The 57671-nt window shown below is 37.2% G+C and carries 48 protein-coding genes, 1 tRNA gene and 2 pseudogenes (1 of these 51 running past the window's edge); 37 read left to right on the top strand and 14 right to left on the bottom strand.

The features are described from left to right. Positions 1-254 (top strand): transposase family protein (locus FTU65_RS09170; protein WP_180065296.1); only part of this gene is annotated, 254 nt, incomplete at its 5' end. A gap of 35 nt (positions 255-289) precedes the next feature. Here the strand turns inward: FTU65_RS09170 and FTU65_RS09175 are convergent. The 5 genes from FTU65_RS09175 to FTU65_RS09195 all read right to left on the bottom strand — a co-directional run bounded on the left by FTU65_RS09175 (position 290) and on the right by FTU65_RS09195 (position 3823). Continuing rightward, positions 290-832 (bottom strand): hypothetical protein, encoded by a 543-nt coding sequence (locus FTU65_RS09175; protein ID WP_180065471.1) that lies wholly within the window; start codon positions 830-832, stop codon positions 290-292. An 88-nt stretch (positions 833-920) separates the two neighbouring features. After that, positions 921-1463 (bottom strand): gamma carbonic anhydrase family protein, encoded by a 543-nt coding sequence (locus FTU65_RS09180; RefSeq protein WP_180010407.1) that lies wholly within the window; start codon positions 1461-1463, stop codon positions 921-923. 103 nt (positions 1464-1566) lie between these two features. Further along, positions 1567-2715, bottom strand: a complete 1149-nt coding sequence (dacC, locus tag FTU65_RS09185) for a D-alanyl-D-alanine carboxypeptidase PBP5/6 (RefSeq protein WP_111884220.1) — start codon at positions 2713-2715, stop codon at positions 1567-1569. Positions 2716-2833: 118 nt separating this feature from the next. Beyond that, the gene (locus tag FTU65_RS09190; RefSeq protein WP_180022918.1) at positions 2834-3220 is read right to left on the bottom strand and encodes an MCR_0457 family protein; all 387 of its coding nucleotides are present in this window, start codon (positions 3218-3220) and stop codon (positions 2834-2836) included. A 228-nt stretch (positions 3221-3448) separates the two neighbouring features. After that, a complete protein-coding gene (locus FTU65_RS09195; RefSeq protein ID WP_078190174.1) occupies positions 3449-3823 on the bottom strand; it encodes an MCR_0457 family protein in 375 nt (124 codons plus the stop codon). A 116-nt stretch (positions 3824-3939) separates the two neighbouring features. On the opposite strand from FTU65_RS09195, the gene surE reads away from it, so the two are divergent. The 3 genes from surE (at position 3940) to FTU65_RS09210 (ending at position 6680) form a co-directional block, all read left to right on the top strand. Further along, a complete protein-coding gene (surE, locus tag FTU65_RS09200) occupies positions 3940-4713 on the top strand; it encodes a 5'/3'-nucleotidase SurE (protein ID WP_078190173.1) in 774 nt (257 codons plus the stop codon). Between the two features lie 114 nt (positions 4714-4827). Then, positions 4828-5658, top strand: coding sequence for a peptidoglycan DD-metalloendopeptidase family protein (locus FTU65_RS09205; RefSeq protein ID WP_180009371.1), 831 nt, complete (start codon positions 4828-4830; stop codon positions 5656-5658). Positions 5659-5750: 92 nt separating this feature from the next. Continuing rightward, positions 5751-6680, top strand: coding sequence for a LysR family transcriptional regulator (locus tag FTU65_RS09210; RefSeq protein WP_180004878.1), 930 nt, complete (start codon positions 5751-5753; stop codon positions 6678-6680). 68 nt (positions 6681-6748) lie between these two features. On the opposite strand, the gene FTU65_RS09215 is transcribed toward FTU65_RS09210, so the two are convergent. Then, positions 6749-7960 carry an aspartate aminotransferase family protein gene (locus tag FTU65_RS09215; protein WP_180009361.1) on the bottom strand — a complete coding sequence of 404 codons (1212 nt, stop codon included), beginning with the start codon at positions 7958-7960 and terminating at the stop codon, positions 6749-6751. A gap of 200 nt (positions 7961-8160) precedes the next feature. Between FTU65_RS09215 and grxD the strand changes: the two genes are divergently transcribed. Continuing rightward, positions 8161-8502, top strand: a complete 342-nt coding sequence (grxD, locus tag FTU65_RS09220) for a Grx4 family monothiol glutaredoxin (protein ID WP_067762767.1) — start codon at positions 8161-8163, stop codon at positions 8500-8502. A gap of 182 nt (positions 8503-8684) precedes the next feature. Here grxD and FTU65_RS09225 read toward each other — a convergent pair whose 3' ends face one another. Continuing rightward, positions 8685-11333, bottom strand: a complete 2649-nt coding sequence (locus FTU65_RS09225) for a Lon protease family protein (protein ID WP_373683465.1) — start codon at positions 11331-11333, stop codon at positions 8685-8687. A 205-nt stretch (positions 11334-11538) separates the two neighbouring features. Here FTU65_RS09225 and FTU65_RS09230 point away from each other — a divergent pair, with 205 nt between their 5' ends. From FTU65_RS09230 to rpmE, 5 genes are all read left to right on the top strand, one after another. After that, positions 11539-13683, top strand: a complete 2145-nt coding sequence (locus FTU65_RS09230; RefSeq protein WP_180010403.1) for an MFS transporter — start codon at positions 11539-11541, stop codon at positions 13681-13683. Positions 13684-13881: 198 nt separating this feature from the next. After that, entirely contained in the window at positions 13882-14283 is a 402-nt protein-coding gene (gene gloA / locus FTU65_RS09235) for a lactoylglutathione lyase (RefSeq protein WP_078190168.1), read from the top strand. A 221-nt stretch (positions 14284-14504) separates the two neighbouring features. Continuing rightward, positions 14505-15479, top strand: coding sequence for a bile acid:sodium symporter family protein (locus FTU65_RS09240; RefSeq protein WP_078190167.1), 975 nt, complete (start codon positions 14505-14507; stop codon positions 15477-15479). 57 nt (positions 15480-15536) lie between these two features. Next, positions 15537-16007: a hypothetical protein gene (locus tag FTU65_RS09245; protein WP_180010402.1), complete on the top strand. Its 471-nt coding sequence runs from the start codon at positions 15537-15539 to the stop codon at positions 16005-16007. A gap of 217 nt (positions 16008-16224) precedes the next feature. Beyond that, entirely contained in the window at positions 16225-16449 is a 225-nt protein-coding gene (gene rpmE, locus FTU65_RS09250; RefSeq protein WP_078190165.1) for a 50S ribosomal protein L31, read from the top strand. 83 nt (positions 16450-16532) lie between these two features. Here the strand turns inward: rpmE and FTU65_RS09255 are convergent, their stop codons facing one another. The 3 genes from FTU65_RS09255 to epmB are packed head-to-tail and all read right to left on the bottom strand — an operon-like array spanning position 16533 to position 21420. Then, positions 16533-18662 (bottom strand): EAL domain-containing protein, encoded by a 2130-nt coding sequence (locus tag FTU65_RS09255; protein ID WP_180010401.1) that lies wholly within the window; start codon positions 18660-18662, stop codon positions 16533-16535. Beyond that, entirely contained in the window at positions 18644-20389 is a 1746-nt protein-coding gene (locus FTU65_RS09260; protein ID WP_180010400.1) for a GTPase, read from the bottom strand. The genes FTU65_RS09255 and FTU65_RS09260 overlap by 19 nt, the downstream gene beginning before the upstream one ends. 14 nt (positions 20390-20403) lie before the next feature. Continuing rightward, positions 20404-21420: an EF-P beta-lysylation protein EpmB gene (epmB, locus tag FTU65_RS09265; RefSeq protein ID WP_180010399.1), complete on the bottom strand. Its 1017-nt coding sequence runs from the start codon at positions 21418-21420 to the stop codon at positions 20404-20406. A gap of 388 nt (positions 21421-21808) precedes the next feature. Between epmB and efp the strand changes: the two genes are divergently transcribed. The 8 genes from efp to FTU65_RS09305 all read left to right on the top strand — a co-directional run bounded on the left by efp (position 21809) and on the right by FTU65_RS09305 (position 30433). Next, a complete protein-coding gene (gene efp, locus FTU65_RS09270; protein WP_067762759.1) occupies positions 21809-22378 on the top strand; it encodes an elongation factor P in 570 nt (189 codons plus the stop codon). 194 nt (positions 22379-22572) lie between these two features. Then, positions 22573-24675 (top strand): carbon starvation CstA family protein, encoded by a 2103-nt coding sequence (locus FTU65_RS09275; RefSeq protein WP_078190161.1) that lies wholly within the window; start codon positions 22573-22575, stop codon positions 24673-24675. 13 nt (positions 24676-24688) lie between these two features. Beyond that, positions 24689-24991, top strand: coding sequence for a YbdD/YjiX family protein (locus FTU65_RS09280; RefSeq protein WP_078190160.1), 303 nt, complete (start codon positions 24689-24691; stop codon positions 24989-24991). A gap of 230 nt (positions 24992-25221) precedes the next feature. Beyond that, on the top strand, positions 25222-26178 hold the full coding sequence (locus FTU65_RS09285; protein WP_180004888.1) for a MoxR family ATPase: 957 nt from the start codon (positions 25222-25224) through the stop codon (positions 26176-26178). Between the two features lie 12 nt (positions 26179-26190). Next, the gene (locus FTU65_RS09290; protein WP_180066682.1) at positions 26191-27096 is read left to right on the top strand and encodes a DUF58 domain-containing protein; all 906 of its coding nucleotides are present in this window, start codon (positions 26191-26193) and stop codon (positions 27094-27096) included. 3 nt (positions 27097-27099) lie between these two features. After that, a complete protein-coding gene (locus FTU65_RS09295; protein ID WP_180066685.1) occupies positions 27100-29112 on the top strand; it encodes a DUF3488 and transglutaminase-like domain-containing protein in 2013 nt (670 codons plus the stop codon). A gap of 31 nt (positions 29113-29143) precedes the next feature. After that, positions 29144-29220: transfer RNA gene (locus FTU65_RS09300), tRNA-Val, on the top strand. Between the two features lie 211 nt (positions 29221-29431). Continuing rightward, positions 29432-30433 (top strand): site-specific integrase, encoded by a 1002-nt coding sequence (locus FTU65_RS09305; protein WP_180066687.1) that lies wholly within the window; start codon positions 29432-29434, stop codon positions 30431-30433. Positions 30434-30522: 89 nt separating this feature from the next. Here the strand turns inward: FTU65_RS09305 and FTU65_RS09310 are convergent, their stop codons facing one another. Next, positions 30523-30816, bottom strand: coding sequence for a hypothetical protein (locus FTU65_RS09310; protein ID WP_180066689.1), 294 nt, complete (start codon positions 30814-30816; stop codon positions 30523-30525). A 1465-nt stretch (positions 30817-32281) separates the two neighbouring features. On the opposite strand from FTU65_RS09310, the gene mobC reads away from it, so the two are divergent. Beyond that, the gene (gene mobC / locus FTU65_RS09315) at positions 32282-32800 is read left to right on the top strand and encodes a plasmid mobilization relaxosome protein MobC (RefSeq protein WP_180066691.1); all 519 of its coding nucleotides are present in this window, start codon (positions 32282-32284) and stop codon (positions 32798-32800) included. Between the two features lie 3 nt (positions 32801-32803). Continuing rightward, the gene (locus tag FTU65_RS09320) at positions 32804-35221 is read left to right on the top strand and encodes a relaxase/mobilization nuclease domain-containing protein (protein ID WP_180066693.1); all 2418 of its coding nucleotides are present in this window, start codon (positions 32804-32806) and stop codon (positions 35219-35221) included. A 41-nt stretch (positions 35222-35262) separates the two neighbouring features. Here the strand turns inward: FTU65_RS09320 and FTU65_RS09325 are convergent, their stop codons facing one another. After that, positions 35263-36018 (bottom strand): hypothetical protein, encoded by a 756-nt coding sequence (locus FTU65_RS09325; RefSeq protein ID WP_180066695.1) that lies wholly within the window; start codon positions 36016-36018, stop codon positions 35263-35265. Between the two features lie 17 nt (positions 36019-36035). Further along, the gene (locus tag FTU65_RS09330; RefSeq protein ID WP_180066697.1) at positions 36036-36383 is read right to left on the bottom strand and encodes a hypothetical protein; all 348 of its coding nucleotides are present in this window, start codon (positions 36381-36383) and stop codon (positions 36036-36038) included. Positions 36384-36946: 563 nt separating this feature from the next. Here FTU65_RS09330 and FTU65_RS09335 point away from each other — a divergent pair. The 7 genes and pseudogenes from FTU65_RS09335 to FTU65_RS09365 all read left to right on the top strand — a co-directional run bounded on the left by FTU65_RS09335 (position 36947) and on the right by FTU65_RS09365 (position 44497). Next, complete coding sequence (locus FTU65_RS09335) at positions 36947-37291, top strand: helix-turn-helix transcriptional regulator (RefSeq protein WP_180066699.1); 345 nt, start codon at positions 36947-36949, stop codon at positions 37289-37291. Between the two features lie 54 nt (positions 37292-37345). Next, a complete protein-coding gene (locus FTU65_RS09340) occupies positions 37346-38278 on the top strand; it encodes an IS5 family transposase (protein WP_180066701.1) in 933 nt (310 codons plus the stop codon). A gap of 230 nt (positions 38279-38508) precedes the next feature. Further along, positions 38509-39165: pseudogene (locus FTU65_RS09345) on the top strand (type I restriction-modification system subunit M N-terminal domain-containing protein); the annotation flags it as partial. 72 nt (positions 39166-39237) lie between these two features. Next, a complete protein-coding gene (locus tag FTU65_RS09350; RefSeq protein ID WP_180048852.1) occupies positions 39238-40491 on the top strand; it encodes a site-specific integrase in 1254 nt (417 codons plus the stop codon). Next, entirely contained in the window at positions 40484-42187 is a 1704-nt protein-coding gene (locus FTU65_RS09355) for a hypothetical protein (RefSeq protein WP_180066703.1), read from the top strand. The genes FTU65_RS09350 and FTU65_RS09355 overlap by 8 nt, the downstream gene beginning before the upstream one ends. Then, the gene (locus FTU65_RS09360) at positions 42184-44136 is read left to right on the top strand and encodes a hypothetical protein (protein WP_180048854.1); all 1953 of its coding nucleotides are present in this window, start codon (positions 42184-42186) and stop codon (positions 44134-44136) included. Before FTU65_RS09355 ends, FTU65_RS09360 begins: the two co-directional genes overlap by 4 nt. Next, positions 44114-44497, top strand: coding sequence for a hypothetical protein (locus FTU65_RS09365; RefSeq protein WP_180048855.1), 384 nt, complete (start codon positions 44114-44116; stop codon positions 44495-44497). Before FTU65_RS09360 ends, FTU65_RS09365 begins: the two co-directional genes overlap by 23 nt. Before the next feature lie 96 nt (positions 44498-44593). On the opposite strand, the gene FTU65_RS09370 is transcribed toward FTU65_RS09365, so the two are convergent. Continuing rightward, a complete protein-coding gene (locus FTU65_RS09370; RefSeq protein WP_180066705.1) occupies positions 44594-45073 on the bottom strand; it encodes a hypothetical protein in 480 nt (159 codons plus the stop codon). Between the two features lie 96 nt (positions 45074-45169). On the opposite strand from FTU65_RS09370, the gene FTU65_RS09375 reads away from it, so the two are divergent. From FTU65_RS09375 to FTU65_RS09420, 10 genes and pseudogenes are all read left to right on the top strand, one after another. Continuing rightward, positions 45170-45376, top strand: coding sequence for a helix-turn-helix domain-containing protein (locus tag FTU65_RS09375; RefSeq protein WP_145755889.1), 207 nt, complete (start codon positions 45170-45172; stop codon positions 45374-45376). Positions 45377-45640: 264 nt separating this feature from the next. Further along, the gene (locus FTU65_RS09380; RefSeq protein ID WP_180048857.1) at positions 45641-45931 is read left to right on the top strand and encodes a hypothetical protein; all 291 of its coding nucleotides are present in this window, start codon (positions 45641-45643) and stop codon (positions 45929-45931) included. A 46-nt stretch (positions 45932-45977) separates the two neighbouring features. Beyond that, positions 45978-46598: a restriction endonuclease subunit S gene (locus FTU65_RS09385; protein WP_180066707.1), complete on the top strand. Its 621-nt coding sequence runs from the start codon at positions 45978-45980 to the stop codon at positions 46596-46598. Continuing rightward, positions 46598-48121, top strand: a complete 1524-nt coding sequence (locus tag FTU65_RS09390; protein WP_180066710.1) for a type I restriction-modification system subunit M — start codon at positions 46598-46600, stop codon at positions 48119-48121. Before FTU65_RS09385 ends, FTU65_RS09390 begins: the two co-directional genes overlap by 1 nt. Next, positions 48111-49349, top strand: coding sequence for a restriction endonuclease subunit S (locus FTU65_RS09395; RefSeq protein WP_002119843.1), 1239 nt, complete (start codon positions 48111-48113; stop codon positions 49347-49349). The genes FTU65_RS09390 and FTU65_RS09395 overlap by 11 nt, the downstream gene beginning before the upstream one ends. Before the next feature lies 1 nt (position 49350). Then, the gene (locus FTU65_RS09400; RefSeq protein ID WP_180066712.1) at positions 49351-50586 is read left to right on the top strand and encodes a DUF6161 domain-containing protein; all 1236 of its coding nucleotides are present in this window, start codon (positions 49351-49353) and stop codon (positions 50584-50586) included. A gap of 23 nt (positions 50587-50609) precedes the next feature. After that, positions 50610-52124: a hypothetical protein gene (locus tag FTU65_RS09405; protein ID WP_002119842.1), complete on the top strand. Its 1515-nt coding sequence runs from the start codon at positions 50610-50612 to the stop codon at positions 52122-52124. An 11-nt stretch (positions 52125-52135) separates the two neighbouring features. Beyond that, a complete protein-coding gene (locus tag FTU65_RS09410; protein WP_180066714.1) occupies positions 52136-55417 on the top strand; it encodes a type I restriction endonuclease subunit R in 3282 nt (1093 codons plus the stop codon). A gap of 1 nt (position 55418) precedes the next feature. Beyond that, positions 55419-56159: a M48 family metallopeptidase gene (locus FTU65_RS09415; protein ID WP_145755881.1), complete on the top strand. Its 741-nt coding sequence runs from the start codon at positions 55419-55421 to the stop codon at positions 56157-56159. Positions 56160-56218: 59 nt separating this feature from the next. After that, positions 56219-57671, top strand: a pseudogene (locus FTU65_RS09420) (class I SAM-dependent DNA methyltransferase) (its annotated part continues 293 nt past the right edge of the window); the annotation flags it as partial.

Here is a 57671-nt window from a genome sequence, read left to right on the forward strand (position 1 = left end):
GTTATCAGGGAATTTATACAGTGTATCCAAATAGCTTGTTGCCATTAAAAGCAAAGAAGCGCTGTAAACTGGATTCCGAACTAAAAATCTATAATCAGGAAATCAATAAAAGAAGAATTGGAATTGAGCATGTATTTGGCAGTTTGAAAACCTTCAAAATTCTTGCTGAGCGATATCGCAATCGAGGCAAAAGACTAGCATTGAGATTCAATCTAATTGCTGGAATTTATAACTTGGAGCTGAGTGAAAAATGACTTATGAAAGAAATCTAATGTTAAATATTTAATTTTTATTCAATGAAGGGAATTTTACTATCTCGAGGAAAATCTGGGAATAGTGTGTAAATCATATCAGGATTCTTTTGCAGACCCGCACCATCAATGTATTTCCACTCCTTACTTTCAATTGGACGTACTGCAAGCATGAAGGAAAGATCACCTGTCATTTTTCGGCCATTCATAGAAATCGTGACTTGTTTGGGTATGGCACAAAACTCATTTCTACCAATGATATAACTTTGTTTTGGAGGATGAGTGTCAACTTGAGAGACATATATTTTATTTTGTTTAAAGGAGTTTGCAGCAAGTTCTAATATGGCATTATATTTATCTTTACCACCTGCATAATTGATAATAGATGAATCTGTTTTTTCGGTGATTAATGCATAATTACCCTTATTCAAGGCTGTGCCGATATCTTTAATTTCTTTGGCAATGATTTTTTCATAATCATCTTTACACTGCGTTGAATTCGCAAAAGCAGTGTTAGAGGTTAAAATTACGCCTGCAAAAAATATTCTAGTAATTAATAAAGTATAAGGTTTAATCAACATTAAAGAGTTACTCTGTATTTGAATTTGTCTGTCAATGAAGCATTGAGACATAAGCTGGAACTGTTAAAACTAAAAACGAATGCGTATATTATTTATTTTGATCAAGATAATTATTCGACACCTTCACATAATTCTGCGCTGAATACGGTAAAAATGCTTTTTCTTTATCGGTTAGTGGGCGGACTTTTTTGACTGGACTGCCCACATATAAATAACCACTTTCCAAAACCTTATTTGGTGGAACAAGTGAACCAGCACCAATCATCACATCATCTTCAACAAGTACATCATCTAAAATAATCGTACCTATACCGACTAAAACACGATTACCAATGGTACAACCGTGTAATTTCACGTGATGACCAATCGTCACATCTTCACCAATAATCAGTGGAGAACCCTCAGGTTTATCGGCTTTTTTATGACTCACATGCAACATTGAGTGATCTTGCACATTAGAGTTTTTACCAATACGAATATGGTTTACATCACCACGAATCACAGCAAATGGCCAAACAGAGACATTTTCAGCCAATACAACATCGCCAATCACCACTGACATTTCATCGATATAGCAAGAGTCAGCAATACGTGGAACAGTGTCTAAATAAGGGCGAATGTTTTGGCTCATAGGAAAGTCATCTACAGGTTTTTAGGCAGTATAAAATAAAAAAGCACCTAGACCGAAATCTAGATGCTTTCACTTTAGTCTTAATATCGAGTTTTCATCAAACTTAGAATAAGTTGCTAAAGAATTGTTTGATGTGATCAATCATTTTTGCAAAGAAACCAGCTTCTTCGACATTTTGTAGAGCGACAAGTGGTTTTTCAGCAATGACTTTGCCATTAAGCGTTGCAACGTATTTACCAACCACTTGACCTTGTTTTAAAGGAGCAGTTAATTTTGGTTGAACAACCAATTGAGTTTTAATGGCGTTCGCTTCGCCTTTAGGCATCGTCACGTTAAAGTTTTCAGCTAGACCTACTTGAACTTGATTGTCTTTACCGTACCAAACTTTTGCTTTTGCAAGCACTTGTTTAGCAGGTTGAACTTTTACAGTTTCAAAGTTTGCATAACCCCAAGCTAAAATTTCACGTGTTTGAGATGCACGTTCGTTCATGCTTGGCGCACCAAAGATCACTGAAATTAAACGTAAAGGACCACGTTTAGCTGAAGTCGTTAAGCAGTAGCCCGCTTCTTCAGTATGGCCAGTTTTTAAACCATCTACACTTGGGTCAGTATAAAGCAGGGCATTACGGTTGCCTTGCTTAATGCCATTGAACGTAAATTCTTTTTCAGAGTAGATCGGATAGTATTTTGAACTGTCATGAATGATATGTTGCGCTAGAGTCGCCATATCTTTGGCAGTCGAGAAATGACCTTCAGCTGGCATACCTGTCGCATTGATGAATTGAGTATTCACCATGCCAATACGTTTCGCTTCTTGATTCATCATGTGGGCAAAGGTGCCTTCATTGCCAGCAATATGTTCTGCCATAGCTTTAGAAGCATCGTTACCCGACTGAATGATAATGCCACGTAACATTTCTAATGCAGTTGCAGTACCGTTGAGCGGAACGTACATACATGACTCAGTGCTGCTGCCGCGACACCAAGCCGACTCATTCATACGTACTTTTTCATTTTCAGTTAGTTCACCGCTTAATAACTTTTGCTCAATGATGTAACTGGTCATCATTTTTGTCATTGAAGCAGGAGCTAATTTTTCGTTTTCATTTTTAGAAGCAAGGATTTGCCCTGTCTCATAGTCCATCAGCACATAAGATTTATTATTTAATTCAGGTGGTGCAGAAAGGACAGTTGCCGCGAATGAAAAACTAGGTGCAAGTAGTAATGCGGCAAGGGCGGTTTTTCGGGTCATTCTGGGTGGTTCCAATAACTTAGGTATAAGCACAAAGAGCCTAGCATTTTAGGACAAAGCTAGGCGGACTGCTATGGGGTGCAAGCGCTTATTTTAAGAGTATTGTAACCAATTGGTATTATTTGCTGTAAGCAGTCAATTCTTTGCAAATCGCACCATTTTTCTTATCGCCAGCTTTCTTCGCATCAGACTGGGCTTCTTTTAAAGCGTCTTTAAAACTTTTCTGTTTGCTGAGTTGCTGTAAAGCATTTACTGGGTTCTTTTCATTCGGCATATATTCTTTAGCTAATTTTGCATAACCCGCTTCAAACTTTGGTTGATCTTTGTCATTCACCAATTTTGGGCAGACTTCAGATAGTACATAGATAGCTGCAAGTTCTTGACTGGTCACTTGAGGTGTAGGGGTAACTTCAATTTTTTCATCTGCGGCATGTGCAGACATGGTAGTGAAAGCAAAAGCAGAAAGGCTAAGGGTACAAAGAGATTTTACAAAGGAGTTTTTCATTTAAATAACCTGTTAAATAACCTAAAAGATATCAAATAGCTAAAATTTATTTGCTTAGCTTAATCGTATTTCTGGTAGAGATCAGTAGAAAATTGTATTGAAGCTGTTTAAAAATCAATACATTGTGAAAGAAAAAAGGATGAGGCTATAAGGCTTCATCCTTTTTTTGGCAGGTTTGATGCAATAAGGACTAACCTATTTAGAGGACGTCCAAAGCTGAATGATCAATTAACCTTCATAACTTAAAACGTCATCACAAACTGATTTTTGCTCAGCTTTATCAGTTTCTTTAGCAGCTTGACGCGCTTCTTCAAGAACTGATTTATATTCGCTGTCAGACTGTAGTTTTTCTAATGTCATTGATTTATCAGAATAATCAGCAAGATATGTTTTAGTGAGTGCTTGAATGTTGGCATCAAATTTTGCATTTTGACCAATAATCGCAGGGCATACTTCTAACATGACTTGTGCAGATGCAATGTCTTCTTTTACGATGGTATTGGCTTCTTCTTGAGTGAAGTCATTGTCTGCGACCACAGTTTGAGTCATGCAAGCTGCTAGAGCAAAGCCCAATAAACCACGAAGTGCTACGGTTTTATTCATTTTGTACACACACATTTATGCTGGATGTTGAAATGTAAATATATATAATTATTCATATATTTCAATAAAATGTTCTTGCGAGTCATTTTTAATTTTTTAGTAATGGAAATTTAGTTGTGAATATTTTAATTGCCAATGATGATGGCGTTTTTGCTCCCGGTATCCAAGCTTTAGCACATGCATTGCGTCCTCTCGGTCGTGTGGTGATCGTGGCGCCTGAAAGCGAACGCAGCGGTTTTTCAAGTGCTTTAACTTTAGATCGACCATTACGACCTGTCGAAATTGCACCGAATATGTGGGCGGTAAATGGTACACCTGCGGACTGTGTGTATTTATCAATGAATGGCTTGTTCGACTTCGAATTTGATCTGGTGGTGAGTGGAATCAATAGTGGCGCAAATCTAGGTGATGATGTGCTGTATTCAGGGACAGTGGGTGCGGCATTTGAAGGCCGTTTAATGAAACAACCTGCGCTAGCCGTCTCTTTGGCTGGGCCAAATGTGCGTAGTTATAATAACCCAGAAGATTATGCAGTCGCCGCGCAATGGGTGCATGATTTTATTGCCAATGGACTACCCGCGCTACCTGCACGACATATTTTTAATATTAATATTCCAGATGTTGCTGAACTTCAAGGCACCAAAGTGACCTATCAAGGAAGACGTTTACAGTCCAAACCGATTACCAGTCATGTAGACCCGCGTGGTCGTCAAGTCTATTGGATTGGCTTGGCAGGCGAGGCAGTGGCAGAGCCTAAGAAAGGCTTAACGCATATCGAATCAGACTTCTTTGCAGTTGCAAATGGTTATGTCAGTGTAACGCCTATACAAATGGATGCTACAAACTATGAGATTTTGAATAACTTGCACTCAGAGTTATCTAAATCTTAAGTATTAATGTTATAACTTTGTGAAAATGGTTATGCCGCAACTTTTTTAGAGTGGATTTTTGCTAATCTTAGCCCATTCATAATGACTATATTTGAATTATTAGTGAGGAAGATGATGTCCCTGGTGTCACAATATCGCGTTATTGCCGCTCCTGCAGCATTATTTAAGACCCTTGTTTTATCTGCTGCGGTTGTTACGACTTTGGTCATGACTGGCTGTGCGTCAAAACCACAAATTAATAATGCGACCCGTTATGCGACTGCTCCGGATTATTATACAGTTCGTTCGGGAGATACTTTAAGTGGCATTGCCGCTCGCTATGGTTTGAGCTATGTCAGCATTGCAGAAATGAACGATATTGCGCAGCCTTATCGCATCTATGTTGGACAATCCATTCGCCTTAAAAATGGCGGCTCACGTCGTACAACGTCTACGCAAGCCATGACTCAAGCGGCACCAATTCAACGCCAAACGATTGCAATGCCAACGCAAACAGCGCCCGTGACTCAAGCTTCAACCACTCCATCGACAGTGACGCGAACTACAGTTCCAACGCCAGTGGTCAGTTCTTCAAGTTTACGTTGGGTGAGTCCAGTATCACGTCCTACGGTATTACAAGGCTATAACTTAGCATCGAATGTGAAAGGAACACGTTACGCAGGTAATACAGGTGATCCTATTTTTGCAGCAGCTGATGGTCAAGTGGTCTATGCCGCCGATGGTCTTAAAGAGTACGGCAATTTAATTTTGGTGAAGCATATTAATGGCTATATCACTGCATATGCACATAACAGTAAAATGAATGTCAAAAGTGGCGATACTGTGAAAGCAGGGCAGCAAATTGGTGAGATGGGTTCATCGGGTACAAACCGTACGATGCTTGAGTTTCAGGTGCGTTTAGATGGTAAACCAATCAATCCAACTTCAGTTTTACCAAATAATTAAATATATAATGCAAAAGCAAAATATCCCCGTATAATACAATGAGTTGCTTTTATCGAAAGATGAAGCTTCTCATAAGTTTATGAGGGAAATTTATGTTAGATCAACTTCGAGCAATGGGTGTCTTTGCTTGCGTTGTGGAAAAAAATTCGTTTAGCGGTGCTGCTCGTGAGTTAGGTATTACCACGAGTGCCGTGAGTCAGCAAATCCGCTCACTAGAGCAGGATATGGAAGTCATTCTTTTACATCGTTCAACACGTAAGTTAAGTTTGACAGAAGCTGGACAAGCTTTTTTTCATAGTTGCCAAGAGATGCTATCTGCCGCAGAGCGCGGCAAAATTCGTATCAATGAACTTCGTGACGACTTAGTCGGTGAATTACGTATTGCATCGACACCAGAAATTTGTGCGAATCATGTGATTCCTGCATTGTCACATTGGATGTCGGCACATCGCGGTTTATCCGTTCATCTAGAAGCAGATAATCAATATATCGACTTAATTGATGGCCGCATTGATATTGCGCTACGAATGAGTTCAAAAATTGATGATCAACAGTTTCATGTGGTGCCATTGGCACATGTTGAACAAGTTCTCGTTGCAGCACCAAGCTATATCAACCAAACCAGTTTAATTACACGACCAGAAGATTTACAAAATCATGATATGGTTCAAATAAATTTGGTTAAAAACTTTCAGCATTTTGCATTTGAAAATGCAGTGACTAAAGAGCAGGTTGCATTGGATGTGCACTCCCGATTTACAACAAATAATGTATTTGCTGCAAAAGCAATGTGTCAACAAGGACATGGCATTGCAAGAATATTATATCTAGATACGCAAAAAGACTTATTAAACGGTTCTCTTGTTGAAGTTTTACCAGAATGGCGTTTACCATCATTTACTCTATATGCGGTGATGTCTAAACGTGATCAACAGCCTACTAAAATTCATCGTTGCCTAGATGCATTAAAATTGTATTTCAGTCAATTACCAGGCGGACGTGTATACCAAGAAGCCTCATAAAAACAAAAAAGGTTTAAAAAGATATAAAAAAAGCCGCAATCAGCGGCTTTTTTTACTTTCGGCACAAATTACGCTAGAAAGTTTTTCACCATTTTAACAATGCGTTCAATCAAGATATCCGCTTGTTTTTTATTGATGTTCAGCGTAGGTAATAAACGAATCACAGAGCCTGCTGTTACGTTAATAATCAAGTGATGCTCATCACGTGCAATATTCACAAGTTCGCCACATGCTTTTGGTAATTCAATACCGACCATTAAACCAAAACCACGAACAGTCACGTTTTGCTCTGCAAGTTGCTCTGTGAATTGCTCAACAAGATACGCACCCATATTTGCAGCATTTTCAATAAGGTTTTCCTTTTGAATGGTATCAATCACGGTATAAACCACACGTGAACCTAATGCTGTACCGCTATAAGTTGAACCGTGGTTACCCGCTGTTAAAACGCCAACACCACGACCTTGAGTCATGACTGCGCCGATAGGGAAGCCATTACCTAGACCTTTTGCTGTAGTTAGCACGTCAGGAATAATATTGGTGTGTTGATATGCAAAGTATTTACCAGTACGGCCGTTACCTGTTTGCACTTCATCAAGCATCATTAACCAGTTGTGTTGATTACAGATTTGACGAATTTCTTCGAGGTAGCTAAAACCTTGAGGTGCAGTATTTACACCACCTTCACCTTGGATCGGCTCAACCAAAATCGCTACGATGTCTGGGTGGTGAATTGCAGCTTCTTCAATTGCTTCGATATCACCAAAAGGTACACGAATAAAACCTTCAACCAGTGGGCCAAAGCCTTCTTGAACTTTTTTGTTACCTGTTGCAGATAATGTCGCCATGGTACGACCATGGAATGAATGATCAGCAACAATAATTTTAGGGCTTGCAACACCTTGCATATGACCAAATTTACGTGCAATTTTGATTGCACCTTCATTTGATTCTGCACCACTATTTGAGAAGAAAACTTCTTCCATACCCGCAACTTCAGCTAATTTTTGCGCAGCAGCCGTTTGCCAAGGCACTTCAAATAAGTTACTGGTATGAATGAGGGTCGCTGCCTGTTCAGCAATTGCAGCTGTAATTGCAGGATGTGAGTGACCTAAACCACAAACAGCTATCCCTGTCAGTGCGTCTAAGTATTCTGTGCCATCTGCGGTATACAGGTGAGCACCTTGACCTCGGACAAAGCTGATCGGTTGGCGGCCAAATACTGGCATCAAGTGCGATGGTTGATCAGTTTGTACTGGGGCAAGGGTAATGTTATTCATGACTAACTCTAATTTGTCAGGTGATTGAAATAATATAGAGGAGACGCCATATATATATATGAGCATCAAGAGGTCTATATAAGCAAAATATGACTCACTTGAAAAGCTGAAATGTAAATAAAACGTGAAATATTGCTTTAGTCATATTGTTTTACTCAGTTTTGGGTATAATGCGAAGCAGATTTATTGAGGATATATCAATGACTGAACAAGCACGCGATACAGAAGCGTTAATTCGTGACCAAATTGCTAAACACGCAGTTCTACTTTACATGAAAGGCACTCCACAGTTTCCACAGTGTGGTTTCTCTGCGCGTGCAGTAGAAGCGCTCAGTCAAATTGGTCGTCCATTTGCTTATGTAAATATTCTTGAAAATCAAGATATTCGCGCAACTCTTCCACAAATTGCAAACTGGCCGACTTTCCCACAATTATGGATCAATGGTGAATTGATCGGTGGTAGTGACATTATGCTTGATATGTTCCAAAAAGGTGAATTACAACCTTTAGTTGAACAATATAGCCCAGCTCCTGAAGCTTAATTGGATATGTATTTGATGATTTTAATCATTGGATACAGATAAAAAATAGCGCCTTTAAGGCGCTTTTTTTATGACTTAATTATCTAAAAAGTCTGGGGTTATGCGTTTTTCCACCATTTCAAAGGCATTTAAAGTGCAATGAATGGTGGAAAAATCAACAAATGAATTATCTAATCGAACATTTATGACGGATTGTCTTCAGTCGGACTTTCTTCAACACGTTGCTCGTTTTCAGCAGTCCCATTTTTAGCAGTACTGTCTTGAGCTTCAGACTTCTTTGCCTTTTTATCTTTGTCCTTTTTTGACTTCTTCTTTTTTTTCTTTTTCTTTGGCTCTTCTTCCTCAAACTCAGCACCGTCTTCAATCGCTTGCCAGTATTCAAGTTGCTCCATGACAGCAGCGTAGATTGAGCCTTTGCTATAACGACCTTTTTTATCAAGAGTGCCTACTGGACGCGCCATCAAAATTTCTAGAGCTTGGTCAATGGTATCTATGGCGTGAATATGGAATTGACCTTGTTGCACAGCTTCAATCACATCTTTGCGTAACATCAAGTGCTGCATATTTTGGCGTGGAATAATCACACCTTGCTTGCCTGTTAACCCTTGTAATTTACATGCATCATAGAAGCCTTCAATCTTGGCATTTACACCCCCAATCGGTTGAACTTGACCCAATTGGTTCATGGAGCCAGTGATTGCCCAAGATTGATCGATCGGTAATTGGCTAATAGCGGAAATCAGTGCTGAAAGCTCTGCAACAGTTGCGCTGTCGCCATCTACTTGGCCATAGCTTTGCTCGAAGGCAAGGGCAGCAGAAAAATGTAAAATTTGTTCACGACCAAAGTGTGCCTTTAAGAAACTCGACATCAGCAGGACGCCTTTGGCATGTAAAGAACCACCGAGTTCTACACTACGCTCGATATCTAAAATATCGCCGCCACCTTGATAAACCGAAGCCGTTAAACGTGACGGTAAACCAAATTCAACATCAGCATATTGAATCACAGAGAGGGCGTTAATCTGCCCGAATCGATGACCTTTGGTTTCGATTAACTGTGTACCGCGACTGAGATCTTGCCAATATAATTCACGTAAGTAGCCTAGACGGTATTTACGATGATCAAGTGCGGTATTGATATGTGTTTCTGTCACCATTTTGTCGCCAGCGAGGGCTGCATGATGATGGGCTTCACGAATCAAATCGCCTAAGGTGAGGGCGTGTAATGACAAAGAGCTTTGATCTTCAGCTTGACGACTTGAATCAGTTAACAGTGCAGCAAGTGCTGTACGGTCAAACGGCAGAAGTTTGTCTGTTTGCACATAGTCAGCAATCAGCTGCATATATGCCTGCTCATTAATGTCATTACGTTGTAATGTATCGGTAAAATCGGCACGAATTTTAAAGACACTGCCCAGTTCTGGTTCGAGTTCTAAAATATCGTAATAAATATCAGGTTCAGCAAGCAGGATCACTTTGATATTTAAATCAATAGCTTCTGGCTCAATCGAAATACTGCCAGTCAGCGTAAGCATATGCTCAAGTGACGACAGCTTTAAATGTCCTGACTTTAATGCACGTTTTAGACCTTGCCATGCATAAGGCTGCTCTAAAAGTTGTTCCGCTTCCAAGATGAGGAAACCACCATTGGCCTTATGTAATGCACCGGGACGGATTAACGTAAAGTCTGTGGTGATGGTGCCGTTTTGAGTCAGTTGTTCGACATGACCTAACAAATTGTAATGGGTAGGGAAATCTTCAAAAATAACTGGCGCACCAGCATTTGGTTTATGTGTGGCGATGATGTTTGCTTGGTAGCGAGATGGCACGCGGTTAAATTGGCCGGGTGTAAAGTCATCTTCTTCTTGCTCAAGCACAAACTCAACATTTTGAATGATGTCATCTGCATATTGCTTCAGATAATCTTCCAAGCCTTCAACCATGCTGAATTTATTTTGAATTAGATCAATACGCGGCATGACGACTTGTTTAGCAATTTCACGGTTTAAAACCTGAACTTTATCGCGTGCGTCATCTTCAAGATCACCAAGATGTAGACCAAGGCGTTCAAGTTTTTTATCCATATAACGGACGTTTGACGCAATTTCAGCTCGTTGTTTACTGCTTAGTGCATTGATGTCTTCTTTGGACATTTCTTGGTATTTGTTATCGACCAAATGCACGGGAACGAAACAATGGTCATCATCCTGAGAAATCAGTTTAAGATCGAGCTCTTCACCTTCTCGGGTTAATTCAACTAAAGCAAGATGTTGTTCATCACCAGCATGTTGGCGAATCATTTCAATACGATTGTGATAGGTTTCTGCGGTGAAGCGACGTTCAAGCTGTTTTAATATGGTTTGCCAACTTTGATGTAATAACGCTTGGAACTTTGTCGCTTGACCAGAAGGAAGTTTTAGCGCAATCGGTTCGCGCGGAAATTTAAAATTATTGACATAGACCCAGTCTGAAGGCGTTGGCATATTTTTAGCGTGTTGTTGTAATAAGCGCTTAATCATGGTGCGCTTACCTAAGCCTGCGGTACCTACAGCAAAAATGTTATAGCCTGAATAGGGTAATGCAATGCCAGCCTCGACCGAAGCTCGGGCACGATCTTGTCCTAAAAAGTCATTAAGTGGTTTGATCCGCTTGGTAGACGTCGGTATTTTTTTAAGCTCAGGCGTATGCGTCAGCTGAAGCGGCTGCAACTGGGTTTTAGTTAAAGTATTCTGTATTTCGGGTTGATCAAAAGCACTCTTTAGTGTCGTTACTGTTTCTGCTAAGTTTTTTGTGTTGGTTTCATTAATGGTGGTTGATAAAGAAGAGTGAATTTGTTCAAGTCGCTGGGTCACTGTTGAATCCAAAAAACTAAAGAATAGAGATATGTAATTAAGGTATACAGGTTTAATGCCAAAGATCAAGCAACAGCATGCGAAATATCGATAAAATAAAACAATGATTTCATAAATGTTGTTGAAACCGTTGTCATTAAGCGCTTGAATAGCAACATTCGATTTTGACAAAAATAACTGAGTCATGACAACACAAGCTTCAGGATGGAAATCTGCTTTTACTGCATTTTTAGACCGACGTGCGCTGATTATGCTTTTTCTTGGCTTTTCGGCCGGTATCCCAATTTTACTGATCTTTTCCAGTTTATCGCTTTGGTTAGGTGAAGCAGGAATTGATAAAAGTGCAGTGACTTTTTTTAGTTGGGCAGCGCTTGGCTATTCGTTTAAGTTTGTTTGGGCGCCATTAATTGATGAGTTACCTGTGCCATTTTTAACCAAACAACTCGGACGGCGCCGTGCATGGTTGTTGATCGCTCAAGTTCTCATTATCTGTGCAATTTGTATCATGGCATTTTCAGACCCAGCTTTAGGACAAAGCTATATTTACCAAATGGCTGCTGGAGCCGTATTACTAGGTTTTTCTGCCGCAACGCAAGACATTGTGATTGATGCTTATCGTATTGAGTTGGCTGAAACTGAAATGCAGACCGTTTTAGCTTCGACCTATAATGCAGGTTATCGTATCGGCATGATCGTGGCAGGTGCAGGGGCGTTATTTTTGGCTGCATATTTAGGCACGGCCAAAGGTAACTATATTTATGAAGCTTGGAAATATACTTACCTTGCAATGGCTGCTGTGATGGCTATCGGTATTATCACAACTTTATCGATACGTGAGCCGCAGGTTGACCGTGTACAAAAGCATTATAAACGGACCGACTATTATCGTTTAGTTGCTGTATTCTTTGCTGCGGTGGTTGCCTTTGTCTTGAGTTATATCTATTCAGGTGTGGCAGTTGAAAGCTTGAAAGAGCAGTGGCAAATTTCAGACTCATTTGCATTGTTCTGTTTAGAGGCTGTGCGCTTTATTGGTTCAGCTGTTATCGCTTTTGGTATCGGTTCAGTTTTGGTGAAATCAGGTGCTGTAAATAAGCAGATGGCATTTGAAACTTGGGTCAATCCAGTTGCTGATTTCTTTAAGCGCTATGGTTTAAAACTGGCTTTAGTGCTGTTGTTACTCATTGGTTTTTACCGTATTTCCGATATTATCGCTGGCGTCATTTCCAATGTGTTTTATCAAGATTTAAACTTCACCAAAGAGCAGATTGCTGAAGCTGTAAAAGTCTATGGTGTGATATTTAGCTTGGTTGGTGGCTTTCTTGGCGGTTTGCTAGCGCAGCGCATGAACATTATGAAATTGATGTTTGTCGGTGCGATTCTAGCAAGTTCAACAAACTTGATTTTTATCGGTCTGGTCAAATCAGGTCAGCCATTGAGTGATGTCACTGTCAATGTAGCAGGGCAGCAATATACAGCGACACCGGATGACACGGGTGCTTGGTCAGTTCAAATTCCAAAAGCAGTCTTGGCTGCAGATCAAAATATTAAGGTCAGTGCGGATTATCAGTCGAAGAGTCAGCATCCAGTACAGGTGAGTTTGCCGTATCTGAATAATGCTTTTTCAAACTCAGCAATGATGTTGCTGCCAGTGACTTCAGATAACACGATTTCAGCTCAAGAGACTGCAAATAGTATCGTGGTACGTGGACAATACTTGGCTGGCGAGTTAAAAGAAAATCAAAAAATTCAAATTATTCTGGATGCTAAACCATTCGACGCGAAGCTTGATAAAACCGGTGTTTTTAGTGCGGCAATTCCAGGGCAAGTGCTCGAAACAGCAAAGCAAAAAACTTTAACGGCTCAACTCCTAGAAAATGATGTAGTGAAAAAGAGTGTCGATTTAGCATATCAAGTGAATACAGCGGCCAATATGGCGGGTGTGCTTGGTGTTGATATTCAACCGATTAATTTGGCTAGTGCTGAACAAAATGTGGACATCAAAGGTAAGGTCATTAAGCCTTATAGTTCGCTGTGGCTATATTTCGCGATCATTGTCGATAACTTGGCGTCAGGTCTTGCAGGCGCGGCATTTATTGCATTTTTATCGAGCTTGACCAGTGTTTCTTTCACAGCGGTTCAATATGCCATCTTTAGTTCATTAATGACTTTAACCCCTAAAATTTTAGGCGGTTACTCAGGTACGATTGTGACCAATATCGGTTATCCAAACTTTTTCTTGATGACGACTTTAATTGGTATTCCGATTTTAATTTTAGTGGTTTGGGTCGCCAAACTATTGAGAGAACATGAACAAAAATCCAATTCATAATTCAATTTAACTTAAAAAAAGCCTATTCAGTTTGAGTGGGCTTTTTTATTCTAAGCTGTTAAATAGCCTAAGCAGGTCTACGGTTTTGGACAAGGATATTTGAAATAAGGCGGTATATGTGCTCTAGACTTAAATTGAACTTTGCATGTTAAATCCCTATAGTATTCAAACATAATGATAGATTTAGGAAACTCGATTATGCGCATGCTGCATACCATGTTACGTGTAGGCAATTTAGAACGTTCATTGGCGTTCTATACTGAAGTACTCGGTATGACTTTGCTTCGTAAGCGTGATTATGAAGAAGGTCGTTTTACTTTGGCATTTGTGGGCTATGGTGATGAAGAAAATCATACCGTACTCGAGTTAACGCATAACTGGGATACAGATAGTTATGAATTGGGTAATGCTTATGGCCATATCGCTATTGCTGTAGATGACGCCTACAAGGCTTGTGAAGAAATTAAAGCACGTGGCGGAAACGTGGTACGCGAAGCAGGGCCAATGAAAGGTGGTGTGACCGTCATTGCCTTTGTTGAAGATCCAGATGGCTATAAAATTGAATTGATCCAACAAGACTCAAATGCACGAAATAATTAATCTGCAATTATTCATTTAAAGTCATATGTAATTCTGAATATTCTTATTATAAATATTTTTGAGTTGAGCTCACTATCAACGTTTAAAATAATGAATATATCGGAGAAAAGCTGGCTTTATTTACATGGCCCAGTAAGATGAAATTTACTCAATGGTAAATTTAGCTTATTGGGCATTTTTTTGTCGATGCGTTTAAAGGAAAATTTGTACAGGATGTTGTTATGCTGAAAATGTTGGCTTTGGATCGTTTTACCATTCTACTTTTTGTAATGGTCATACTTGCGACGTTTTTGCCTGTTAGTGGGCAAGCTGCAGAAATCTTTGGCTATATTACAACGGCTGCAATTGCCATTTTATTTTTTCTCCATGGTGCAAAGTTGTCTCGTGAGGCTGTGGTTGAAGGCATTATGCATTGGAAGTTACATGCTTTAGTTTTTGCTTTTACCTTTGCATTATTTCCATTATTGGGTTTAATGGCGAAACCAATCCTCGTGCCGATGTTAGGGCAAGAGTTGTATTGGGGCTTTTTGTTTATGTGCTTTTTACCTTCGACAGTACAGTCTTCCATTGCATTTACTTCGGTAGCACAGGGTAATGTTGCTGGCGCAGTCTGTAGTGCATCATTTTCAAATATTATTGGGATGTTTATTACCCCAGTGATGGTGGCCTATTTTATTCTCGGTCAGTCACAACATAACTACGATCCGACGGCATCTATTATCCAAATTACCCTGTTATTGCTGATTCCCTTCATTTTAGGGCAGCTCCTCCGTCCTTGGGTGTTTCCTTATATGAAGAAAATGCCAAAAATCGTGAAGGTATTTGATCAGGGCTCAATTTTGATGGTGGTTTATGGTGCATTCAGTAGTGCAGTGGTGGCAGGGCTATGGCATCAAGTGAGTGGTATGACCTTATTCCTATTGATTGTGGCGTGCTCAGTCCTGTTAACGATTATTATGTTATTGGCGTTATATGTGCCACGTTGGTTGGGCTTCAGCCGAGCTGATCAAAAGACGATTTTCTTTTGTGGCTCTAAAAAAACCTTGGCGAGTGGCGTGCCCATGGCACAAATTTTATTTATTGGGCAGCCGATGGGGATGATAGTTTTACCGATTATGATCTTTCACCAAATTCAGTTGATGGTCTGTGGTGTGATTGCCAACCTTTGGGCAAAACAAAGCCGTGGGCAAGAATAAGGGCGAGATGAGTACGTCCATTTAAAATACCTTAATATAGATGAAAAGAAAAAAATCATGAAAATTAAACAAGGCTTCTTCATTTTATTCTTGGGTTTGAACACAGTCGTTCATGCCCAAGAGGATTTATCCGTAAATAGTAACCGTGATGTCATTGAAAAAATGCCGCTCATCAGCCTGCAGCCCATGTTGGATTTTTGTCGTGATCGACAACCACAGATGAATACGGAATTAGATCAGGCTTATCAAACTGCAAAGCTTAAATTAATTGCTGCGGTTCAGGCTGTCCGTTTTAAGGGTGTAGAGCCATTAAAGGCAAAAGATGTTGATCTGTCAGTCGATGCACAATTTAAACAGCAGCTTCAAAGTATTTTAGAGGGTATGAGCAGATCATTACAGTCAGTAAATGCTACGACGTTTTGTCCTGCATTTATTGAAAGATTAAACCATTTTGATCAAGCCCAATTTCAGCGTACAGTCGAATTACAATATCAGAAATATTTAGAGCAAGCTCAACCTAAAGAGTAGAGCGATTCAGCCTTGAATATCTATTTATTAACATTAAAAAATCAGCTATAATTTGCCCCAACTTGTTGTGCTTAGCTCTGACGGTATCCGTCTCGGTGGGCCAAAAGAATGGTCTGTTATGGTGTTGGTCTGCTTTTTTAAGCCTTCCTTGTAGCGATACAAGAGTGATCAATTGCGATGACAGCTAAACCTTCTTAAATCTTAGGAGTAATCGACGATGCGCGCCGATATTCACCCAAAATATGAAACTTTAGTTGCTACATGTTCATGCGGTAACGTAATTGAAACTCGTTCAGCTCTTGGTAAAGAAACTATTTACCTAGACGTATGTTCTGCTTGCCACCCATTCTACACTGGTAAACAGAAAAGCGTTGACACTGGCGGTCGTATCGACAAATTCAAGCAACGTTTTGCTGGTATGTCACGTTCTATCAAACGTTAATATCCAAAACGAAAAACGGGCTTTATGCCCGTTTTTTTGTGCCGATAAAAAAGATAAACCTTAAATCGGCAATGTTCAGAACCTTATTGGTCCTGAACATCGATGAGATGGTCGAGTTTCTTCTGGAAATAATCGCCTTGAATAAAGCGAGCTTCGACATTCCAAGCATTGGCAAACAGTGTCATGTCATTTAATTCACGTAACATGATTTCAACAGTTTTGATTTCATGATAAGTGGTAATTTTTTCTTGCAGCTCTTGGCACGACTTATCGTTTGCAAGCATTTTGGTCAAACTTGAATCTAATGTTAAGCAGTGAACATCCATTTGGCGTAATAATGATTCACTAAACATCGAATGACCAAAATTGCGTAAAGCCAGTTCGGCACCATTTTTACGAAGTTCTACAAATGCTTTTTGAGCGGCATCGATATTGAGCTGAATGTCTTCTTCGGCAAATTGTAAAATCAGTGGATTTTTCAATTTACTACGAATAATCGTAATTAGTTTCGAAATAAACTCAGGGAAGGTGCGGTCGTTATATAGCACTTCTTTGTTCAGGTTAACGATTAATTTAGCTTCAGGGAACTGAGTGATGAAGTTGTGTAGCTGTTTACACGATTCAACCAAGATCCAACGATCCAATTTAATGGAAAGCTCCGAGTCTTCAGCTAACTCACGCAGTTGGGCGATATCTTTCCATTTATTTTCAAAAATAAAGCCGCTGGTTACTTCATAAGTATAAAGATGAGAATCTTCTTTATCATACAGTTGTTGATATTTCAGATGAATTTCACCGCGTTCTAAGCAGTTACGAAGGGCCTTAATAACAGGAGCTTCATCACTAACGACAATCGGTGCAATTTGCGCTTCTGGTGTACCAAAATCCAAACTTGGAATATCAATTTCTAATGGAATCGTTAAATCGATTTCAGGCGCTTGTTGGTTGGTAGGTAGCGCAGTATTAAAGGCTTTTGCAACAAAGGTTTCAAAATGTGCTTCATCACGAATATCGCTGTCTAAAACACTGTATCCCATGCGTAAATTTAATGGATAAGTTTCATTATTTACACTGAGTAATTGAGGTTTGCTCAGGGTGTTAAGACCAATTAATTTAGACTCAAGTTTGAGCTGATTATCCGCTTGGAATAAGGCAACCATTGCACCATTGTCTAAACTAAATAATGGAGCATGTGTTTGATCTTTCAAGAAGTCTTTAATATTGGTGAAATAGCTTTTATAAGTATTCCAATCTTTTTGAAAAATCGCATCTGAGCAAGAAGCCAACGTAAATAGCACTAATGCATTTACATTGGCAGGTTGTTGGCCGATGGTACGGTTGAGTTGTTGAAAAGCTTTTGGTTTTTGTGGGCTGGCTTCAACTGGCGCGGTGCTTACAGCATTGTTGCTTTGACTGCCAATTTCAATTGCGAGCTGTAAAGCATCTTCTTCAGCCGCAGCAATAAATTCGAGTTTTAGTGGGTTTTGCCCAGCCACAGCGCTATTTTGCGAATCAAGATCAAAACGTCCTAAATCGAGCTGCCCTTGGCTGATTTTTTTAAAGCGTTGTTTAAAGTCGTTGAGGTCAGTAGGTTGTAATAGATCGAGTAAAGGCAGACCAATTACATCATCTTCATTTTTTAGACCAAACAAAGTGAGATATTCAGCATTGGCTTGAATATGAATGCCTTCTTGAATCACGGCAACCGCTTTACGACTATCTTCAACTAAAGACTGGGTTTGGATTTGAGCTGTTTCGAGCTCTTCCATTAAATGTTGCTGCGATTGTTGTAGGCGACTAAAGGATAAAGCACGGATTAAACCAAAATAGAAACTCTCAGGTTCAGCAATATCGACAATGTCATAAATCCCTTTTTTGACTAAACTTGCATATTGTTCTGCTTGATAGTCTTCGGGTTTAAGTAAAATAATCGGTAAATTCGGTTGGCTCGATAGTTGAACTAAACTTAAAGCTTGTTCATATTTTAAATCATAAGCACGTCCAAAAATGATCAAGTCCCAATTGAGATTCAGCTGTTTTTCGAAATTTTGTAAATCATCAAGTAATATGGCATGAACTTGATGTTCGCTGTCTGTCAATAAATCACGTATCTGGTTAAAACGTATTTGATTATCATCAATAATGAGTAATCGAGTTTCCGTACGTTTTAGTTTTTTGGATAGTAATGGATTTCTCACTTTAATGCTTCCCATAAGTCGTTATTTTTGATCTCATTGCTCTGTTTCGCAATATAGTCTTTAACGACATTTTCTTGCTCTTCATTCAATAATTCATATTCAAAGCGAATAAAGCTTTGCGTCACCAACTGCGCTTTGGTGAGGTAGACTTTGATGTCTTCTTTGCCTAAGCGAAGGTGGACCGTTTGTTTCTCTCGGAAGAGATTTGCCCCAGGTAAAATTAAGGTCGTAGACACCTGATCTAGTTGTGTGGTCTGAACCAATAAAGCAGGTTGATGATTTGTTGTATTGCGGTCGGTACGAATATGGGCTGAACATGGATACAAATCTTGAGCCAGTACTTCGAGACCCAATTCCAAACTTTTTTCAGTCGATTGTTTGATCCAACGAACAACACCGCCACGCCATTGGCTTTGAGCATTTTCTTGGATCAAAATAAATTCGCCGGTTTTTAAATTGGCTGGGGTAGGCCCAGTCCATTTAATGCGATAACCATTCACACTAATATCTAAAACGTCGGCGGTATGAATTTGTTTCGCTTCACGATCTAGCGCTTTCGCATTGGTCATGCCCGTTGGCATATTTGAATCATGCGAATTGACAAAAGACGCTTCATTGTGGAATTGATAGTTGCCTTCTAAATCTAAAGTTTCATGGAAGTTTTTACCTTTAGAGAGATAGAAATGCGCCACCATTAAGCTAAAGCAAATATTGATTTGCGCAGAATATTCATAACGTTCATGACGACGTTCAGTGTTGTTGGTCAAAATATTATGAATATGGAAATACAGCGCAGGGGTTAAGAATAGCTTTTCATTTTTAGAAAGGAAATTGGCATTCTTAGTTTGCGTTTCGGTCAAATGATCGAGCAAGTTTTGCGTTGAAATGTACACATTGGCTTGATACGACCGATCTTGTTTAGAGTTATAAATCGGTGGATGATCTTTTTTCGTGTCTACAATATAGCGTGAAAGCGTGGTTTCTTTCGGTAGGATTTGAACCAATTTTACCCAGTCAAAGCTACATAAATACAAGCCTTGGATTTCAGCAGGGCGGATCTGATGATTATTGAAAATATCTAATAAGATCAATTGTGCATAAGCTTGGGCAATATTTGCAATTTGATGTTGAGTACCCAGTAACTGATTGACATTACTTTGATAGAAATTGTGTTCAATGGCACATTCAATCAGTTGATGTGCCGCAATCCATTGACCTGCAGTCGGTGTGGCATACAACATATGTTGTTGATACAACAACAGTGTCAGTTGTTGCAACGCATAGTAGATTGATGCAATTCGAGCGGTTTGTAAGCTTTTTTTATGGCCGAATGAAAAAATCGAAAACTTTTGTTGATTAAGCTGCTGATTACATCGTTTGGCAATATCAATATAGATTTTGGCAAAGTGACTGCGTAAAAGCATCGCCAATTCAATGATTTGGTCATTACGATCCGTGGTAATGAGGCTTTGATTGGTAAAGTGTTTTTCTAAGCTTGTGAGCACACTTTCCATAGTCGGATGTAAAATTTGAACCAAATCAAAACGTAACATCTCTTGGCATTTCAGCTCGGAGATTTCAAGTAAGGCATTGAATAAAGCTTTAGATGAGGTACCCAATTGTAAAATTGAAATACCGTTTAACCACTCTTGCAGACCTTTAGCATTGGTCGGACAAAAGCTTAATTTATCCAGCTTTAATTCAGTCGGATTGTAAAACGTATCTGAAGTATGCGTGGTCATCTTTATTATTTAACTCAAAAAGTTGAAGCCCCAAAAAGCGGTGTCTTGTTTTTTTCGCCCGCTATTTCCCGTACAAGTTTAGGAACCAAATAACCAGGTAGGTTCTCTAAAACTTTTTTATAAATTAAATCAATATCCTGAGCTGGTGTATCAAAATGATGAGCACCTTTTACTTTATCCAGAACATGCAAATAATATGGCATTACACCTGCGTCGAATAAGCGGTAACTTAAATCGACCAACACTTCTGCAGAATCATTAACCCCTTTTAATAAGACTGCTTGGTTCAGCACGGTGATTCCTTGTTTGACAAGCTGTTGAAGCTGGCTGCACGTGAAGTCATCTAGCTCTGATGGATGATTTGAGTGTACCACTAGAATAATGCGTAGCCTACTGTTTTTTAAATTAGAAACCAGCTCTTCATCGACACGGTTGGGGATTACGATAGGAACTCGTGAATGAATTCTCAAAAATTTAATTTGTGGCAAAGTCGATAAACGTTCAATCCACACTTGAAGTTTACGATTTGATAGTGTGAGCGGGTCTCCACCACTTAAAATCACTTCATTAATATCGGGTTGTTGTTCAATATATTGTTTAATGTTTGCCCAATCGTCATTTTTAGGCAGGTTTTCTTGGTAGGGAAAATGCCGGCGGAAACAATAACGGCAATGGACCGCGCAGGCACCGGTTAAAGTCAGTAAAAAACGAGACTTGTACTTATGTAATACCCCTGGCTGTTGGTTAGCCTGCTCTTCACCTAAAGGGTCGGTGACAAAACCGGCGTGTTCTTCAAGTTCCAAATGATGCGGTAGGACTTGGAGTAAAAGCGGATCAAGCGGATTACCTTTTTGCATTTTTTCGACAAAAGCGCGCGGCACACGTAGGCGAAACTCATCTGCTGCGAACTGAGCACCAGATAATAACTGATCATGCGAAAGTTCTAATACATCGAGTAATTCTTGAGGATTTGTAATCAAATCACTCAATTGGGTTTGCCAGTTTTGCTCTTGAAATAAATAGTTTATCATGCCGATTGTTTAAAAAATGCAGAAAGGTGAGTAGGGAATATTGCTGAAATTAATGCGTCGAACTTTTAAGTGTAAGCTGAAATAATTCCGATAAAGCTCACAACGGATGAAGCCTACGAAACATTTATTAAGTTTCAGTAAACAGCAATTTTACCTGTTTGTGGGCATTGTATAAACAAAGTTCTTTAATGTCTGAGTGTAAGTTAAGCAGCTTGACCCCTTTAATGGGGATTTTTTCGTTGCGACATGGTGCATTGGTCATTTAGAATACGCAATATCACATTAATGTGCATGTGGCAGCCAATGTTACAGTCAGTACTTGCTAAATGACATGTTACAGCCCATAGCATCTATAGATTAAAGTTAGTAAGTTTGGAGTGAGCCAGTCATGGCCTATTATTCTACGAATGATTTCAAGTCAGGCCTTAAGGTCATGCTTGACGGTAACCCATGTTCAATCATGGAAAACGAATACGTAAAACCAGGTAAAGGCCAAGCTTTTAACCGCGTAAAATTACGTAACCTTAAAACTGGTAAAGTTTTAGAAAAAACTTTCAAATCTGGTGATTCACTAGAAGCTGCTGACATCCAAGAAGTTGAAATGAACTACTTGTATAACGACGGTGAAATGTGGAACTTCATGGATCCAGAATCTTTCGAACAAATCGCTGCTGATAAAGTTGCTATGGGTGACGCGGCTAAATGGTTGAAAGATGACTCAAATGAACTTTGCACAATCATGCTTTGGAACGGTGTTCCTTTAACTGTGAGCGCGCCCAACTTCGTTGTATTAAAAATCGTTGAAACTGATCCAGGTGTACGTGGTGATACTTCAGGCGGTGGCGGTAAACCGGCTAAGCTTGAAACTGGTGCAGTTGTACGTGTTCCATTATTCGTACAGCAAGAAGAAAGCGTTCGTGTAGACACTCGTACTGGTGACTATTTAGAACGTGCATAATGGTTTAAAAATAGACTATTATCGAAAGGGATGAAGTGATTCATCCCTTTTTTTATACCTATTGGTTTAAATTTTTATTCCAAAGTATTAGATGAAAAAGCCCATAACAGGAGTAGAGTTTCAAGGGAAGAAACAGCAGTACCTCGAACAAGAAAAATCAAGCTGATTTATTTCAACATTTATGAGGGATTGAGATGGAAACCATTCAACCGAAGTCAGGAATGGCTTCAAAGATTATCTGGCTGTTTGTAGCCATTCTAGGTGCCGTTTCATTCGGCATACTAGCACTCAGTCGAGGCGAGCATGTCAATGCAGTTTGGCTGATCCTTGCAGCAATCTGTGTGTATAGCATTGCATATCGTTTTTATAGTTTATTTATTGCCAATAAAGTCTTTGAACTGAATGAGCGACGTTTAACGCCTGCCCATCGCTTAGCTGACGGCTTGGATTATGTACCGACCAATAAAAGCGTTCTATTTGGTCACCACTTTGCTGCGATTGCAGGTGCAGGCCCATTAGTCGGACCGATCCTTGCTGCGCAAATGGGTTATTTGCCGGGAACTATTTGGCTCTTGGTGGGTGTTGTTCTTGCCGGTGCGGTTCAAGACTTTTTAGTCTTGTTCATCTCAACGCGTCGTGATGGTCGTTCACTCGGTGAAATGGCAAAACAAGAACTAGGTTCTTTTGCCGGAATCATCGTGATGCTTGGTGCACTTGGCGTGATGATCATCATTCTTGCGGTACTTGCTTTGGTTGTTGTAAAAGCGTTGACCAACAGTCCGTGGGGTGTTTTCAGTATCGCGGCCACTGTACCGATTGCGATTTTCATGGGTATCTACATGCGATTTATCCGTCCGGGTAAAATTGCAGAAGTGTCGATCATTGGTTTTGTACTGATGATGGCAGGGATTATCTATGGTGGTGACATTGCACAGCACCCATACTGGGGTCCATTCTTTACACTTTCAGGTACTGAACTAACTTGGTGGTTGATTGGTTATGGTTTCGTGGCATCAGTATTACCCGTTTGGTTACTGCTTGCACCACGTGATTACCTATCTACTTTCTTGAAAATTGGTGTTATTGCAGGTTTGGCAATCGGGATCATGTTTGCTTTACCTGAAATGAAAATGCCAGCGGTAACGCATTTTATTGATGGTACGGGTCCTGTATTTGCAGGCTCAATGTTCCCATTCTTGTTTATTACCATTGCCTGTGGTGCGATTTCAGGTTTCCATGCGCTCGTTTCTTCAGGAACGACACCGAAGCTTGTGAATAATGAAAAAGATATTCGCATGATCGGTTATGGCGGCATGTTGATGGAGTCTTTTGTTGCGATTATGGCTTTGGTCTGTGCAACGATTCTTGAGCCTGGTGTGTATTTTGCGATTAATGCGCCAGCAGCTGTGATTGGTACAACGGTTGAGTCCGCTGCAGAAGCAGTTCGTACATTAGGCTTCGTGGTAACACCTGAAGCATTGACCTTACTTGCACAAGAAGTGGGTGAAAATTCGATTCTGTCTCGTACAGGTGGTGCGCCAACATTTGCGATTGGTATGGCTCACATTATTACGGAAATTTTCAATAACCGTTCAATGATGGCGTTCTGGTATCACTTCGCGATTTTATTTGAAGCACTTTTCATTTTAACAGCTGTGGATGCAGGTACTCGCGCATGTCGTTTCATGGTGCAAGATACAGTGGGTATCGTGGTTCCTGCGGTTAAAAACTCTCATAATTTCTTCGGAAATCTGTTGGGTACAGCGGTGGCTGTCGCAGGTTGGGGCTTCTTCGTTTACCAAGGTGTGGTTGACCCACTTGGTGGTATTAATAGCTTATGGCCGCTATTTGGTATTGGTAACCAAATTCTTGCTGCGATGGCATTGATCTTGGGTACAGTGATTTTATTCAAGATGAAAAAACAAAAGTATGTTTGGGTGACGATTATCCCAACAGTATTCTTGTTTATCACTTCTATGACCGCTGGTTGGCAGAAGATTTTCCACGAAAATCCAAAGATTGGTTTCTTGGCTCAGGCAGATCGTTTTAACGCAGCAATTGCGAAAAATGAATTGTTGGCACCTGCAAAAACCATGGCTGAAATGCATACGGTTGCATTGTCGAATCAAATCAATGCTGGTCTTTGTGCATTCTTTATGATCGTGGCATTTGTGATGTTATTTGCAGCGATTGGTGTGGTGCGTCGTGCCTTGGCAAATCCAAATCCATCGGTGAATGAAGCAGAAGCGATTTACCGTGACCCAGCTGAAATTAATCCGTCAAATTCAGCACATTAATAGGGGAATATGAATGAACCTGAAGTTTGCAAAAAGTGGAAAAACGGTGATTTATAAAATCATTAAAATGACCATTATGTCGCAGAAGGATTTAATTCTGAACCCGAAAAATTGGTCACGTATAGCGACGTTGTGGCAACGTTTACAGCAAAGTTTCCGCTTGATGGTGGGGGTGCCAGATTACCAAAACTATTTGGAACATATGGCAAAACATCATCCTGATTTGGAAGCGATGGATGCAAAAACATTTTATCGTCACTGTGTAGATGCACGTTATCCATCAGCTGGTGGTGACATGAAGAAGTGTCCTTGCTAATGCTTTGACTTGTGCTAAAAATCCAATAAAAAAAAGCGTTCTTCGGGACGCTTTTTTATTGCTGAATTGTGATCAGTCGAAGCGATGACAACGCTTTTGTATACCCAATAAATATCAAGCGTATGTATTTAAAGTATTGAACTGGGTATGACTTGGAGATAAACACTGTATTTTTAAATAAAACCCTGTATGTTAGTCATTCATTTAACTTTTTTATTGGGGAATAAAAGGTGTTTTGGGGATCAGAGAAAAGCCAACAAAATAATACATCAACGCTTTTAAGTGAGCAGAGCCTTGCGCCTTTTTACCCGAAAATAAATACATTCCTCGAACAAATTAACCAAATTATTTTGGATAAAAATCAGCAAACCAAATTGGCTTTAGCTTGTCTATTGGCAGGCGGGCATGTGCTATTTGAAGACTTACCTGGTTTAGGAAAAACGACATTATCTAGCGCCTTGTCACATTTGGCGGGATTAAAGTTTCAACGGATTCAATTTACCAATGACATGCTGGCCAGCGATGTGATTGGGGTAAATATGTTTAATCAAAAAGAACATCATTTTGAGTTTAAATCTGGGCCGATTTTTACCCAAATTTTATTGGCAGATGAAATCAACCGTTGTAGTCCAAAGACCCAAAGTGCTTTATTGGAAGCGATGGAAGAGGGCTATGTGACGGTCGACGGTGTGCGATATGCTTTGCCTCAACCATTTTGGGTGATTGCGACACAAAACCCTTTATTTCAAAGTGGTACTTATGCCTTACCTGAGTCCCAGTTGGACCGGTTTTTAATGCGTTTGTCTTTAGGTTATCCATCGCGTCAGGCAGAGAAATTATTGCTCCAACAAACTTCACGCCATGATCTGATTGCGGCATTAGCACATATCTTTAATGAAGCAGAAATTTTACAACTACAAGGGTTTGTCGAGCAGATACATCTGAGTGATCGTTTAATGGATTACATTTTGGATCTTGCTGCTGAGACACGTAAGGGGAGACATGGTCTTTCTACTCGTGGTGTTTTAGCCTTAAAGAAAGCTGCGCAAGCCTATGCGCTGATTGAGCAGCGAAATTATGTGAATCCTGACGATGTACAAGCCGTTTTTACAGCTGTGGTATCTCATCGAATTGGGTTGTCAGATCTTGAAGCCTTTAAGCTTTTAGAACAAGTTTCGATCCAATAAAGGAGTTGAACCTTGGCTTCAATGTGGCAGCAATGGATTGAACGTCGATTTAAAATCGATCAGCACAAGCAGCTGACTCAAAAAGATGTATTGATCTTTATCTATCAGCAAGGCTACTTGTATTTGGTGTTAATTTTCATCACCTTTATTGCAGGTGTGAATTATGCCAATAACTTGATTTTAGGATTTTGCTTTTTAATTAGCGCCGTATTGTGTATTAGTTTCTATATTACTTTTAAACAGCTTCATGCGTTGCAGATTCAAATAAATGTTGTTGATATCCCGCAAGCTGGGGAATTACTTTTGGTCGATATTTACTTTAAACAAGAGGTTGAACAGGCGCGATATTTGTGGATTAAAACTGAAAATCAGCTACATAAATTATTGTTCAATACGCAACAGCACGGCTTTCAATTAAATTTTACAACCAGTCAACGCGGTGTTTTTCAGATTCCACCTATACAAATTTATAGTGTTTATCCCTTTGGTTTGGTTCGGGCCTGGACGTATTTGTATGCACAACACCCCGCGTGGGTTGCGCCACAAGCCAGTTTGCATTCCGTGGAAAATAAGCAACAACAGCAAAATTTTGAACCTGATCTTGATGAATTTCGCGAATTACGGAGTTTTCAGACGGGGGATTCACTTCATGCGGTGTCATGGAAACAAGCAGCACGAGGACAAGGCTTGTATGTCAAAGTTTTTGAGCAATATGAAGATCTAAAGAAATTGGAGATTCATTATCACCATATGCCAGCTCAAAGTCATGAAGAAAAACTTAGCCTTATGATGGGTTTGGTCGAGCAGGCTGAGCAAAATCACGATCAATATGCACTGTATTTACCTAATGCTGAGTTAGCATCAGGCACTGGAGCACTGCATTTTTCCGAAGCAAAACGGTTATTGGCGCAGGCTTAAGAGATGATTGAAAATACCATACGCCGCTCAATATTACTCACTTTAGCCTTGGTGCTCATTGCACAAATGCTTTATATCCCTGTGGCGACATCATTAGTATTTTTAGTCATTTGGCTTATTTTATTACTCAATACCCGCGCCAGTAAAAAACCATTTTCTAAAATTTTAACTTATGTGCTGACATTGACAGCATTATTTAGCATTTATATAAGCCATAAAACCTTTATTGGTGTTGATGCAGGGGTTGCAGTACTCAGTACATTTTTATTTGCTAAATCTTTAGAAACAAAAACACGTCGTGATGTAATTATTTTATATAACTTTGCGATGTTTGTGATTGCCAGTAGTTTTTTGTTTAGCCAGTCTTTTGCCATGGCATTGGTTATTTTATTGGCGTTGTTGAGCTGTTTTATTGGGTTGTACCGTTTACAGACCGTTGGTTTTAGCCAAGACTCAAGCGGTGAAATACAGGCGATTAAACAAGATATTGGGCATGTGGGAAAATTTATTGGCTTAGCTGTTCCATTTTTTATTTTACTGTTTCTCTTTTTTCCACGCCTGCCACCGCTATGGCACATTCCTATTCCTGAAAATAAAGCCACAACAGGGATAAGTGATAGCATGTCTCCGGGCGATATTGCTGAGTTATCACAGTCGAGTAGTTTGGCTTTTCGTATAATTGGAGATATTCAAGCCTTGCCACCACGTACAGAGCTGTATTGGCGGGCGATGGCATTAGATGAATATGATGGTTCTAAATGGACCAGTCATTTTTTTAACCAGAACGTTATACAGCTGAATCCAGCCGAGTTAAAACCCAAGCGGACATTGAATTATCAATATTTGGCTGCCGACCCAAGTGTGATGTGGATTATGTCGTTGGAGCAATCCGTTCCCAATGAAGCACGTTTTGCATTAGGTCAAGATGGTCGAATTACACCCTACCGATTAACAGCACGCACGGAGCCGATTCAACTGAAATGGTTAGGACGTGCAGAGCCGCCACAAATAAAAAATGTGGCTTTGCTTGAAAAATTAAATACTCGTTATGTTGAACACTTGGATGTTCAATCACAACAATTGGCCCAAACATTATGGCAGCGAAGTCATCAAAATCCCGAGCGTTATATTGCCGAAGTTTTGCAATGGTATAAACAAAATCGCTTTGCATATACCTTAAGCCCAGGTGTATTGGGGCAAAATCGGATAGATGATTTTTTATTCGGATCAAGACAGGGCTTTTGCGAACATTTTGCTTCGAGCTTTGCAATGTTGATGCGCTATGTTGGTGTTCCATCGCGTATTGTCGTGGGATATCAAGGTGGTCAATTAGCACCAGATGGAAAAAGTTGGGAAGTTCGTCAACTTGATGCACATGCGTGGACAGAGGTTTATATCAATCAACATTGGCGTCGTATTGATCCGACGGCCATGATCGCACCGCAGCGTATCGATGGGGGGATGCAGGATTATATGGAACAAGATCGGACAATTTTTGGGAGCCAGCAGTCGACTTGGGCCTATCAACAATTTTCGATGTTGAAAAAAGTCCGTGTATGGAGTGATTATGCGAGTTACCAATGGCAAAGCAAAGTGGTGGGTTATAATGCTGAATCACAGCAACAATGGTTTAAAAAGCTCGGGGTAAATTCTGCTTATGCAGGTGGGTTACTTCTTATTTTGAGTATTGGTGGCATTGTAGCATTATATTTTATATGGATTTTGTGGAAAAAAAGAAAAAGCCTAAGCCCTCTTGAAAGAGAAATTGCCAAGTTTGCTAAGAATTTACCCTTGAGCCAGCAAAAAGTGGCTTCAGAAAGTTTTAGGCATTGGTTACAACGTTTGGCTGAAAATATACCTGAACAGGAAAGGCGTTCATTTGAACAATCCATCAAGTTATTTGAGCAGGAAATTTACGTAGGTACTCCGCTAAGTTCTCAAGATATTCAATGTTTTAAGACTTTGCTTAAAACTTGTACGCAAAGTTTAAAAAACTCAGAAAAGGGCTTGTCATAAAAAATAAAAATGAATATGATGCTTGGACTTCAGGTGTATAGCTCAGTTGGTTAGAGCGCTACGTTGACATCGTAGAGGTCAGCAGTTCGAGTCTGCTTATACCTACCAAGATTTTTATATTAAAAATCAACTAGATGTATTTTATTTCAATAACTTACATCAGAGTTTTTACTGCAAAATTGGTCAGCTTGAGAAACAAATTTCTCAGAATTCGCATTAAAAACCGCTTAATATTTCCGTTTTGACACCAAAATGGCACCAAGAATTTCACTTGGTCAAAATATTGGTGTCATTGCGACACCAATATTTTGAGGTCATTATGCAAAAACCGATTCAACGTGGTAATTCATGGCGTATGACTGTACGCTACAATGGCAAACGTTATACTGCTACAAGAGATACTAAGCAAGAATGTATTGCTTGGGCAAACGCTAAACTTCTCGATTTAAAATTAAAAGAATCCCTTCCAGAACCTCAAATTGATCTCACTTTTAAAAAGTTATTTGAAAAATACTATGCTGACGTTGGCTCTAAAATGCGTGGGTATACATTTATTCTTCAACAATTGAAAACATTTGATAAATATTGGGGGAATTTAGCCTATGAGTCGATCCATAGTATTACATCCCAACATATCACCAAATGGCGTAATGAACGATTAAATTCTGTTGGAGCTGGGACAGTTCATCGTCAGATGTGCTTATATAGTTCAGTATTTACATATGCTAAAAATGAACTTTTTTTAATTAAAGATAATCCTTTTATAGGAGTTACAAAGCCTCAAAAGCCGAAACCTCGGTCAAAGTTAATTACTGATGCGGAAATACACGTTATTCTCGAAGGACTCAATTATGTAAAGGGTACTGTTCCAACTAAACCATCACATTTCGTAGCTTGGTCATTTTTATTTGCTATTGAAACAGCAATGCGTAAAGGTGAAATAATTAATATAACTAGATCCAATATCCATGATGATTACATACATCTACCTATTACTAAAAATGGCTCATCTAGAGATGTGCCATTAACAAATAACGCTAAAGCTCTATTGGCTTTACTGCCAAAAAATTCTGAAAAAATTATCCCTCAAAATGAAAATTCATTCCGCCTGATTTGGCAACGTAACTTGCACCGAGTTGGTTTAAATGGAGTCATACATTTTCACGACACTCGACATGAGGCTATCACGCGATTTGCAAATCAGCGAAAATTGACAGTGGAAATGTTAGCTAAACTGACAGGGCATAAGACAATAAATACATTAATCAATACTTACTATAATCCGAGTGCATCAGATATAGCTAACATTCTGAATTCTTAGATACTAAGCCCCCAAAGGGGCTTTTTATAATTTTATGAGAAAGAAATTTAGTTAAAAATCATATTTACAAAAGATGTTTTTGCTTGGGATTAATTTTTTCGTCTAGAATTCCTTTTCCTTGATAGAGCATTTAGATTTTCTAAAATTGGTAAAACTTCTTTAGGGTCATATAGGTGTTTATTTTCATCTCCTTTATTAAACATACCAACTTTTTCAATGATTGTTTTTCGTGACAAATTAAAGCGTTCGGAAAGCCATGCCGTTGTTACACGGTTTTTGATATCTTCTTGTTTCATTTCAATAATCGTAGCTCCACCAATTTTTTCACCCAGGTATAGTTGAGGTGGATAATCTGACTCTAATACAACAACAAATTTGTTCATTACATTCCTACTAATTTACAAATTAGGACTAATAAATTTAAATATCAGATTACAGAGGGTCAGCAATATAATCTGTTTTAATCGACAATAACCATTAGTCGTCGTCGTGCTTGATACAACAATAGCAAAAATATAAATAAAATAATTTTTAGTTCAAGAAAACGTTATATTGATTAAAAACAGCTAGTTATGCTTTTTTTTGAATGGTTTAATTTTCTTGAAATTATTAAGTGTTAATAACGTGAGGATTCTTGGTTTACTAATTAAACGTTGCAATTTGTATGTTTTGCATTCAGACAAATTGGATTTTTGGCTTACATTTATATTGCCGAATTAGAAATAATGCCGTTTGTTAAAATTCTATTTTAAACTGACCAAAACCAATTGGCTAATGGTGAACGTTGAGAGAGTTTTGGCAATACTCACCCTAAGAGCATTAAAAAATGCTCTTAAAGTATCACCAAAAGGCCAAAATTGGCTAACGGAGCCACGCTTCGGTCGTATTGGCAGAGAATAATTGTGCTTTTTCTCGTAGGCTGAGATTACGGTTCACACACCGCATCGAAACGTTCTCAAACCACTGCTATAGGTCATCTTGGCAAGGGTATTTACCCAATATACAATTTTGTCCCTTTGACAGCTACTCATCACGTTGTTGCTTTTTCGATATCCCCTAGTAGCAACTCTTAGCATAAATGCTGACTATAGCTTGCTAGCGTCACAGATCCTTCCACCCAAGCTAAAGTACTGCACAAATAAAAGATTTGAGCAGTGAGATAACGCTAGCAAAATAAAAAAATTCTTTTTTCATCTGTCTAATTTTGAAAAAAAATGGCTAAGTTTTTTTTATTAAAATCTACTAATTCTATGTCTATTTATATGATTTTTCGATATATAACTAAGTTGTTGAAAGTTCAAAAAAGATTTTAATAGTTATGTGATGAGTTTCACAAACTGTCCGTTTCTGGAAAAATGCCCAAATTTTATGTAGCGTTTCTGCAAAAAACACTTATTTATATTGTGTGTTACTGAGCAAACACATTTCTGTTACTGAGCAAATTTATCTGTGCTACTGAGCAAATACATTTCTGTTACTGAGCGAACTGTAAGCCAAAGCTTACAAGAATAAGAATCAGTTAGTGCAAAAGTATATAAATAGAAAGTCTCAAGATGATTTGAAACCAATTGTGGAAGATTAATGAAAGTTTTTAATAAAATAAATCATAATAAACAATGACTTAAATAATAAATACACAAAAGATTAAGTCATTTTTTTTCAAAATAGCATCAATGAAATCGGTGTTTTTTTTTCTTTGCTAATGTTGATTGAACAGGGGAATTGTTTAAGCAAGCCTACCTGTAGCTACAAAAAAAAGTTCGTCGAACTTTTTATTTGGTACGCAACAGGGCTTGTTAGGGGCGACCCCCTAAGACCCCAACACACATCAATAAATTTGGTAGTTAAATGAAAAAAACTAAACGTGAAATTGTGAAAAGGCTACGATTTAACGGTGATCAAGCATTACAGTTGGAAAAATATCTGAATGATTATGATCTAAGATTTACCGATTTTGTTCATAAATTAATCAGTCAAGAGTTGCATATAATCTGGCCTATGGTGGCAGTTTGCAAAGATGATGCTCATACGAACTCTATAGCTCAAGGATTAAAGCTTAAGAAAAAACGGTCGACAAAAAATAATTCTAGTCGACCGGTTCCCCGTGCTGATCCGATGCTTTTATTAGAACTAGGTCGGATTGGGAACAATATTAATCAGATTGCACGTTCATTAAACTTCATTTGCCTGCAAAAGAGTGCAGCATTGGAGAAGCTTTCTTTTATAGATTGTTTAGACATTTTGGCCACCATTCAATCTGAACTTAATAGCTGCCTTCCTTCGATACCTAATTACTATGTTTCTCCGCAGCTTAGTGAAAAAAGAAAAAAAAAGGCGATCTTATTAGTATCTGAGAAAGAGCGCTAATTTATGATTATTAAATTTCTTAAATCAGGCACTGGTGATCCAAAATTAGCAGTTTCTTATTTGTTGGGCGCGCAAGATCACCTAGGTGATTTTCGTGCAGAGGTGGAAATTCTTAGAGGAGATCCAAAGACATTTACTTCGATTGCTGAAAGTATCCAATTTCAATATTGCTATACATCCGTTGTTATTGCTTGGTCGCCAGATGATTTTGTTTCAAATGAACAACTTCAAGAGGTTTTAGACTTATTTGAAGAACATGCCTTTGTCGGTTTAAGTCCTTCACAGTATCACATGACTGCAGTTATGCATGCGGATGAAGACGGTTCAAAACATTTACATATACTTGTACCACGTGTTGAGTTATCTACAGGTAAGTCATTAAACATTGCGCCACCAGGTCATCATCATTACTTTGATCCACTTCGTGATTTTCTTAATTTAAAATATGATTGGGCTCGACCAGATGACCCTAAAAGATTGAAAACAACCAGACCCAAAAATCATCACCAAATCCAAAATGCAGCTGCGATTAGAGCTAAATTGGAAACTTTACCAAAAAAAACACGTGTGGAATTGATCAACCAATATATAGAGCAACGAATTATTTTTGGAATTATCAATACACGTGAAGATTTAATTAATTGCTTATCTGAGTTAGGTGAGGTGAAAAGAAATAATGCGAACTACATTTCGATCAAATCAACTAAAGCAACAGATAGATTAAAAGGGGAATTTTATAATGCCGACTTTTCATACGATGCTTACCGAAAAAATAGAGAAGGACAAGCTAGAGCACGATCAATATTGCATGAATCTCAAGCAGAACTTCCGCGATCTTCAAGTGAGCACGAAAATTGCTTTAAGCGAATTGAAGCAGTTCGAAGAAAGCGTTACGAATATAACAAAAAATATTATCGAACCTCGGTTTCTGAATTTGAAAGAATTATTGAGCAACAGGCAAGATTATCACCAACGCTTGGAGCAACAGTTGTTGCAGAGTTTAAGCGAGAACGAAACCATGGATCTGGAGTTGTTGCTTTACCAAAAGGAAACGGACAGACAGTTTTTGAAAATTCAGAAAATGTTAGAGAACCAACAGCAGTTTCAAAAGAACATTCACACCGAATTAAGCAAAATTTTGGATTTATTCAGTCAAATTTACGAAAGCAATATTCAACTTCGGCAGAACAGTGCAGATACTTTGAATTTAAAGCCATTAATCCTGAAAATACAGAGCCAAATTCAAATCAGCGACAATCATCAAAAAGACATGACCATTCAATTAAATCAATATTTTGGCGAGCTGCTAGGAATAATACAGATGCAGAAAAAGCAGCAATTCCGAAGGTACAGTTGGTCCATTGGGATATTCGTAATATTCAGCATTGTCTTAATACTTTTAAATTTTATTTAAGCCTAAATATTGGTGCTAGAAATGAAAGAAACACAACTACAAATTCAAAAGAACCAATTAATCATTACGCAAGAGAAGATGATTCAAGAGTTGAAACAGGCGCTGAATATACTGCAGGAGGAAAACCAGCAAAACAAGGGCATAGTAGAAGCACAGAAAATATATATCAAAGAGCTAGAAAAGTTGCAGTTACAACTGAAAAACTTTCAAGATCTTATGACAAAAGAAAACTTTCTTATGACTATGAAGTTGAAAGATATGAATCAGAAGTTAAAAGCAAAAGAACAGGAACTCAAGCTTTATCAAGAAGAGTTATCCAAGGAAATTTCATTCAAAGAACTAATCGATTCTTTGGAGATATTAAGGAGCAAATTAGAAACACATTTCGAAAACTTATTGATCAGTTCGTATCTTCAGCCCTTAGTTCAGAAAGAAGTACTGACGTATATAAAAGAATTGAAGTAAAGGATAGTCGAACTAAGCTATCAACAAATGATAAGTTTGCGATGACGGCAATCAGTACAAAGCTAGCACAATTGGACAATCAATACCCACATCTTCACTTCGCTAAATCTCTACAAAATGTAGTAAATGCTGAGGCAAACTTGCTTGAACAAATGAATGTTGGACTCTCAAAAGAAAACATAGATTTATATGTAGATGATCACTTGTTTTTCATAGGTAAATGTTTGAACGAAATAAAGGGTGAAATTAATCTAATGGGTATAAATGAGTTGGATTCCTTAAAAGAATTCACAATAGTAATCGAACGCTATTTAGATCAAGTTGAGTTAAATAACGCTGCCAAAGATATAGTCATTCACAGTCAAGATGAAAAGCATCAAATTAACAAGATTATTCAAGAGTTTAACAATGGTTTGGTTGATAGAAAAGCTGAGTTAATAAAAGAAAGTGAACCTGCGAAGCAAAATGATAATGTAAAACCTGAGTATCGAATTATTAAGCAAAATAATTCAAATAGTATGGATGATATTCAACCACTGTAAATGATGAACAAGGAGATGGTTGTCTCCTTGTTTTTACTTAATTAAGAATTTAATCCTAATTGCTCTGGGCTATGCCAAGTCATTTTTAAATGACCGTATTGGTCTTTTAGATAGGCAGCTTTATGGATGATAAACCTTTTATTTTTTATCCAGTGATCTAAGCGTGCATCATCAAAATGTATGTCTACTCTTAGTTTTAACAGCTGTTGATATAAGCCACGTTTTTCAGGGGCCATTTTAGCTAAATCCGTGGATTGAGCTGTTGGCTGTAAAGGTTGACTTAATCCTTCAAGAAGAACAGGAATAGTTTGCTGTCGAGAATTTTTTACTGATTGCTTTGCAATTTGTATATTTCTGCCATGATGTGAACTTTTTGATGAATCAATATCATGTTGTGATTGAGGTTTAGATTTTAATGGGGTGCATAGTATGGTGTCGGTAAATTCAGTCGACACTTTTAATAATGCAGTGAGTTTACGGTAGTTAATACTATAAAAATTAGTCTGCAACCATTTATTTTGAGCTAGTTTTTTAACAATCAAAACCCCAGCTTTTTTTAATTTACTGACTATCCGTTTGATAGTGGAAACACTATATATTCCTAGGGTTTCAACCCATTGCTCATAGCTGTGGTAAAAGTACTTTTGCTGTTCAATACATTTAGCTCCTTTGCTTTGCAGACAATAATGTAATTTTTGTAAAAAAATCGCAGAGGGCACTCCATACGCTTGAGCAAGCGTAGGAGATGCAATGAGTGGGTAGTCACCTTGAACTAATAATTTTGATTTTTGAGTCATGAGTAGCTCCTCGTTTTTCAAAACTTATATGTAGCTTTTAAACGAGAAGGGAGTTGCTGCGTACGTCGTATCCATTCTTCAGGATATTCTTGATTATAATTTTCGATGTAGGTGCCAGACCAATATTCTTGGTTAATTTCATCCTGATCTTCGTGCTTTTGAGAAGAGTACACAGGCATTTGTTCTTCAGTTGCGCTGCTGTGTGTTGGACTTGAATTAGATATTGATGCTTGATCCAAAGTTATGAAGATATCAATTAAATCTTGGCGTTGTTTGTTATTAAGTAGTTTTGCACTCTCTACAATGAGTTGCTTGGCAAGATCTTTAGGCGTGCAAGGGGTTGCACCATTGAATTTGAAATTCATAGCAGTTTCCTAGATAAGTTTTGAGATTATCTCCATCACTTCTCACGGTAATTGGAGGCAACTTAACAGGGGTGAGAATACTGAATCTAGGATCAGCCAGCATAAAGCTGCCCTGCTAAGCTACCATAGGAACTGCTTAACAGTAGGCAAAAAAATAGCCGCAAGTGCGACAATTGATTGCACCTAGATCATATCAGGTTCTCACGCCCGAACACAGATTTTGCTGTGTTGATATGAAGTCTATCCAGTATGAAATAGAGCGTCAAGGCCCTATGTTAAGTTCTTTTAAAATTTAAAAAATGGTTAATGATTAAATATATTTAATTAATTTATTTTCATTCTATTTATAAAGAAGAAAAGCCCAAAGTGAGCCAATGGATAGGTTTAATATTATTCCAATGACAAGCTAACTTTGAAATGCATGTTAAGTCGTAGTTGTTAGGTGCTAAATTTGGTACATAACATATAAAAAAGTATAGATATATACAATATTTGGTACTTAACAGCATAAGCTGATTGGTGGTATAAAAAACAAACTACTAAATATTAGGGAGTCTTTAAAAATGCAATTCTGGAAAAATTCTAGTCCACAATTTATTTCTACTATTGTTGGTGAGCGATTAAAACGTATTCGCCTTAATAAAGATTTAACTCAATTAGAAGTAGCTGATTTGGCGTGGGTAAATAGAAGAACAGTGTTAAATGCTGAGAAAGGGGATGTGAAGCTTTCTGATTTGATAGCAATATTGGGCGCATTAAATATGCTTGATAATTTAGATATATTCGTACCAGAACTTCCATTATCACCAATTCAATTACACAAACTTCGTGGTAAGGAGCGTAAGAGAGCTTCAGGTACAAATAAGAAACCCAAAATAAAGATCGCAGAAAAACCATTAGATTGGTGAGGCTTTGTTGCACAAACCTATCTGTAAAGGCTTTTTCAGCGATATAATTTTCAAATGAAGAAGCCTACACACAAAATCTATCGCACAACCAATTGGCCCGCATATAACCGAGCACTCATGAGTCGCGGAAATATTGCCATTTGGTTTGATCCTGCTACGCAATGGTATGCTCCATCAAAAGGCAAACAAGGGCGAAATCAAACCTACTCCGACGCAGCTATCCAATGCTGCTTAATGATTAAATCCTTATTCCGTCTATCTTTACGTATGGTCACTGGCTTTGTGCAAAGTCTGATTAAACTTTGTGGATTAAATTGGACCGCACCAGATTACAGTACGCTTTGCAGAAGACAAAAACATATTGATATTGCGATTAATTATCAAAAAAGTAGTGATGGGTTACATCTACTCGTAAACTCAACTGGCTTGAAGTTTCTAGGTGAAGGTGAATGGAAACGTAAGAAACATGGACCTGAGTATCGTCGCCAATGGCGTAAGCTTCATATTGGGATCGATGCTGAAACCCTTCAAATACGTGCAGTACAACTTACTACAAATAATGTAAGCGATTCGCAATTTCTCGATGATTTACTTGCTCAAATTCCTTTAGATGAACGAATTGATTCGGTCTATACCGACGGTGCTTATGATACGAAGCACTGTAGACAAGTCATTTTAGATCGAAATGCACATGCAGTCATTCAGCCAAGAAAAAATGCAAAGCCATGGAAAAATCAGAAATTAAGATCTTTAGAGCGGAATGAATTATTAAAGACAGTCAAACGTTTAGGCAGATCACTTTGGAAAAAATGGTCTGGTTATCACCGTCGAAGTTTGGTTGAAACTAAGATGCATTGCATCAAATTATTAGGCGATAAATTAACAGCGAGAAGTTTTTCTAGTCAGGTAAATGAGATCCATGCACGTATAGCCGTATTGAATAAATTTACAGAATTAGGTCGTCCTCATACCCAAGTTGTCACTTGAGTTTTGTTCAAATGAGCAGAGTGCTGCCTTTTAAATCTTTGTGCAACAAAGCCCTTTCAAATTGAAAATAAAAAGATACATTCCTTATTTTAAAATTGACGAAGTAACTCGATTGTTATACTAAACAATCGTCTTTTGTCCCATTTAAAGCTAGTAAAATTCTTTGTAAATCAGGCACAATAAACCTTAGGTATTTTAAGTTTTAGCCTTCAGGCAAGCGGTAGTTTTAAATGACAAATAATAACTTTTCACAAGTTGCAGCCTTTATTTGGTCGGTAGCCGATCTTTTACGTGGTGACTTCAAACAATCTCAATACGGACGTGTGATTTTACCGTTTACCTTGTTGCGCCGTTTAGAATGTGTACTAGAGGCAAGTAAGGCAGATGTATTGGCAGCGAATGAAAAAGTAAAACAAATGCCGTTGCCTGAAGAAGCCAAAGAAAAGATGCTGCTCAAGGTCACAGGTGATATTAAGTTTTTTAACACCTCAGAGCTTGATTTAGCGAGCCTTGGACAAAAGGACATTCGTGCCAATCTGATTAACTATATTCAGCACTTTTCTAAAGACGCACGTGAGATTTTTGAGCATTTTAAGTTTGATGAATTTGTGGGCTTACTTGATGACGCCAATCTACTTTATAAAGTGGTACAGAAGTTTGCCGCAACGGACTTAAGTTATAGCGCCGTATCTAACCATGAAATGGGCTTGGTGTTTGAAGAACTGATCCGCCGTTTTGCGGAAAGCTCGAATGAAACCGCAGGGGAACACTTTACCCCACGTGACATCGTGCGCCTCACCACAGGTATAGTATTTGGTAAAGATGATGACGCCTTGAACAAGGAAGGTATCATACGCACGGTATATGACCCAACAGCGGGTAAGGGTTACATGTATAGTTGACAAAACAAGTATTACAAACAATAGTATGGACATGATTGTTTTATATGAAGCTTAGATATGGCGAAAATTGAAAATATAAAACTAAAAATACAGACAATTAAAATTAAAGATCAAGAAGTCGATTTTGTTCAATCTAAATACATAACTGATCATTCCTTACCACAAATATATTGGTTTGATAGTAGTCCATGGGATGAAGTCAACTTATATGCCTATGATCTTTTGATAAACGAAAATTTGAATATTAAAACGGTAAAAGCAAATATTTTTCATTTACATGCGTATGCAACATGGTTGGAAGAAAATAATGTTGATTGGTTGGATTTTCCAGATATTAAAAGTGAACGTTGCTTAGTAATTTTTCGTGGATATTTGATTAAAAAAAGAGATGCTTTAGAGTTAGCCCCTACAACTACAACTCAAAGAATGAGAGCAGTTATAAAATTTTATAGATGGGTAAAAGAAAAGAAAGTAATTAATACTGAATTTCAGATGTGGAAAAATAAAATTTATAAGAAAAAAATAATTAATAAATTTGGTTTTGAATCTACGATAGATATTATGTCGACTGATTTAGCTATTCCTTATGTAAATATTAATACAGATTCAAAATTGGAAGGTGGGATTTATCCAATTAATCCTAGTGAAGTTTCTACTATATTAAATGTTGCCAAAAACAAAAGTAGCCTTGAATTATACTTGATTCTAAAGGTTGGTTTTTATACTGGGATGAGAATTGGCACTATTAGTGATTTGAAAGTTGAAACTTTAGAAAACTCTATATTATTTAAGAATAAAACAATGAGTACTATTAGGGTTGGGCCTAATGCCTCACCTGCTGTCAGTACAAAATATTCAAAAGATGGAAATATTTTAATACCTACTGATTTAGTTCATGAGTTGATTGAGTATTGCTATAGTATACGCAGATTGAAAAGGGTCGCTAGAGCAGAAAATTCAAATTCAAATTTAATATTTTTAACTAGAAGTGGTAATAGATATTTAGATATAGATAATAAATCGATTAATGTTGCAATGCATAGACTAAGATGTGAAGGTATAAAGTTAGGTTATAACACTTTTAAAAGTTTCCATTTTCACCAAACACGTGCAACATTTGCCACTGTTCTAATGGAATATTGTTTGACTAAAATGTCACCTATGAGTGCTATGCAATTAGTTAAAGATGCCTGTATGCACAAGGATGAACAGGTAACATTTAAATATATAAAATTTTTAGAAAATTCAAAAAGTTTGGAAAAAATATCTAATCAATATACGAATATTTTTTTGGGTATAGAAAATGCATAAAAATATACCAAACTTAATAATAGATAGTATTTTATATGGTTCACATGAAATAAAATGGGATTTATCTATATTACTATATAAAGGTGCCGTTTTAGAGCAGAGAAGATTAGTTCATGATCTAATAGGAAAAAATGAATTTGGAGAACCAATCCTAGAAAGATTGGGATTAGTAATAAAGATTTATAATTATTATAATGCCATTATAACAAAAGGATTATCAATTAGAACTGTTAAATCAAGCTTGGAAAAATTATTCCAATTTTTTAAATGGTATGAAACCCTCGAGATAAATGTAACTGAAGAAAATTGTGAAAAGTGCTTTATTGATTGGGCTAATTCAACATTAAAACGTGTTGAGTTAGGAGAGGTAAAAAATTATGCAAATTATAAAAAATGCTCTATTGTTGCAAACGTTATTGCCTGTTCAATAGGAATAGATATTCCTAAGCCTGGCACTTACTTAATGAATAAGACGAGGTTGAAAAATAAAGGAGAAGATTCATTAACAGTTACTAATTTTGATGAAAATGATTTTATAAATTTTGGTTGGTTTCTTAAAGACATTTCAGATGGTTTATCATTAGAGAATATTCGTGGTATTTTGCCAATAAGATTAAAACTAAGAAATGGTAAAGAGTTAGTTTTAAAAGGTAACTTGATAGATGATAATCTCTCATTAGATAAGTATAGAAATCCATCAGACAAAAAGAATGTACTAGAAGCCAGACGTGCTTTAGATCCTGATGAAAATTTACTTGATAAATATAAGCGTTCAAGAATTATAAATTTAAGAATTGAAGTAGAGTTATTTATTTTTATTAATCAGACTGGTATGAATTTTTCCCAAGCTATTGATTTAAAAATTGATGATTATAGATGGATGACAGATAATGAATTTTACTCTGTTTTTAAAGTTTATAAAGGAAGAAGACAAGGAGAAGCAATTTTTAAATGTTTTAAAAGTTATAGAATTATACTTGATCGATATATTAAGTGGTTGAAGGATGTGGGTTTTAAATCAGGAGATAGTTTATTCCCATATCTATATAGAGGTATTATAAAAATCGATAAAAAAGGTAGTTCTCCAGAATTGATTAGAGATATTTGTAATGATTTAAAGATAAGTTATTACAATATTTCGAAAATTAGAAAGTTTAGAAGTAATTGGTTTGCATCAAAAATAGAAAATATTGAGTCAATTAAGTCAGTAATGTCTCATTCTATTGAAACTTTTAGAAAAAATTATGAAAGAATTAATGTCGATAAAGCTATAATTCAAATTGCAGATTTTCATGATAAAAGTATTCAGCTTGTTAAAAGCTCAGGTGCTGGAATGTGTGCCTCAAATAATAAAAATCCTATAGCTATAGAAGGTAGTTTAGATTTCCAACCTGATTGTGTTAGTCAAGAAGGTTGCTTATTCTGCATATATCATAAAGATATTTTAAGTTATGATTATTTTTTTAGATTAGCAACACATGCGTATATCAAAGAGCTTGAAATGATACTTAATCCAGTATTAGGAAATCATCCTGCTAAAATGGTAATTGATAGGATTAATGAGAAACTTAATGAAATTTGTAAATTAGGAAATAAAGAAAAGAAGGAAGTAATTAAAGCAAAAGCAGAAGTCAGGTCTAAAAATTTTCATCCCGAATGGGCTACATTAATAGATATTCTGGAAAAAATTATATGACAACAGCATTCTTTCCTTTGCGATTAAATTCAGAATTTATCTCTGAAAAATCTCCAAATTATGAAATAACTGTTTGGCCACCTTCTAATGATTTCCCTGTAACATGTGACAAGAAAAATAAGGTGGTTTCTAGGTTTGAAGATGATATTTGGGATTTTACTTCATATTGTAATAAAAATGTAAAATTTAATTTTGGATCTAGTAGCCAAAAAAAAGGCTATATAATAGATTTTGAGAATAAAAGATTATTTAAAATAATCGCCTGTTATTGGCTGTGGGGAGCTGGTTCAGTCTTCTCAGTTAAAAATTTAATAATGAGATTAACAAATTTAAAACCATTAGTTTATATTTGTTCCATTAACAATATTTTAATTAGTGATTTGAATAAAAATGATTGGATTTTAGAGAAAATAGCTAGTCAATATGGTAAGCATGGTGGAAGGCTTATTTTTATATTGAAGAGTTTATTTGCAAACCATAAAGAAATTGGTTTTAAAATATTAGATAGTGGGCTTATAAATAGAATCTCAAATTATCTAATTAAAGATAAGACTACTCAAACTCCTTATATTCCACCTAGGATTTGGGTTTACCAGAATAAAAGGTTAGAAGAGTGCTTAACTGATTTCCTCGAAAATCAAGAAAAAATTATATATTTATTCAATTATATGTTGGATGTATATAAATCAAATAATAATAGAAAATATAAAAGAGAGGTTTTTTTAAGTTTAATCACAGAGTTGGATTTAACTGATAATCTTAATAAATGGATTGTTTTTGATGAAAATGGTATTTCGATTCGTAACTTTTCAAGTTATTTAAGCTTAATTAGTTTCGCTGCAATTGCTTATATTATTAATTTTTCTCTTATGAGGATTGATGAAGCATCCAAATTGCGATATGGATGTTTTGTGTCAAAAGTCATTAATAATGAAAAACATTATTTTATTCAGGGAGAAACAAGTAAGACAGTTAAATCCAAAGAAGCTTTTTGGATAGTTCCCCATATTGCTAAAAAGGCAGTTGATGCTATATCTATTATCAGTCAATTAAGATTTGGTATTCTGCATAAAAACGGGTTTATAGAAGAATGTATAGATGATTTTAAACCACATTTATATTTAAGCTCTTTTGAGCCATGGACTACACGAGCTTTTAATTTTGAAAGAATTTTTTTAATACCAATAATGCGAAAATACAATGAAGCATTGACCATGTGGCCAAAACTTTTTAATTTAGAACAACTTACTATTCAAAATACTGATTTGAAAATAGCAAAACAAATGACATTTGGTTTAGATGAAGAAAAATTTAAAGTTGGTTGTATTTGGCCACTTGCATGGCATCAGTTGCGTAGAACTGGTGCAGTTAACATGATAGCTTCAGGTTTTGTTGAGGATGCGAGCTTACAGTATCAGTTGAAGCATAGTAATAAATTTATGAGTCTTTACTATGCAAATAATGCTTATAAGTTGAATTTTAACTTAAATGAACAAATTGGCGAATTATATCTTCAAGAAAGATTTCATAATTATATTGAAAAATACCAGAATCTTGAAGCCAGTGAATTTGTATCTCCTCATGGTATCAAACGAAAAATACAAGTAATTTCAACAGTTAAGCTGAAAGATCATGCAACATTATTAAGTCTTTCTAAGTCTCAAAAGCTGAATTATAGGGAGACTTTTTTGGGTGCTTGTACTAAAAGTGGTGATCCATGTCCTTATGGAGGTATAACTAATATAACTATGTGTATGGGAACTAATGATGGTTTAGCTTGTGATTCAGTTATGTTAGATAAAAATAAATTAAATCTTATGTATGAATTGGAAGATTTTTATCAAAAGAAAATGGATAATTATCCATACGATTCAATTCCTGCTAAATCTACCCTTAAGCAGCTAATATCTATTAGGAAAGCAATTGATGTCATTAAATCAAGTGAGTAAAGCTGAGCTTCAATTTTATGAGGCGTTTATTCGTCTAAAAGAAAATAAACCTATTGTTCTGCCGAAGGGAACTAGTGTTTCTCAAAACAATGTAGCGAAAGAAGCTGGTGTGGATCCCTCTGCTTTGAGAAAAAGTCGCTATCCTAAACTTATTCAGGAAATTCAATCGTGGATAGAACAAAATGATCAAAAGCTAAAATTAAAAAATCAAGTGTCAAACAGAGCAACATCTAAAGTTATTGAGTTGCAAAAAAGAATTGAGGTTCTTACAGAGCAAAGAGACCAAGCTGTATCTAAACTTTTGGCAGCACAAATAAAAATAATAGAGCTAAATAATAAAATTGAACGGTTAACGGAATAACAGTCCTATAATTTTAAATAATAGTTATGCCTTTATTGTAATGTCACTTCATGTTTTATTTTTATTGAAATGACGATTTTATGATCAATTTTTTATCTAACTTAATATATCTTCCATTAATTTGATATTAGAATTTATTTTTTTTATATTTTTCTCAATCTCATGTTTATGGGTAATGAAATATTTTTCTAGCGTCGCATCATTAGCTAATAAAGTATTTAAGAATTCGATATTATTCTCTTTTTCCTCCAATTCTATCAATAAATCACTTCTTTTTGACATAAAAATATCTTGAAGCTTCTGTTTTTTATAATGATTTCTTAAATCATTCAGTCTAGGTGTTTCTTTATAACGAAAGGATTTTTTTGAAGATGTAGTGGGATTAACTTCCAAATATTCAAAATTTAAAAGGATTTTTAGGCCTGAGTACATACGTCTTTTAGCAGTTTTTGGCATGTTTGGTCTAGATGTCAGCATTTTCTCCCAAAAATCTTTAGCTTGCCAATTATTGACTTCGTGATTTATGAATAAATCTAAAAAATCATCATACAGTGGTAAATGAGTATTTCTTGCCATAACTGAACAATTTTCACTTATTAAAAAGAGGATTATAAGCCGTGGATGTTTAATCCGTAAATGATGATAGTTCTGTTTTTTGAGCATTTAAATCAAATGACAGAATTAGCAAGTTTACTAGGTCAAAAAATACGTAAGGCTAGAAAAGAAAAAGGCCTTTCTCAAGAAAAGTTAGCCCTTATGTGTGGTTTAGATCGTAGTTATATGGGGCGGATAGAGAGAGGTGAGGTTAACATTACTGTGCTCAAGCTTTATGAAATATCAAAAGCTTTAGATATTCAAATCATTAGTTTTTTTGAATAGAAATATATTTAGCTTGGTTTTAATAAAAATTATGTTTAAAAACAATATTTTGCAATGAAAATAGTAGTATTTGTTTATGGGTTTTCATTTTAGTAGGTGTTCTACTGCAAAAAAACAATTGACATTGAGTAAAAAACGCCCCATTATCCTGATGTAACAGGGGTTGCATAGTCTACCTACTGTATTTAATTTGTGATGACAGGTGGCCGCCTGTCATCGTATTCAAAACTATTAACGCGACTAAACATTAGGAGTTAAGAACACATGAAAGTATATCAGATCAACTATGACCTGCGTAAACAACGTAACTATGACGAGCTTTATAAAAAAATTATGTCTCTAGGTAATTGGTGCCATCCTTTGGAGTCATGTTGGTTAATTGCCTCTGAAAAAACAGCATCACAAATTGCAGAAGATTTATTCAAAGTCATGGATGGTGATGACGGATTATTAGTGACTCGCTTACAAAATGAGGCTGTTTGGTACAACCTTGATTCAAAAGGAACTAAAGACGTCAGTAATTGGCTTCAAGAAAACTTAAGCAAAGCATCATAAATGGATTGAGCCAAGGACGGCTTAATCTCTTTTAGAGTAAATATTTATGTCAAATGTAAAAAAAGCCGTAAAACTGAGCGATCTTGCCGAGATTCGCACAGGTTTTACATTTCGTGAAAAGGTTGAAGAAGTCGAGTCAGGCAATGCCCACGTATTGCAGATCAAAGATATTCGTAACATTGCAACGGATACATGTGGCTATACGCTTTTTGCTGATGCTTTACCGCAAATTGATTGGCAGGGTAAGGATAATGCAATCGTATACCCTGAGTCTATCTTGTTGCCCTGTCGTGGAGAGTATCTCAAAGCACATTATTTTGTAGGTCATCAAGATCAATCAAAAGCACGACCACTCATTGTGAGTAGTCAATTTTTGATTCTGATGCCAAATCAAAATGTACTGCCTGAGTACTTATGCTGGTACTTGAATCAACCTCATGTGCAATATGAGTTACGCAAAGAAAGTCAGGGTTCGAAGATGCCGATGCTCAGCGTATCCACAGTCAGCCAGTTTGAAGTTGAAGTCCCTAGCTTGGACATTCAGCAACACATAATCGAATTAAACCGTATTTGGGAGCAAGAGCAGATCTTGACCCAACAATTACTTAAAAATCGTGAACAAATGATGATGGGCATGTTTAAACAACTGCTCCAAGGAAACAAATAATGGTTACTCAAATTAATCAAGATACCGTCAATAAAGCCCTTTGGTCGGCATGTGATGTATTCCGTGGCACGGTGAGTGCAGATACCTATAAAGACTATATTTTGACAATGCTGTTCTTAAAGTACATCTCTGATGTATGGCAAGACCACTACGACAATTATAAAAACGAATATGGTGATGAACCTGAACTGATTGAAGAAATGATGAAAAACGAGCGTTTTGTACTGCCTCGTGAATCTAATTTCTATACCTTGCATGAGCGTCGTTTTGAGCCGGGCAATGGTGAACGTATTGATATGGCTTTACATGCACTTGAAGAAGCCAATGGCACAAAGCTGAAAGATGTAGGCAAAAGTGTTTTCCAAGATATCTCGTTTAATACCGATAAATTGGGCGAAGAAAAGCAGAAAAATACCATTCTCAAAGATCTTTTAGAAGTGTTTGCTGTGCCTGAATTAGATCTTAAACCAAGCCGTGTGGGTTCACTTGATGTGATTGGTAACGGTTATGAGTTTTTGATTAAAAACTTTGCTGCGAGTGGTGGTCAAAAGGCGGGTGAATTCTATACACCCCCTGAAGTATCTGACTTAATTGCGGAGTTACTTGATCCACAAAAAGGTGACAGTATTTGTGACCCTGCATGTGGTTCTGGTTCATTGTTGATGAAGTGTGGTCGTAAGGTTGTAACTAATCACAACAGCAAAGAATATGCACTTTATGGGCAAGAAGCCATTGGTTCAACGTGGTCTTTAGCCAAAATGAACATGTTCTTGCATGGCGAAGACAACCACAAAATTGAGTGGGGCGATACCATTCGTAATCCAAAATTATTGGATAAGAATGGTGACTTGATGCTGTTTGATATTGTGACTGCAAACCCGCCATTCTCATTAGATAAATGGGGTTATGAGCAAGCTGAGAATGATAAGTTTGATCGTTTCCGTCGTGGTTTACCGCCAAAGACCAAAGGTGATTATGCCTTTATCTCACACATGATTGAGACGCTTAAACCTGTTACTGGTCGTATGGGTGTTGTGGTTCCACATGGTGTGTTATTCCGTGGCTCATCTGAAGGAAAGATTCGTGAGAAACTGATTAACGAAAACTTATTAGATGCGGTGATTGGTTTACCTGAAAAGCTGTTTTACGGTACGGGTATTCCTGCTGCGATTTTAATTTTCAAAAAGCAAAAGTCTGATGATTCAGTTTTGTTTATTGATGCAAGCCGTGAGTTTAAGTCAGGTAAAAACCAAAACAACTTAACTGAAGATAATATTGCCAAGATTGTTGAAACCTACCGTACTCGTAAAAGCATAGATAAGTATGCGTATTTGGCTACTTTACAAGAAGTCAAAAACAACGACTACAACCTAAACATTCCTCGTTATGTGGATACTTTTGAAGAAGAAGCAGAGATTGATTTGGTTGCTGTACGTGCTGAGCGTGAGCAGTTAAAAACTCAACTTGCTGAGCTTGAAGTTCAAATGGCGAAGTATTTAGAGGAGTTGGGTTATGGAGAGTAATACTATTCTTTATAAACCACTAGGTGATGTTATTGAGCTTCTAACGGACTATCATGCTAATGGTGCTTATGAAAAGTTAAAAGAAAATGTGACATTATTGGATAAAGAGAATCATGCTGTCATGATTCGAACTACCAATTTTGAAGCAAATGATTTTAAAAATAATCTTATCTATATAGATGAGCATGCTTATGAGTTCCTAAAAAAATCAAAAGTTTATGCTTCTGATTTAATCATGAACAAAATTGCTAATCCTGGCACAGTTTACTTTATGCCTGAAATTAGCAAGCCTGTATCATTGGGAATGAATCTATTTTTAATTCGGATTGATCCTAAGAAGGCTAATCCATATTTTATCTACACCTATTTAAGAAAAAATGAGCATTACGTTAAATCTTTTGCTAGTGGTTCAACAACCAAGACTATTACAAAAGATGATGTTAGACGTTTAAAAATCTACACACCACCTTTGGCAGAGCAGAATAAAATCGCCCAAATCCTTTCAATTTGGGATCAGGCGATTTCGATTACTGAAAAACTGCTTGGAAATAGCCAACAGCAGAAAAAAGCATTAATGCAACAATTGTTGACGGGTAAGAAGCGGCTATTGGATGAGAGTGGGGAGAGGTTTAGCGAAAAATGGAAAATTTTTTGTTTAGCAGATATCGCTGAGATGAATAGTGGGGGTACACCTAAATCTAGTGTTGCTGAATACTATGATGGAGGTATTCCATGGGTTTCAATTGCGGATATGACTAATCACGGAAAATGGATTTCAACTACAGAAAGAACTCTCACTTCTTTAGGGGTAGAGAATAGTTCTGCTCGGTTATATCCTAAAAATACAATTTTATATGCTATGTATGCATCAATTGGTGAATGTAGTATTGCTAAAGTTGAGGTAACTTCCTCTCAGGCTATTTTAGGGATTCGACCTAAAGATTGTTTGCATTATGAGTTTTTATATTTTTATTTATGCTCATTAAAAGACCGAATTAAGTTACAAGGTCAGCAAGGTACACAATCAAACCTTAATGCAGGTATGGTTAAAGATTTCAAAATTAATTTGCCAAATCTAAAAGAGCAGCAAGCTATATCGAATGTTTTAAATATCTGTGACGAAGAAATTTTAGTTTTACAGAAAAAACTTGATTGTTTAAAGCAAGAGAAAAAAGCACTCATGCAACAACTTTTGACAGGTAAAAAACGTGTCAAGGTGGTGGCTTGATATGGAGATTAATTTAAATATTCGAGATCGGTTAGGACAATCATTTGATTTGGCGACATTTGAAGAGATTAAAACTTTTTTTGACGCTGAAAAAAAATATTGGTTGGAACAGAAGAGTAATTTAGGGAAAAATCTATCATCCCCTTTTAACGCTTACTCACAACAAATTGAGAATTTTTTAGTTGCATTACAAAGTTTTGAAGATTTAGTGTCGCAAAGTCCCCAACCCAATAATATTCAACAACATAAACAGAATTTTGATAATACCAAAAATCAATTTGTCAGTTGGATGAATCAGCATTGGCTATATAGAGGTAATTCGTGTACTGAATCATTATTAGATGCATATAGATATTCTGAAGAATCTGGAACAGCATTTTGGAATGCGATATCGACCAGATTGATTACATTTCAGAATAGTCGAACTTCTTTGCCAACTTTTATTGGCAATATCATGGCATATGAGTTTTTGTTACAAGATCAAAGCCATTTAGTTAAACGACGACATGCTGAGAAAAAGGCATTTACTACGCTAAGAAACGATCTTGAGGAGGAGCGCAATAAGCAGGTCTCTGGTTTTGAAGCATTTCGACAGGACTATTTGACTTGGCATGCAGATAATCAGGGCGAGTTTAATGATTGGTTTGCTGAGTGCAAAGAGCGTTCAGATACAACCATTGCGGATCATTCTACATTTTTTAATCAAATGACGGATCATGCGATAAATCGTCATAAAGAGTTAGAAGAACTTTATGTTGAAAAACTGAGATTGGAGAAACCAGCAAAATACTGGGACGATCGAGCGAAGAGTTTAAGATGTCAGGGAATAATCTGGTCAATAATTCTTGCTGTGGTATTGGGTGGAGGAGTTGGATATTTCACATATCTGTTTACACACTGGCTCAATGGACAAGAAATGACAGTTTCATTACATAGCCTTCAAGGCACAGTACTTTTGGCTGTTATTATTTCTGCATTTGTGTTCTTGATCAGAATGTTGTCTCGCTTAGCATTTAGTTCATTTCATCTTCAACGTGATGCCGAAGAGCGACAACAATTGACATATGTATATTTAGCATTAAGTAATGAAACTCATGCTGATGAAGAGTCGAGAAAGATTATTTTACAAGCTTTATTTAGCCGTGCAGAAACAGGGTTGCTTGCTTCGGAGTCAGGACCTACTATGCCAGGATTAGATGGGGTTGCTGGCTTAATTAATAAAACTGGGAAAAATTAATAATATTTAAGAAGGGGGTTACAATGAAAGTAGGATTATTCTTTGGTGCTGGTGCAGAAATTAGTTATGGCCTTCCAAGTGGTGGAAAGTTCGCAATCGATTTATTTCGAAAAGATCCAACACCTTATAAAAAATCATTCAGAGCAAAATTACTAAAAATTAATTCTCGTAGTCCTTATGCCAATACATGGTTGCCAAAAGGCTATGAAAAGAAGAGTATTTTTGCTTTCGGTAAAAATGAATTTACTAGCATCATCGAGTCATCAATCCAATATAAAAGAAACGAAATTATCAAAAAATTGAATGACTTTGATAACGAGTTTACTTGGGCTTGCAGTCAGCTAGAAATTGAAGAAGGCTTAGTTAAAGACAAGTTTTCTAATGAGATGGGAAAGGATATTGGAGAAACTCTATATGACCAAGATATCAAAATTAATGAAAAGTTAACGAATGATGTAAAACTCTTCGGAACTGAATATTACTCAGCTGCTTTAGAAATCATTCGTTCGAAATCAAATTGTGCTGATCTTCATAGATATGTAATTGCTTTCTTACAACTATTGGTAGGTGCTTACGGGCAAGACTTTGTCCAAAACCTAAATGAAGAATTATTCGAGTCAGCGCCTGATGATTTACCAATCTTTGATGATATTTTTGGTATGTTTCGTTTGGAGTTTGATCGAGTCGGTTCAACAGCCTTAGATTTACTTTTGAGCGAAAAAAGAACATTCAACACAACTGAAGAAGCAACCTTAATTGATTTATTTTCGGCTGTAACTCAACAAATTTTAGAGAACATATTTTGTAGCGTTTTGGATTATCAAAAATTAATTGATGATCATTTTAGATACTTATTTTCACCATCAACGGAATGGGCTAAATTCACTAGAATGGCTATTTTTATGGAAATTGCCCACGATTATATTATTGCGCAGAAGCCAACGGATTTACCCGATTATGGCTATTATCATGATGTAAAAGGTTTAATAGATTCTGGTCAAGAAGTAGGAGTCGTTGGTACATCTAACTATAACAACCTATTTAAGGAAATATCGAATGATTTAAATCTACCTCCTATTAATGTATTCCATTTAAATGGTAGTACGGAAGATTTTTATAATCCCTATAAAAATGAAGTTATGCAGATTGAAGATAAAGATTTGCATGAGAGTGAGCAAATTTTAGTTCCATTTATGCTTACTCAAAGTGGTTTGAAGCCCTTAACTTCGGTAGAAATGTCGAGACGTTATGTAGAATTATTTGATGCTTATAAAGATATGGATGCAATTATCTCGATAGGTTTTGGGTTTAATAAGGATGATAGTCATATTAATGGATTATTTAGAGAACTTATTGAAAAAAGTGATAAAAAGCTTTTTGTTATTACAGTAGATACGAATGAAACAGATAAAGAAGTCAGGAAAAAGCTTCGTTTAGATACTCATTTGGCTAATGTAAAAGTGATTTTGGTAGATCCAAAGACTAGAGCAGCAAATGAGGTCATGTGGTTTGAAGAAGTTTCTAAACAAATAGGATAAGTTGAATTTATATGAACTCTTATTTACCTAAGTTTCAAGAAGAATACAGTGCAAAACTTCCAGCTTTAGCCTTATTGACTAACTTAGGGTGGTCATTTTTACCGCCATCACAGGCACTTGTTGCCCGTGATGGTAAACAAGACCAAGTTGTCTTACGCCAAATTTTACGTCAAGAGCTTTCTAAACGTACTTTTCCATTTGCGGGTCAAGAATATCCACTATCTCCAAAATCAGTTGATAACTTAATTGCCGAAATCTGTAGCCCTGCATTAAATGAGGGATTACTGACTGCCAACGAAAAAATGTATAACCATTTGTTCTACGGCATTCCTGTAACTGAATTTGTGAATGGAAAAAAAGTTAGCCCAACGATTCCATTGATTGATTGGCATAACATCCATAATAATGACTTTTCATATACAGAAGAATTTGCTGTCACACGCTCAGGTGGTGTAGATAATCGAAGACCTGATATCGTTTGCTTTGTAAATGGTATTCCTTTGGTAGTAATCGAAGCAAAACGACCAGATAGCCAAGCGAAGAAAGGTCCAACCATCAACGAAGGGATCTCCCAATCTTTACGCAATCAGCGTCCTGATGAAATTCCACATCTTTTTGCTTATAGCCAATTACTTCTTTCCATTAATGGGCATGAAGGGCGCTATGGTACATGTAATACGCCTGCGAAATTTTGGGCTGCATGGCGAGAAGAAGATATTTCTGATGCAGAAATGTATGCGCTTAAAAATAAGAAATTAAGTGCTGTACAAAAAAACAGTTTGTTCGCATATCGTCATGCAGATGATCTCAAGTGGTATGAAAATCTAATTGCAGGTGGAGACTTAGCTGTTACAGGTCAAGATCAACTGCTGATCAGCCTATTAAAGCCTGAGCGACTACTCGAAATGGTTCGCCTATATACGCTTTTCGATAAGAAAGCAGGAAAAATTGTTGCTCGTTATCAGCAAATCTTTGGTATCAAACGACTCATTGAGCGTATTAGTACTAAGAACACCAAAGGTGGCCGTGAAGGTGGTGTCATTTGGCATACAACAGGTTCAGGTAAATCTTTTACCATGGTCTTTCTCAGTAAAGCATTGATCTTGCATGAAGCTTTAAAACAATGTCGTATATTGGTTGTCACTGACCGTGTCGATTTAGAAGATCAACTCAGTAAAACCTTTGTATCAGGTGGTGAACTGGCAGGAAAAAGAGACAAGCTAAATGCTATGGCGACTTCTGGCAAACGCTTGGCTGAACAAATTGGTAAGGGTACAGAGCGAATCATGTTCTCTTTGATTCAGAAATTTAACTCTGCAACCAAACTTCCTGAATGTGTTAACACAAGTTCAGACTTCATTGTCCTGATTGATGAAGGGCACCGAAGCCAAGGTGGTGAAAACCATGTGCGTATGAAACTCGCACTTCCAAATGCGGCATTCGTGGCATTTACAGGTACACCATTGCTTAAAGATGAAAAGACCGTTAACAAGTTTGGTCCTATTGTTCATGCGTATACGATGCAAAGAGCGGTAGAAGATAAAACCGTAACGCCTTTGCTCTATGAAGAACGAATTCCTGATTTAGATGTCAATGAACGAGCGATTGATACGTGGTTTGAACGGATAACAGAAGGTTTAAATGATCAGCAAAAAGCAGATTTAAAACGTAAATTTGCGAGAAAAGGTGAAATTTATACTGCGGATGATCGTATTCGCCTGATTGCGTTAGATATTGCCAATCACTTTGTGAAAAATATTGATGATGGTTTAAAAGGACAGCTTGCTTGTGATAGCAAGGCTTCAGCGATTAAGTATAAAAAGTACTTAGATGAAGCAGGCTTGTTTGAGTCTGCTGTGGTGATGAGCCCACCTGATAGTCGTGAAGGGAATACGGATGTTGATGAATCTACTACTCCTGAAGTGACCCAATGGTGGAAAGACAATGTCGGCACTCAGGATGAGCAAGCCTATACTAAACAAGTGATTGAGCGTTTTGAAAAAGATGATTCGCTTAAATTGCTGATTGTGGTGGATAAGCTGTTAACAGGTTTTGATGAACCTAAAAATGCTGTTCTTTATATTGATAAAAATTTAAAACAGCACAATCTGATCCAAGCAATTGCGCGTGTAAACCGACTTCATCCAATGAAAAAGTTTGGTTTATTGATCGACTATCGAGGTATTTTAAAAGAATTGGATGCCACAATTCTTGATTACCAAGATCTCGCTGCTCGTACCCAAGGTGGCTATGATATCAATGATCTTACAGGCTTGTATACGCAAATGAGCTCTGAATACAAACGTTTACCTCGTTTGTATAAAGCGCTATGGGCGATTTTTGATGGTGTAAAAAATAAAAATGATCCAGAGCAGTTGCGCCAAGTTTTAGTCCCACGCATTGAAGAGCGTGAGGGTGAGTTAGTCGATATTCACTTAAAAGTTCGCGATGACTTTTATGAAGCACTCACAGAATTCGCAAGTTGTTTAAAAGTTGCGTTGCAGTCAGCAACCTTCTTTGAAGATAAAAACTTTTCTGATGCAGATCGTCAGCACTACAAAGAAACAGTCAAATTATTTACAAGCTTGCGTCAGATTGTGAAACGAGATGCTGGAGAGACAGTAGACTACGATCAGTATGCAGAGCAAGTCAAAAAACTGATTGATAAGCATGTTGTGGGTATTGAAGTTAAGGACCCTGATGGGGTTTATGAAGTCGGCAAGATGGGTAAAATAGCTCAGCCTGAAGATTGGAGTGAAGAGAAAACACGTAATGAAACGGATATCATCAAAACTCGTGTAACGAAGATGATTGAGCAGCAATTGCGTGATGATCCCTATGCTCAGGAGGCTTTCTCTAAGCTGTTACGTCAAGTTATTGAAGAGGCTGAGAAAGAGTTTGATCACCCATTGAAGCAACACATGCTGTTTAGAGAGTTCGAAGAACAAGTTGAAGCTCGTCGTTTAGATGAAATTCCTGATGTGTTCAGTGGTAATAAGCATGCTCAAGCTTATTATGGTGTATTCAAAAAACTATTACCTGAAGCATTCTCGATAATAGATCAACAGAATCAAAATAAGTGGATTCAACTCGCTTTTGAGGTTGATACTTCTGTCATGAGCTCTGTAGCTGAAAACTCAATTAATCCACAAAATATTGAAGCGGATATCCGTAAAAAACTATTACCGCAGATGTTCCGTGAATGTAAATCCATTGGTAGTGGTATGGATCAAGCCAAAAAAATTGTGGAAATGATTGTACAAATTACTCGGGTCGGTTTGAATGGGCTCTAGGATGAATAAGCTGCCAGAGAGAAAGTTAAGCATTGTTTATGGTGATGAAGTTCTTGATTTTGAGGTGCTTGAAAGTCCTAGTCGTACTCAAAAGATACTGATTAAAGTCTATGCTGATTGTCGGGTGGTTGTATCAACCCCGTTAAATGCAGATGATAAAACAATCATTGAAGCGGTAAAGCAGCGTAGTCGTTGGATCTATAAACAATTACGAGAGTTCCGTGAACAAAGTAGATTTATCACGCCTCGCCAATATAAAAGTGGTGAAAGCCACTTTTATTTGGGTAAACAATATCAATTGAAAGTGATTCATGATGATACCAAGCCAAAAGGTGTAAAACTTCTGAGAGGAAGATTGGAAGTAAACACCTTGGATATGGGGCTTGAAAGTATTAAATCTTATTTAAATGAATGGTATAGAACCCGAGCAAAAGTCATATTCGAAGCACGTTTGCAACGTATTCTAGAACAAGCTTTATGGGTTGAAAATCAGCCCGATATTCGTTTGATGACCATGCGTACACAGTGGGGAAATTGCTCTCCATCAGGTGTACTTACGCTCAACCCCCATCTAGTTAAAGCACCTACAATCTGCATTGATTATGTGATTCTGCATGAGTTATGCCATTTAGTTGAGCATAACCATAGTGATCGTTTCTATCAACTTTTGACTCAAGTAATGCCTGATTGGGAGGTGGTGAAAGAGAGATTAGATAACATGGCTGTGAAGTTTTTTGAATAGACTTTTGTGATGCTTTCTTTAATATTATGTCCATAGTTGTTAGGGATTTTATGGACATTCTTTTATTTATTAATATTGATAAAAAACAAAATATTGAGAGTGTCCATACTACTTATTGTAATCCTTATTGCGGTACGGGCGGTTTTTTATCTTCAGGTACAGAGTATGTGCGTGAGCATAACCCAGATGCGGTGATCCGTGTCTATGGTCAGGAGTTAAACCCCGAGTCTTATGCCATCTGTAAAGCCGATATGTTGATTAAAGGTCAGGATGTTAAAAACATTAAACTCGGCAATACGCTATCTAATGACCAACTTGCCTATGAGAAGTTTGACTACATGCTCTCAAACCCGCCATTTGGTGTGGATTGGAAGAAGATTGAAGAAGATATTAAATCTGAGCATGAGCAAAAAGGCTTTGAGGGGCGTTTTGGTGCAGGCTTGCCACGTGTGTCGGACGGTTCGTTACTGTTTTTAATGCACTTGATTAGCAAGATGCGTCAGCCAGATGCAGATAATCAACAAGGTAGCCGTATCGGGATTATCCTGAATGGTTCACCACTATTTACAGGCAGTGCAGGCAGTGGTGAAAGTGAAATCCGCCGTTATATTTTAGAAGCCGATTTGTTAGAAGCCATTATCGCCCTACCGACCGATATGTTCTATAACACAGGTATTGCCACATACGTTTGGGTACTGAGTAATAAAAAAGATGCTGAGCGTAAAGGCAAAGTACAACTTATAGACGGCAGTAATCTGTATAGCAAAATGCGTAAGTCACTTGGCTCAAAACGTAATGAAATGAGCGAAGAAGATATTGCCCTCATTACTCGCACCTATGGCAATTTTGATGTGATGGATGCTCGTGAGTTGGATAAACCTGCCGATGTAAAATCGAATCGTGGTCGTCAATCGGCAAGCCCTAAAACTGAATCAGCTAAAACCTTCTCAAGCAAAATTTTTAACAGCTATGAGTTTGGCTACCGCCGTGTGACCATTGAGAGTCCGTTACGTTTATCGGCTCAGGTGAGTGATGAACGTATTGCCACTTTACGTTTTGCACCAAAGCCATTTAATGCCGTGATGCAAAAGCTGTATGACGATTATGGTACGACATGGACAGCAGACCGCTATGGTCAATTGTCTGAGTATGAAGCCGAGATTCGTGCGCTGATTAAAGCTGAATTTAGCGAACTGAAAGAAAAAGACATTAAAACTGTGCTTGAGCCAAAACTCTGGTTAGAGCAACGCACCTTACTCACCAAAGCCGAAGCTCTACAAGCCAAGATTGGCACGGCGCAGTTTGATGACTTTAATGCCTTTGATGAAGTACTTAAGCAAGCCTTAAAAGATGCCAACATTAAGCTTGAAACCAAAGAGAAAAAGCAATTTATTGATGCCATTACATGGAAAAATGCCGATGCTGAACCTGTGGTAAGCAAAGTCATTAAAGGTGCTGAAAATCCACTGTATGGTCAGTTTACATATAAAGGCAAAGTGGTTGAGTTTGTGC

It is taken from the genome of Acinetobacter sp. YH12129 (genome assembly GCF_013418685.1).
Taxonomy (GTDB): Bacteria; Pseudomonadota; Gammaproteobacteria; order Pseudomonadales; family Moraxellaceae; genus Acinetobacter; species Acinetobacter amyesii.

Coding starts and splice junctions, on each gene's coding strand:
- FTU65_RS09365 (WP_180048855.1), top strand. CDS start 44,114: ATGTCATTAAATCAAGTGAGTAAAGCTGAGCTTCAATTTTATGAGGCG.
- rpmE (WP_078190165.1), top strand. CDS start 16,225: ATGCGCGCCGATATTCACCCAAAATATGAAACTTTAGTTGCTACATGT.
- FTU65_RS09190 (WP_180022918.1), bottom strand. CDS start 3,220: ATGAAAAACTCCTTTGTAAAATCTCTTTGTACCCTTAGCCTTTCTGCT.
- FTU65_RS09195 (WP_078190174.1), bottom strand. CDS start 3,823: ATGAATAAAACCGTAGCACTTCGTGGTTTATTGGGCTTTGCTCTAGCA.
- FTU65_RS09375 (WP_145755889.1), top strand. CDS start 45,170: ATGACAGAATTAGCAAGTTTACTAGGTCAAAAAATACGTAAGGCTAGA.
- FTU65_RS09260 (WP_180010400.1), bottom strand. CDS start 20,389: ATGACCACGCATACTTCAGATACGTTTTACAATCCGACTGAATTAAAG.
- FTU65_RS09410 (WP_180066714.1), top strand. CDS start 52,136: ATGAACTCTTATTTACCTAAGTTTCAAGAAGAATACAGTGCAAAACTT.
- FTU65_RS09210 (WP_180004878.1), top strand. CDS start 5,751: ATGTTAGATCAACTTCGAGCAATGGGTGTCTTTGCTTGCGTTGTGGAA.
- FTU65_RS09240 (WP_078190167.1), top strand. CDS start 14,505: ATGCTGAAAATGTTGGCTTTGGATCGTTTTACCATTCTACTTTTTGTA.
- FTU65_RS09405 (WP_002119842.1), top strand. CDS start 50,610: ATGAAAGTAGGATTATTCTTTGGTGCTGGTGCAGAAATTAGTTATGGC.
- FTU65_RS09385 (WP_180066707.1), top strand. CDS start 45,978: ATGTCAAATGTAAAAAAAGCCGTAAAACTGAGCGATCTTGCCGAGATT.
- grxD (WP_067762767.1), top strand. CDS start 8,161: ATGACTGAACAAGCACGCGATACAGAAGCGTTAATTCGTGACCAAATT.
- FTU65_RS09360 (WP_180048854.1), top strand. CDS start 42,184: ATGACAACAGCATTCTTTCCTTTGCGATTAAATTCAGAATTTATCTCT.
- FTU65_RS09325 (WP_180066695.1), bottom strand. CDS start 36,018: ATGACTCAAAAATCAAAATTATTAGTTCAAGGTGACTACCCACTCATT.
- FTU65_RS09310 (WP_180066689.1), bottom strand. CDS start 30,816: ATGAACAAATTTGTTGTTGTATTAGAGTCAGATTATCCACCTCAACTA.
- FTU65_RS09335 (WP_180066699.1), top strand. CDS start 36,947: ATGCAATTCTGGAAAAATTCTAGTCCACAATTTATTTCTACTATTGTT.
- FTU65_RS09230 (WP_180010403.1), top strand. CDS start 11,539: ATGACAACACAAGCTTCAGGATGGAAATCTGCTTTTACTGCATTTTTA.
- FTU65_RS09400 (WP_180066712.1), top strand. CDS start 49,351: ATGGAGATTAATTTAAATATTCGAGATCGGTTAGGACAATCATTTGAT.
- FTU65_RS09295 (WP_180066685.1), top strand. CDS start 27,100: ATGATTGAAAATACCATACGCCGCTCAATATTACTCACTTTAGCCTTG.
- FTU65_RS09390 (WP_180066710.1), top strand. CDS start 46,598: ATGGTTACTCAAATTAATCAAGATACCGTCAATAAAGCCCTTTGGTCG.
- FTU65_RS09340 (WP_180066701.1), top strand. CDS start 37,346: ATGAAGAAGCCTACACACAAAATCTATCGCACAACCAATTGGCCCGCA.
- FTU65_RS09355 (WP_180066703.1), top strand. CDS start 40,484: ATGCATAAAAATATACCAAACTTAATAATAGATAGTATTTTATATGGT.
- FTU65_RS09215 (WP_180009361.1), bottom strand. CDS start 7,960: ATGAATAACATTACCCTTGCCCCAGTACAAACTGATCAACCATCGCAC.
- FTU65_RS09280 (WP_078190160.1), top strand. CDS start 24,689: ATGAACCTGAAGTTTGCAAAAAGTGGAAAAACGGTGATTTATAAAATC.
- FTU65_RS09330 (WP_180066697.1), bottom strand. CDS start 36,383: ATGAATTTCAAATTCAATGGTGCAACCCCTTGCACGCCTAAAGATCTT.
- FTU65_RS09245 (WP_180010402.1), top strand. CDS start 15,537: ATGAAAATTAAACAAGGCTTCTTCATTTTATTCTTGGGTTTGAACACA.
- FTU65_RS09415 (WP_145755881.1), top strand. CDS start 55,419: ATGAATAAGCTGCCAGAGAGAAAGTTAAGCATTGTTTATGGTGATGAA.
- FTU65_RS09255 (WP_180010401.1), bottom strand. CDS start 18,662: ATGGGAAGCATTAAAGTGAGAAATCCATTACTATCCAAAAAACTAAAA.
- epmB (WP_180010399.1), bottom strand. CDS start 21,420: ATGATAAACTATTTATTTCAAGAGCAAAACTGGCAAACCCAATTGAGT.
- FTU65_RS09380 (WP_180048857.1), top strand. CDS start 45,641: ATGAAAGTATATCAGATCAACTATGACCTGCGTAAACAACGTAACTAT.
- FTU65_RS09305 (WP_180066687.1), top strand. CDS start 29,432: ATGCAAAAACCGATTCAACGTGGTAATTCATGGCGTATGACTGTACGC.
- mobC (WP_180066691.1), top strand. CDS start 32,282: ATGAAAAAAACTAAACGTGAAATTGTGAAAAGGCTACGATTTAACGGT.
- FTU65_RS09350 (WP_180048852.1), top strand. CDS start 39,238: ATGGCGAAAATTGAAAATATAAAACTAAAAATACAGACAATTAAAATT.
- FTU65_RS09175 (WP_180065471.1), bottom strand. CDS start 832: ATGTTGATTAAACCTTATACTTTATTAATTACTAGAATATTTTTTGCA.
- gloA (WP_078190168.1), top strand. CDS start 13,882: ATGCGCATGCTGCATACCATGTTACGTGTAGGCAATTTAGAACGTTCA.
- FTU65_RS09275 (WP_078190161.1), top strand. CDS start 22,573: ATGGAAACCATTCAACCGAAGTCAGGAATGGCTTCAAAGATTATCTGG.
- FTU65_RS09370 (WP_180066705.1), bottom strand. CDS start 45,073: ATGGCAAGAAATACTCATTTACCACTGTATGATGATTTTTTAGATTTA.
- FTU65_RS09320 (WP_180066693.1), top strand. CDS start 32,804: ATGATTATTAAATTTCTTAAATCAGGCACTGGTGATCCAAAATTAGCA.
- dacC (WP_111884220.1), bottom strand. CDS start 2,715: ATGACCCGAAAAACCGCCCTTGCCGCATTACTACTTGCACCTAGTTTT.
- efp (WP_067762759.1), top strand. CDS start 21,809: ATGGCCTATTATTCTACGAATGATTTCAAGTCAGGCCTTAAGGTCATG.
- FTU65_RS09205 (WP_180009371.1), top strand. CDS start 4,828: ATGTCCCTGGTGTCACAATATCGCGTTATTGCCGCTCCTGCAGCATTA.
- FTU65_RS09395 (WP_002119843.1), top strand. CDS start 48,111: ATGGAGAGTAATACTATTCTTTATAAACCACTAGGTGATGTTATTGAG.
- FTU65_RS09180 (WP_180010407.1), bottom strand. CDS start 1,463: ATGAGCCAAAACATTCGCCCTTATTTAGACACTGTTCCACGTATTGCT.